The 56,989-nt window shown below is 68.8% G+C and carries 48 protein-coding genes and 3 tRNA genes (2 of these 51 cut by a window edge); 39 read left to right on the forward strand and 12 right to left on the reverse strand.

The features are described from left to right. The 14 genes from AAC691_RS01070 to parC form a co-directional block, all read left to right on the forward strand. On the forward strand, positions 1–476 hold the 3' portion of the coding sequence (locus AAC691_RS01070) for an NADH-quinone oxidoreductase subunit J (protein ID WP_323990861.1). Its footprint begins 271 nt before the window's first position; 476 of the gene's 747 nt are visible here — the last part of the coding sequence; the start codon falls outside the window, past its left edge; the stop codon is at positions 474–476. Beyond that, on the forward strand, positions 473–796 hold the full coding sequence (gene nuoK, locus AAC691_RS01075; protein ID WP_323990862.1) for an NADH-quinone oxidoreductase subunit NuoK: 324 nt from the start codon (positions 473–475) through the stop codon (positions 794–796). The genes AAC691_RS01070 and nuoK overlap by 4 nt, the downstream gene beginning before the upstream one ends. Before the next feature lie 7 nt (positions 797–803). Further along, complete coding sequence (gene nuoL / locus AAC691_RS01080; RefSeq protein ID WP_342628666.1) at positions 804–2,744, forward strand: NADH-quinone oxidoreductase subunit L; 1,941 nt, start codon at positions 804–806, stop codon at positions 2,742–2,744. Between the two features lie 23 nt (positions 2,745–2,767). Next, complete coding sequence (gene nuoN / locus AAC691_RS01085; protein WP_342628667.1) at positions 2,768–4,192, forward strand: NADH-quinone oxidoreductase subunit NuoN; 1,425 nt, start codon at positions 2,768–2,770, stop codon at positions 4,190–4,192. Continuing rightward, complete coding sequence (locus AAC691_RS01090; protein ID WP_408906038.1) at positions 4,192–5,025, forward strand: biotin--[acetyl-CoA-carboxylase] ligase; 834 nt, start codon at positions 4,192–4,194, stop codon at positions 5,023–5,025. The genes nuoN and AAC691_RS01090 overlap by 1 nt, the downstream gene beginning before the upstream one ends. A 290-nt stretch (positions 5,026–5,315) precedes the next feature. Beyond that, positions 5,316–6,962, forward strand: a complete 1,647-nt coding sequence (locus AAC691_RS01095; protein WP_176639541.1) for a ribonuclease J — start codon at positions 5,316–5,318, stop codon at positions 6,960–6,962. A 383-nt stretch (positions 6,963–7,345) separates the two neighbouring features. Further along, positions 7,346–8,662, forward strand: a complete 1,317-nt coding sequence (gene proS / locus AAC691_RS01100) for a proline--tRNA ligase (RefSeq protein ID WP_176639540.1) — start codon at positions 7,346–7,348, stop codon at positions 8,660–8,662. Between the two features lie 2 nt (positions 8,663–8,664). Next, positions 8,665–9,912 (forward strand): lipoprotein-releasing ABC transporter permease subunit, encoded by a 1,248-nt coding sequence (locus tag AAC691_RS01105; RefSeq protein ID WP_176639539.1) that lies wholly within the window; start codon positions 8,665–8,667, stop codon positions 9,910–9,912. Further along, on the forward strand, positions 9,905–10,600 hold the full coding sequence (locus tag AAC691_RS01110; protein ID WP_323990866.1) for an ABC transporter ATP-binding protein: 696 nt from the start codon (positions 9,905–9,907) through the stop codon (positions 10,598–10,600). The genes AAC691_RS01105 and AAC691_RS01110 overlap by 8 nt, the downstream gene beginning before the upstream one ends. A 130-nt stretch (positions 10,601–10,730) precedes the next feature. Then, on the forward strand, positions 10,731–14,156 hold the full coding sequence (gene dnaE / locus AAC691_RS01115) for a DNA polymerase III subunit alpha (RefSeq protein ID WP_342628669.1): 3,426 nt from the start codon (positions 10,731–10,733) through the stop codon (positions 14,154–14,156). 202 nt (positions 14,157–14,358) lie between these two features. Continuing rightward, positions 14,359–15,138: a 30S ribosomal protein S2 gene (rpsB, locus tag AAC691_RS01120; RefSeq protein WP_176640776.1), complete on the forward strand. Its 780-nt coding sequence runs from the start codon at positions 14,359–14,361 to the stop codon at positions 15,136–15,138. 256 nt (positions 15,139–15,394) lie between these two features. Then, the gene (gene tsf / locus AAC691_RS01125) at positions 15,395–16,300 is read left to right on the forward strand and encodes a translation elongation factor Ts (RefSeq protein ID WP_176640775.1); all 906 of its coding nucleotides are present in this window, start codon (positions 15,395–15,397) and stop codon (positions 16,298–16,300) included. 43 nt (positions 16,301–16,343) lie between these two features. Then, on the forward strand, positions 16,344–17,093 hold the full coding sequence (recO, locus tag AAC691_RS01130; protein WP_342628670.1) for a DNA repair protein RecO: 750 nt from the start codon (positions 16,344–16,346) through the stop codon (positions 17,091–17,093). A gap of 90 nt (positions 17,094–17,183) precedes the next feature. Further along, a complete protein-coding gene (gene parC, locus AAC691_RS01135) occupies positions 17,184–19,403 on the forward strand; it encodes a DNA topoisomerase IV subunit A (RefSeq protein WP_342628671.1) in 2,220 nt (739 codons plus the stop codon). 47 nt (positions 19,404–19,450) lie between these two features. On the opposite strand, the gene AAC691_RS01140 is transcribed toward parC, so the two are convergent. From AAC691_RS01140 to AAC691_RS01150, 3 genes are all read right to left on the reverse strand, one after another. Continuing rightward, complete coding sequence (locus AAC691_RS01140; RefSeq protein ID WP_342628672.1) at positions 19,451–20,230, reverse strand: arginyltransferase; 780 nt, start codon at positions 20,228–20,230, stop codon at positions 19,451–19,453. A 260-nt stretch (positions 20,231–20,490) separates the two neighbouring features. Beyond that, the gene (gene hemB / locus AAC691_RS01145; RefSeq protein ID WP_342628673.1) at positions 20,491–21,489 is read right to left on the reverse strand and encodes a porphobilinogen synthase; all 999 of its coding nucleotides are present in this window, start codon (positions 21,487–21,489) and stop codon (positions 20,491–20,493) included. Between the two features lie 209 nt (positions 21,490–21,698). After that, on the reverse strand, positions 21,699–23,159 hold the full coding sequence (locus tag AAC691_RS01150) for an amino acid permease (RefSeq protein WP_342628674.1): 1,461 nt from the start codon (positions 23,157–23,159) through the stop codon (positions 21,699–21,701). A 178-nt stretch (positions 23,160–23,337) separates the two neighbouring features. Here AAC691_RS01150 and glyA point away from each other — a divergent pair, with 178 nt between their 5' ends. After that, the gene (glyA, locus tag AAC691_RS01155) at positions 23,338–24,636 is read left to right on the forward strand and encodes a serine hydroxymethyltransferase (RefSeq protein WP_408906039.1); all 1,299 of its coding nucleotides are present in this window, start codon (positions 23,338–23,340) and stop codon (positions 24,634–24,636) included. Here the strand turns inward: glyA and AAC691_RS01160 are convergent. Both AAC691_RS01160 and AAC691_RS01165 read right to left on the reverse strand, forming a co-directional pair. Then, complete coding sequence (locus AAC691_RS01160; protein WP_176640103.1) at positions 24,627–25,703, reverse strand: succinylglutamate desuccinylase/aspartoacylase family protein; 1,077 nt, start codon at positions 25,701–25,703, stop codon at positions 24,627–24,629. The genes glyA and AAC691_RS01160 overlap by 10 nt on opposite strands. 259 nt (positions 25,704–25,962) lie before the next feature. Further along, positions 25,963–27,114, reverse strand: a complete 1,152-nt coding sequence (locus AAC691_RS01165; RefSeq protein ID WP_342628675.1) for a DEAD/DEAH box helicase — start codon at positions 27,112–27,114, stop codon at positions 25,963–25,965. A 102-nt stretch (positions 27,115–27,216) separates the two neighbouring features. Between AAC691_RS01165 and AAC691_RS01170 the strand changes: the two genes are divergently transcribed. From AAC691_RS01170 to AAC691_RS01185, 4 genes are all read left to right on the forward strand, one after another. Then, the gene (locus AAC691_RS01170) at positions 27,217–28,212 is read left to right on the forward strand and encodes a mitochondrial fission ELM1 family protein (protein ID WP_408906040.1); all 996 of its coding nucleotides are present in this window, start codon (positions 27,217–27,219) and stop codon (positions 28,210–28,212) included. Between the two features lie 82 nt (positions 28,213–28,294). After that, complete coding sequence (locus AAC691_RS01175; RefSeq protein WP_342628676.1) at positions 28,295–30,181, forward strand: hypothetical protein; 1,887 nt, start codon at positions 28,295–28,297, stop codon at positions 30,179–30,181. A 68-nt stretch (positions 30,182–30,249) separates the two neighbouring features. Further along, a tRNA-Val gene (locus AAC691_RS01180) sits at positions 30,250–30,324 on the forward strand. 345 nt (positions 30,325–30,669) lie between these two features. Continuing rightward, the gene (locus tag AAC691_RS01185) at positions 30,670–31,029 is read left to right on the forward strand and encodes a YidB family protein (RefSeq protein ID WP_176640769.1); all 360 of its coding nucleotides are present in this window, start codon (positions 30,670–30,672) and stop codon (positions 31,027–31,029) included. Positions 31,030–31,089: 60 nt separating this feature from the next. Here the strand turns inward: AAC691_RS01185 and AAC691_RS01190 are convergent, their stop codons facing one another. Continuing rightward, on the reverse strand, positions 31,090–31,962 hold the full coding sequence (locus tag AAC691_RS01190) for an N-formylglutamate amidohydrolase (protein ID WP_342628677.1): 873 nt from the start codon (positions 31,960–31,962) through the stop codon (positions 31,090–31,092). A 167-nt stretch (positions 31,963–32,129) separates the two neighbouring features. Here AAC691_RS01190 and AAC691_RS01195 point away from each other — a divergent pair. Next, positions 32,130–32,204: transfer RNA gene (locus AAC691_RS01195), tRNA-Val, on the forward strand. Between the two features lie 46 nt (positions 32,205–32,250). Here the strand turns inward: AAC691_RS01195 and ruvX are convergent. Beyond that, complete coding sequence (gene ruvX, locus AAC691_RS01200; protein ID WP_342628678.1) at positions 32,251–32,739, reverse strand: Holliday junction resolvase RuvX; 489 nt, start codon at positions 32,737–32,739, stop codon at positions 32,251–32,253. Positions 32,740–32,814: 75 nt separating this feature from the next. Between ruvX and gatC the strand changes: the two genes are divergently transcribed. The 4 genes from gatC to AAC691_RS01220 all read left to right on the forward strand — a co-directional run bounded on the left by gatC (position 32,815) and on the right by AAC691_RS01220 (position 36,218). Beyond that, entirely contained in the window at positions 32,815–33,102 is a 288-nt protein-coding gene (gatC, locus tag AAC691_RS01205; RefSeq protein WP_342628679.1) for an Asp-tRNA(Asn)/Glu-tRNA(Gln) amidotransferase subunit GatC, read from the forward strand. Further along, on the forward strand, positions 33,102–34,583 hold the full coding sequence (gatA, locus tag AAC691_RS01210) for an Asp-tRNA(Asn)/Glu-tRNA(Gln) amidotransferase subunit GatA (RefSeq protein WP_342630105.1): 1,482 nt from the start codon (positions 33,102–33,104) through the stop codon (positions 34,581–34,583). Before gatC ends, gatA begins: the two co-directional genes overlap by 1 nt. Continuing rightward, entirely contained in the window at positions 34,583–36,031 is a 1,449-nt protein-coding gene (gatB, locus tag AAC691_RS01215) for an Asp-tRNA(Asn)/Glu-tRNA(Gln) amidotransferase subunit GatB (protein ID WP_176639657.1), read from the forward strand. The genes gatA and gatB overlap by 1 nt, the downstream gene beginning before the upstream one ends. A gap of 94 nt (positions 36,032–36,125) precedes the next feature. Continuing rightward, positions 36,126–36,218: transfer RNA gene (locus AAC691_RS01220), tRNA-Ser, on the forward strand. A gap of 64 nt (positions 36,219–36,282) precedes the next feature. Here the strand turns inward: AAC691_RS01220 and AAC691_RS01225 are convergent. Beyond that, entirely contained in the window at positions 36,283–36,825 is a 543-nt protein-coding gene (locus tag AAC691_RS01225; RefSeq protein ID WP_342628680.1) for a DUF6622 family protein, read from the reverse strand. Between the two features lie 114 nt (positions 36,826–36,939). Between AAC691_RS01225 and AAC691_RS01230 the strand changes: the two genes are divergently transcribed. Beyond that, positions 36,940–37,791 (forward strand): LytTR family DNA-binding domain-containing protein, encoded by an 852-nt coding sequence (locus AAC691_RS01230; protein WP_342628681.1) that lies wholly within the window; start codon positions 36,940–36,942, stop codon positions 37,789–37,791. A gap of 55 nt (positions 37,792–37,846) precedes the next feature. On the opposite strand, the gene AAC691_RS01235 is transcribed toward AAC691_RS01230, so the two are convergent. Next, entirely contained in the window at positions 37,847–38,707 is an 861-nt protein-coding gene (locus AAC691_RS01235) for a DMT family transporter (protein WP_342628682.1), read from the reverse strand. 172 nt (positions 38,708–38,879) lie between these two features. Between AAC691_RS01235 and AAC691_RS01240 the strand changes: the two genes are divergently transcribed. The 3 genes from AAC691_RS01240 to AAC691_RS01250 all read left to right on the forward strand — a co-directional run bounded on the left by AAC691_RS01240 (position 38,880) and on the right by AAC691_RS01250 (position 42,431). Further along, positions 38,880–40,307, forward strand: a complete 1,428-nt coding sequence (locus tag AAC691_RS01240) for a PLP-dependent aminotransferase family protein (RefSeq protein WP_342628683.1) — start codon at positions 38,880–38,882, stop codon at positions 40,305–40,307. 126 nt (positions 40,308–40,433) lie between these two features. Beyond that, positions 40,434–41,030 (forward strand): hypothetical protein, encoded by a 597-nt coding sequence (locus AAC691_RS01245; RefSeq protein ID WP_342628684.1) that lies wholly within the window; start codon positions 40,434–40,436, stop codon positions 41,028–41,030. A 108-nt stretch (positions 41,031–41,138) separates the two neighbouring features. Continuing rightward, positions 41,139–42,431, forward strand: coding sequence for an O-antigen ligase family protein (locus AAC691_RS01250; RefSeq protein WP_342628685.1), 1,293 nt, complete (start codon positions 41,139–41,141; stop codon positions 42,429–42,431). 5 nt (positions 42,432–42,436) lie between these two features. Here the strand turns inward: AAC691_RS01250 and AAC691_RS01255 are convergent, their stop codons facing one another. Further along, positions 42,437–42,853: a cytidine deaminase gene (locus tag AAC691_RS01255; RefSeq protein ID WP_342628686.1), complete on the reverse strand. Its 417-nt coding sequence runs from the start codon at positions 42,851–42,853 to the stop codon at positions 42,437–42,439. Between the two features lie 102 nt (positions 42,854–42,955). Here AAC691_RS01255 and lysA point away from each other — a divergent pair, with 102 nt between their 5' ends. Together lysA and AAC691_RS01265 are read left to right on the forward strand one after the other, a co-directional pair. After that, positions 42,956–44,314: a diaminopimelate decarboxylase gene (gene lysA, locus AAC691_RS01260; protein WP_342628687.1), complete on the forward strand. Its 1,359-nt coding sequence runs from the start codon at positions 42,956–42,958 to the stop codon at positions 44,312–44,314. A gap of 4 nt (positions 44,315–44,318) precedes the next feature. Then, positions 44,319–47,237 carry a DUF4175 family protein gene (locus AAC691_RS01265; protein ID WP_342628688.1) on the forward strand — a complete coding sequence of 973 codons (2,919 nt, stop codon included), beginning with the start codon at positions 44,319–44,321 and terminating at the stop codon, positions 47,235–47,237. A gap of 19 nt (positions 47,238–47,256) precedes the next feature. On the opposite strand, the gene AAC691_RS01270 is transcribed toward AAC691_RS01265, so the two are convergent. Continuing rightward, entirely contained in the window at positions 47,257–47,427 is a 171-nt protein-coding gene (locus tag AAC691_RS01270; protein WP_342628689.1) for a hypothetical protein, read from the reverse strand. Next, positions 47,424–48,857: an argininosuccinate lyase gene (gene argH / locus AAC691_RS01275; RefSeq protein ID WP_342628690.1), complete on the reverse strand. Its 1,434-nt coding sequence runs from the start codon at positions 48,855–48,857 to the stop codon at positions 47,424–47,426. The genes AAC691_RS01270 and argH overlap by 4 nt, the downstream gene beginning before the upstream one ends. Positions 48,858–48,860: 3 nt before the next feature. On the opposite strand from argH, the gene AAC691_RS01280 reads away from it, so the two are divergent. The 9 genes from AAC691_RS01280 to AAC691_RS01320 form a co-directional block, all read left to right on the forward strand. Next, on the forward strand, positions 48,861–49,451 hold the full coding sequence (locus AAC691_RS01280; protein WP_342628691.1) for a TlpA disulfide reductase family protein: 591 nt from the start codon (positions 48,861–48,863) through the stop codon (positions 49,449–49,451). A gap of 144 nt (positions 49,452–49,595) precedes the next feature. Further along, complete coding sequence (locus AAC691_RS01285) at positions 49,596–50,318, forward strand: N-formylglutamate amidohydrolase (protein ID WP_323993654.1); 723 nt, start codon at positions 49,596–49,598, stop codon at positions 50,316–50,318. Beyond that, positions 50,315–51,202, forward strand: a complete 888-nt coding sequence (locus tag AAC691_RS01290) for a shikimate dehydrogenase (RefSeq protein ID WP_342628692.1) — start codon at positions 50,315–50,317, stop codon at positions 51,200–51,202. The genes AAC691_RS01285 and AAC691_RS01290 overlap by 4 nt, the downstream gene beginning before the upstream one ends. Before the next feature lies 1 nt (position 51,203). Further along, entirely contained in the window at positions 51,204–51,806 is a 603-nt protein-coding gene (gene coaE / locus AAC691_RS01295; RefSeq protein ID WP_323990891.1) for a dephospho-CoA kinase, read from the forward strand. Then, complete coding sequence (gene dnaQ / locus AAC691_RS01300; RefSeq protein WP_342628693.1) at positions 51,803–52,483, forward strand: DNA polymerase III subunit epsilon; 681 nt, start codon at positions 51,803–51,805, stop codon at positions 52,481–52,483. Before coaE ends, dnaQ begins: the two co-directional genes overlap by 4 nt. A 119-nt stretch (positions 52,484–52,602) precedes the next feature. Next, positions 52,603–54,942 carry an adenylate/guanylate cyclase domain-containing protein gene (locus AAC691_RS01305; RefSeq protein ID WP_342628694.1) on the forward strand — a complete coding sequence of 780 codons (2,340 nt, stop codon included), beginning with the start codon at positions 52,603–52,605 and terminating at the stop codon, positions 54,940–54,942. Next, the gene (locus AAC691_RS01310) at positions 54,939–55,817 is read left to right on the forward strand and encodes an MlaE family ABC transporter permease (RefSeq protein ID WP_408906041.1); all 879 of its coding nucleotides are present in this window, start codon (positions 54,939–54,941) and stop codon (positions 55,815–55,817) included. The genes AAC691_RS01305 and AAC691_RS01310 overlap by 4 nt, the downstream gene beginning before the upstream one ends. Positions 55,818–55,820: 3 nt before the next feature. Continuing rightward, complete coding sequence (locus tag AAC691_RS01315; RefSeq protein WP_342628695.1) at positions 55,821–56,516, forward strand: ABC transporter ATP-binding protein; 696 nt, start codon at positions 55,821–55,823, stop codon at positions 56,514–56,516. Continuing rightward, positions 56,517–56,989 carry the 5' end (the start) of an MlaD family protein gene (locus tag AAC691_RS01320; RefSeq protein WP_323990896.1) on the forward strand. Its footprint extends 496 nt past the window's final position, so only the first 473 of its 969 coding nucleotides appear in the window; its start codon is at positions 56,517–56,519; the stop codon falls past the right edge of the window. It begins immediately after the preceding gene.

Raw genomic sequence — 56,989 nt, forward strand, 5'->3', positions numbered from 1 at the left:
CACCGTTCGGGGCCGCGGTGGGCGGGGTGCTGCTGGCGGAGTTGGTGCTGGCCTTCGGCCATTGGCGGGTCGCGTCGCAGATCGGCGCGATCGGCCATCTGGTGCCGGCGCCGGGGCGGAGCAACACGGCCGCGCTGGGTGACGTGCTTTACACGCACTATGTCTTCCTGTTCCAGGCCTGCGGGCTGGTGCTGCTGGTCGCGATGATCGGGGCGATCGTGCTGACCCTGCGCGAGCGGCCGATGGGGCGGCGGCAGAATATCGAGCGCCAGCATGCACGCACCGCGACGGAATCGCTGGAGATGATGGCCCTGCCGCTGGGCGGAGGGGTGATCGGCAACGGGGGATTCCTGCGGCCGAAGGAGTCCTATTTCATTGCCTCCGTTCCCGGATCGTACGGCGTGACGGACGAGATCGCGCCGGAGGCGGCGACGCGGGCCGAAGGCGCTGCGGACCAGGAAGGAGCGGCGCGGTGAACGGCGGTTTGGGAAGCATCGGCATCGGGCCGTATCTGGCGGTCAGTGCCGTCCTGCTGGTTCTGGGCGTGTTCGGGATTTTCCTGAACCGCAAGAACGTCATCATCATCCTGATGTCGATCGAGTTGATCCTGCTGTCGGCGAACCTGAATTTCGTCGCGTTTTCCTCGGCGCTCGGCGATCTGTCCGGGCAGGTCTTCACCTTGTTCGTCCTGACCATCGCAGCGGCGGAATCCGCGATCGGCCTGGCGATCGTAACGGTCTATTTCCGCAATCGCGGATCGATCGAGGTCGAAGACATCAGCATGATGAAGGGGTGAGCGGATCATGGAAACGGCATCCAACCTTTTCGAGATCGCGGTTCTTGCCCCGCTGTTCGGTTCGGCCGTCGCGGGCCTGTTCGGCCGGGTGACGGGCGACAGGGTCGCGCAGGCCCTGACCACCGTGCTGATGGTCGTCTCGGCGGGCTGCGGCATCGGCGCGCTGTACGCCGCGCTGCATGCCGGCGGCACGCCCGCCGTGGTGTCCCTGGCCGACTGGATCCGCGCGGGCAATTTCCATGCCGCCTGGACGCTGCGGATGGATACGCTGTCGCTGTCGATGGTGGCGATGGTCGGCTGCGTGTCGGCCTTGGTGCATATCTACAGCACCGGCTACATGGGGCACGAGAAGGTCCCGACCTATCGCTTCTTCTCGTACCTGTCGCTGTTCACCTTCGCCATGCTGATGCTGGTGACGTCCAACGACCTGATCCAGCTGTTCTTCGGCTGGGAAGGGGTGGGGTTGGCCAGCTATCTGCTGATCGGATACTGGTACGACCGGCCCAGCGCGAACGACGCGGCGATCAAGGCATTCGTGGTCAATCGCGTGGCCGACCTGTTCTTCCTGGTAGGGGTGGCCCTGCTGTTCGTGGAATTCGGTTCCGTCACCTATGATAATATCTTCGCCCTGGTGCCGGCGCATGGCGACGACGTCTATCACCTGTTCGGCACCCATCGGGTCTATGAGGTGATCTGCACGCTGCTGTTCATCGGTGCCATGGGCAAGTCGGCGCAATTGTTCCTGCACACTTGGCTGCCGGACGCGATGGAAGGCCCGACGCCGGTTTCCGCGCTGATCCATGCGGCGACCATGGTCACCGCCGGGGTGTTCCTGATGGCGCGCATGTCGCCGCTGGTGGAATTCGCGCCCTATACCAAGGATTTCATCCTGTTCATCGGGGCGACGACCTGCTTCTTCGCCGCCACCGTCGGGCTGGTGCAGCCGGACATCAAGCGGACCATCGCCTATTCGACCTGCTCGCAACTGGGCTATATGTTCATGGCGGCCGGGGTCGGGGCCTATCAGGCGTCGATGTTCCATCTGACGACGCATGCCTTCTTCAAGGCGCTGCTGTTCCTGGGAGCGGGATCGGTCATCCATGCCGTGCATGACGAGCAGGACATGTTCCGCATGGGCGGGCTGTGGAAGAAGATTCCGCTGACCTATGGCGCGATGTGGGCGGGCAGCCTGGCGCTGGCGGGGATTTTCCCCTTCGCCGGCTACTGGTCGAAGGACGCGATCCTGGAAGCGGCCTGGATGGCGCATAGCGGCCTGGGCTTCTATGGCTGGGTGCTGGGCTGCATCACGGCCTTCCTGACGGCGCTGTATAGCTGGCGGCTGTTGTTCCTGGTCTTTCACGGTACGCCGCGCGATGCGCATCTCTACGAGGGCGCGCATGAAAGCCCGCTATCGATGACGCTGCCGCTGGTGCTGCTGGGGCTGGGGGCCGCGCTGGCCGGCCTGCTGCTGGCGCCGCATTATGTCGGGGCCGGGCAGGCGGATTTCTGGGCCGGGGCGATCGTGAACGCGCCGGGCGACACGGTGATCGCGACCCTGGAGCAGACGCCGGAACTGATCGCGCTGGTGCCCAGCATCGCGGGGATCGCGGGGATTGCCGTGGCCTATCTGTGCTATGTGGCCCGTCCGGCGATCCCGGCCGGCCTGGCGCGCGGCATGCGGCCGCTGTACCTGTTCCTGCTGAACAAATGGTATTTCGACGAATTATATGACCGCATCTTCATCCGGCCCTATCAGGCGCTGGCGCGCCTGTTGTGGAAGGGCGCGGATGAAGGGGTGATCGAGGCCATACCCGCCGGGCTGGCGCGCGTGACCGCCGGCACCGCGGCGCAGGCGGTGCGCACGCAGACCGGGTCGATCGCCATCTACGCGTTCACGATGCTGATCGGGCTGGTGGTGCTGGTCTCGACCCTGCTGATTATCCACTGATCTCCGGGAAACGGGTGTAAGCGATGAACTGGACACTTGCTCTGCCGGAAATCGTCCTGGCGTGCTGCGGCCTTGCGATCCTGGTCTTCGGCGTGGTGCAGACGAAGGCGCAGCCTTTCCTGTCCTGCGCGATGCTGACGATCGCGTCCTTCGTGGTGACGGGGTTCCTGGTCCTGACCACGCCGGACGGGGTGGGATACAACCATATCTTCGTCAATGACGACTTCGCCCGCTTCATGAAGATCCTGAGCCTGGCGGGCGGGGCGCTGGCCACCATGCTGACGGTGGGCCATGCGCGCGCGATGAAGGTCGAGCGGTTCGAATTTCCGGTGCTGCTGCTGTTCTCGACCCTGGGCACCATGATGATGGCGTCCTCGGGCAACCTGATGACCCTGTTCATCGGGCTGGAATTGTCGTCGCTGGCGATCTACATCCTGTGCGCCTTCGCGCGGGACGAGGTGGCGGGGGCCGAAGCCGGGCTGAAATATTTCGTGCTGGGGTCGCTGGCGTCGGGCCTGCTGCTCTATGGCTCGGCGCTGGTCTATGGCTTTGCCGGGACCATGGAATACGGCGCCATCCAGCAGGCGCTGGGCGCCGAGGGCGCGGTGCCGCTGGGGCTGATGTTCGGCATCGTGTTCATGCTGGCGGGCCTGACCTTCAAATTGTCGGCGGTGCCGTTCCATATGTGGACGCCCGACGTCTATCAGGGGGCGCCGACCTCGGTGACGGCGTTCATGGCGGGCGCGCCGAAATTCGCGGCGTTCGCGCTGCTGCTGCGGGTGATGGCCGGGCCGTTCGGCCATGTGGCGCCGCAATGGCGGATGCTGGTCGAGGCGATCGCGATCCTGTCGATGCTGTTCGGCGCGGTGGCGGCGATTCCGCAGAAGGACATCAAGCGGCTGATGGCCTATTCGTCGATCGGCCATATGGGATATGCCCTGATGGGGCTGTGCGCCGGCACGCCCGAGGGGATGCGCGGAACGCTGGTCTATCTGGCCACCTACCTGCTGATGAATGTCGGCGCCTTTGCCGTGATCGTCGCCATGCAGCGCAAGGGGCGCGGCCTGACCGCAATTTCCGACCTGTCCGGTCTGGGCCGGACGGACCCGGGCCTGGCGATGGCCATGGCGATCTTCATGCTCAGCATGGCCGGGCTGCCGCCGCTGGCCGGATTTTTCGGCAAGATGATGGTGTTCTATGCCGCGCTGAATGCCCATCTCCATGTCCTGGTGCTGGCCGGTGTGGTCAGCAGCGTGATCGGGGCCTATTATTATGTTCGCGTGGTCAAGGTGATGTTCTTCGAGGATGGCGCGCCGTCCTTCGACCGGCGACCGCTGTCGCTGTCCTTCCTGTCGGTGGGGACGGGGGTGGCGACGGTCTGCTTCCTGCTGGTATGGGGACCGGTTTCGAGTGCGGCGCAGGCGGCGGCCCTGGCCCTGTTCAGGTGATGGCGGCCGGCTTGCCCCGGCCGCCCGCGCCGTCCGGCGGGACGGCGTGGCGGCTGGAGATCCATGATTCATTGGATTCGACGTCGGATCTGTGCCTGGCGCGTGCCGCGCGGGGCGAGGCGGCGGGGCTGGCCGTGCTGGCCAGGCGGCAGACGCGGGGGCGTGGCAGCCGGGGACGCGAATGGCAGGATCCGGGCGGCAATCTGGCCTTTTCGGTCCTGTTGCGGCCGGAGGGCGTTGCGGCGTGGCCGGTCGGGTTGTGGCCCTTCATCGCCGGGCTGGCATTTCATGGGGCCATCGCACCCTGGATCCGCGATCCGGCGCTGCTGCGCCTGAAATGGCCGAACGACCTGCTGCTGGGTGGGCGCAAGATGGCCGGCATCCTGATCGAAAGCGGCGAGGGTCGGTCGGGGCGCTGGATGGTGATCGGTTTCGGCGCCAATCTGCGTGCCGCCCCGGTCGTGCCGGGGCGCGAGCTGGCCTGCGTGGCCGATTTCGGCCCCCCCCCCGCGCCCGAGGACGTGGCGCGCGCGATCTGCCGCGAATTGGATGCGTGGATGGCGGTCTGCGGCGGCGGAGGCTTTGAGCCGGTGCGCGCGGCATGGCTGGCGCGCGCGCATCCGGTGGGCACCGGGCTTGTGGTACGCGGGGAAAGCGGGCAGGTAGAAGGTTCGTTCGACGGCCTGGACGCGCAGGGGATGCTTCTGTTGCGCTGTGCCGGCGGGCAGAGACGGATTTCCACCGGCGAGATCCTGCTGCTGGAGCCCGGCGCCGCGGCGCCGGGGACAAGCGGGACACGGGACGGTGCGCGTCGGGCGGCGGACGGGGATTGAACCGGCGGCCGGCCGGACGGTTGTTGCTATGGGACGCGCTGCGCGTCCGAGGGTTTTGGACGGCCATGGGGCGGGCCGGTCGTCGAGCGGACATGGATTGTCCGGCTCCGACCGGGTCTGGCGCCGGCCGGACGTGGGATCGCCTCCGACGGAGGCATGCCCCTGAGGGCGCCTTTCTGGAGGCGTTTCCCCGGGGGCGACATGGTCAGGCGGACATGGGCGATGTCCGCGACGGGTTCGGGCCATAGGGCCCAGATGTTGAGAGCGACTGGAAGACTGAAGGATCGAGTATGCAGGACGTGACGGATGGTCTGGCCTTTCTGCCCCTGGGCGGAACGGGCGAGATCGGTATGAATTTCAACCTCTATCGCCTGGGGACCACATGGCTGGCGGTAGATTGCGGGATCGGTTTCAGCGGCAACGATACGCCCGAGGCCGAGATCCTGATGCCGGACCCGGCCTTTATCGTCGAGCGCAAGACGGATCTGGCCGGGCTGGTGATCACCCATGCGCATGAGGACCATCTGGGGGCGGTGGCTCATCTGTGGCCGCGCCTGAACTGCCCGGTTTATGCCACCCCGTTCGCCGCCGCCGTGCTGCGCCGCAAGCTGGGCGAGGCGCATCTGCAGCATCACGTGAAGATCGTCACCATCGCCCCCGGCGGCGCCTTCACGGTCGGGCCGTTCGACCTGCGCTTCATCCCGGTGACCCATTCGGTGCCCGAGGCGCAGGCGCTGGTGCTGCGGACCCCGCACGGCAATGTGGTGCATACCGGCGACTGGAAGTTCGACCCCAACCCGATGGTCGGGCCGCCGACCGACGTGGCGGCGCTGGAGGCGGTGGGCAACGAGGGCGTGCTGGCCCTGGTCTGCGACAGCACCAACGTGATGACCGAGGGCCCGTCGGCGTCGGAATCCGATGTGCGGCGCGGCATGACCGATCTGATCGGGTCGTTGCGCGGGCGGGTCGCGGTGACCTGCTTCGCCAGCAACGTGGCGCGGGTGGAAACCATCGCCAAGGCGGCGCAGGCCGCCGGCCGTTCGGTGGTGATCGTGGGACGGTCGCTGCGCAACCTGGACGTGGCGGCGCGGGAATGCGGCTATCTGGCCGATGTGCCGCCCTTCCTGTCCGAGCAGGAGGCGCACACGCTGCCGGACGACGAGGTGGTGATGATCATCACCGGCAGCCAGGGCGAGCCGCGTTCGGCCCTGTCGCGCATCGCGGGCGACACGCATCCCAATATCTCGCTGGGCGAGGGGGATACCGTGATCTACAGCAGCCGCATGATCCCGGGGAACGAGCAGGCGGTCATGCAGGTGCAGGATAACCTGACCCGCCGGGGCGTGCGGGTGCTGACCGACCGCGACCATCTGGTGCATGTGTCGGGCCATGCGACGGGCGGTGACGTGCGTCGCCTGTTCGACCTGGTGCGGCCGCGTTTTGCCGTGCCGGTGCATGGCGAATGGCGCCACCTGACGGCCAACGCCGCGATCGCGCGGGAGAAGGGCGTGTCGCCGATCCTGCTGGAAGACGGCGACATCCTGAACCTGTCCCCGGGTGTGGTCGAAGTGGTCGATACCGCGCAGACCGGCCGGCTGGTGCTGGATGGCGGACGGCTGCTGCCGATGAATGGCGGGGTGCTGGCGGCGCGTCGGCGCATGCTGTTCAACGGCATGGTCATCGGCAGTTTCGCGGTGGATGACGAAGGCTATCTGATCGGCGATCCGAAGGTGAGCGCGCCGGGCCTGCTGGACCCCGAGGATCCCGAGACCGTGCGCATGACCGAGGAGTTCGGCGACGCGCTGGACGAGATTCCCGACGAGCTGCGCCAGGACGATACGACCTTCCGCGAGGCGGCGAAGACCGCGCTGCGCCGCGCGCTGGGGCGCAAGCTGCAGAAGCGACCCCTGGTGGACGTGCATCTGCTGCGCGTCTGAGCGGTCGTGGTGCAAGCCGGCGCATCTGACAGGCCGGCGTGTCTGTCGAGGAGCTGAACGCGGGGGGCTGAAAGGATTACGGCAGGAGGTGCATGGCGCCTCCTGCCGTTCCCGGACGTTTTTTCCTTCCCTAAACCCGGTGCCTGTGACGACCGGATCAGACAGCGGGGACTGTAGGAGCCCCGTTCGGGCCTGTCACCTGCCTCACGCCTTTGTTGAACGGGTTGGCGCGGAGACGGGCTTCACACTTCGTTGTTCGTTTTATGCGCCTGTTTGCGCGCCCGTGTGCGCGGCCCGTGGCGGAATGGCGGGTTCTGGCGTATTCGTCTTACCTTTCCACGATCCGCCCGGCCGGTGGCCGGTTTTTCGAGGTTGATATCGGTATGCGTCTGTCCCGCGGCTTCCTGCCGACTCTCAAGGAGAATCCTGCCGAGGCGCAGGTCATCTCGCACCGCCTGATGCTGCGGGCCGGGCTGATTCGCCAGACGGCGGCCGGGATCTATGCGTGGCTGCCGGCCGGCTTGCGCGTGCTGCGCAATATCGGCCAGATCGTGCGCGAGGAGCAGGATGCGATCGGCGCGCAGGAATTGCTGATGCCCACCATCCAGCCGGCGGAATTGTGGCGGCGGTCGGACCGCTACGATGCCTATGGTCCCGAGATGCTGCGCATCCAGGATAGGCACGAGCGCGAATTGCTGTACGGGCCGACCAATGAGGAAATGATCACCGACCTGTTCGGCCAGGTGGTGAAGTCGTACCGTGAGCTGCCGCAGGTGCTGTACCATATCCAGTGGAAGTTCCGCGACGAGGTGCGGCCGCGATTCGGGGTGATGCGCGGGCGTGAGTTCCTGATGAAGGATGCCTACAGCTTCGACGCCGATTACGATTCGGCGGTCGATACCTATCGGCGGATGATGCTGGCCTATCTGCGCACCTTCCAGCGCCTGGGGGTAAAGGCGATCCCGATGGTGGCCGATACCGGCCCGATCGGCGGCGAGCTGAGCCATGAATTCCTGATCCTGGCGCCGACCGGCGAAAGCGGCGTGTTCTTCGACGGGGCGTTCGAGGAGCAGGACTGGCTGTCCGAGCCGGTGGACATCGCCGACCGCGATTCGCTGGCGGCGTTCTTCAGCCGCATGACCTCGTTCTACGCCGCCACCGACGAGAAGCATGACGAGGCCGCCTGGGCCGGCGTGCCCGCCGAGCGCCGGCGCGAGGGGCGTGGCATCGAGGTGGGGCATATCTTTCATTTCGGCCGCAAATATACCGGGTCGATGGATATCGCGGTCAGCGGGCCGGACGGCGCGCCGCTGCACCCGGAAATGGGGTCGTACGGCATCGGCGTGTCGCGCCTGGTCGCCGCGATCATCGAGGCCAGCCATGACGATAACGGCATCATCTGGCCGGAGAGCGTGGCGCCGTTCCGTGCTGCGATCCTGAACCTGAAACCGGGGGACGCGGGGTGCGACGCGCTGTGCGAGCAATTGTACCGCGCGGCGCCGGACCGGTTCCTGTATGACGACCGTGCCGAGCGCGCGGGGGTGAAATTCGCCGATGCCGACCTGATGGGCCATCCCTGGCAGATCATCGTGGGCCCGCGCGGCGCCAAGGACGGCAAGGTGGAACTGAAGCGCCGCGCCGACGGCGAACGGTTCGAATTGCCGGTGGACGAGGCGCTGGCGCGGGTGATCGGGGCCTGATCATGTTCGGTCCATTCGAGCGCGCGGTGGCCGGGCGCTATCTGCGCGCCCGCAAGGGCGAGCGGTTCGTGTCGGTCATCGCCATCTTCTCGCTGGTCGGGATTGCCCTGGGGGTGGCGACCCTGATCATCGTCATGGCGGTGATGAACGGGTTCAAGGCCGATCTGATGGGCCGTATCCTGGGGTTGAACGGGGATATGAGCCTGTTCAGCGTCAGCCGCTCGATCGGGAATTACGACGACCTGGCCGCCACCGTGCGGCACGTGCCGGGCGTGACGGCCGCCACGCCGCTGATCGAGGGGCAGGTGCTGCTGAGCGCCGGCAGCTACAATACGGGGGGGATGGTGCGCGGCATGACCCGCGCGGGCCTGCGCGACCTGCACGAGGTCAGCGATTCGCTGGTCGCGGGGTCGCTGGACGGGTTCGACGGCAATGACGCGATCATCATCGGCGTGACCCTGGCCGAACGGGCCGGCCTGTCGGTCGGGTCGCGGCTGACGCTGATTTCGCCCAACGGAGCGGCCACGCCGTTCGGCACCATGCCGCGGATCAGGGCGTATCACGTGGTGGCGATCTTCGACGCCGGGATGAATGATTATAACAGTTCATATGTCTTTCTGCCGCTGCCGGCCGCGCAGGTTTATTTCCAGATGCCCGACCAGGTGACGCAGATCCAGGTGATGACCCGCGATGCCACCAACGTCCAGCCGGTGCGCGCGGCGATCGAGCGCGCGGTGGGCGACAGCCGGATCCGCGTGCTGGACTGGACGCAGACCAATAATGCGTTCTTCGGCGCGGTGACGGTGGAGCAGAACGTGATGTTCCTGATCCTGACCCTGATCGTGCTGGTGGCGGCATTCAACGTGATTTCGTCGCTGATCATGATGGTGAAAGACAAGACGGCCGATATCGCCGTGCTGCGCACCATCGGGGCCAGCCGGGGGGCGATCATGCGCATCTTCCTGATGTGCGGCGCCTCGGTGGGGGTGACGGGGACGGTAATCGGCACCGTGCTGGGCATCGTGTTCTGCCTGAACATCGAGCGGATCCGGCAGTTCCTGCAGTCGCTGACCGGGACGAACCTGTTCAATCCCACGGTCTATTACCTGGAGCACCTGCCGGAGAAGCTGATCTGGTCGCAGGTGGTCGAGGTGATCGTCATGGCGCTGAGCCTGTCGCTGCTGGCGACGCTGTACCCGTCCTGGCGCGCGGCGCGGACCGATCCGGTGGAGGCGCTGCGCCATGAGTGAGGCTGTGACGCCGCTGGTGCTGTCGGGCGTCTGGCGGACCTTTCGCAGTGGGGACGAGGTGCTGGACGTGCTGCAGGGCGTGGACCTGGCCCTGCGCGCCGGCGAGATCGTGGCCCTGGTGGCGCCGTCGGGGACCGGCAAGTCGACATTGCTGCACCTGGCCGGGCTGCTGGAGTCGCCCGACCGGGGGCAGGTCGTGGTCGGCGGCCAGGATGCGGGGCGGCTGGGCGACCTGGAGCGCACGGCGATCCGCCGCCGGCGCATCGGATTCGTCTATCAGTTCCATCATCTGCTGGCGGAGTTCACCGCCCGGGAAAACGTGATCCTGCCGCAACTGATCGCCGGCGTGCCGCGCGCCGACGCGCGGGCGCGGGCCGATTCGCTGCTGGGCGCCTTCGGGCTGGGGCATCGGCTGGAGCATCTGCCGGGGCGGCTGTCGGGCGGCGAGAAGCAGCGCGTGGCCATCGCCCGGGCGCTGGCGAACCGGCCGGGCATCCTGCTGGCGGACGAGCCGACGGGAAATCTGGACGTCCATACCGCGGACACCGTGTTCGACGAATTGCTGCGCATGGTGCGGGGCGAGGGCGTCGCGGCGCTGATCGCCACCCACAACGACGCGCTGGCCGCGCGGATGGACCGGGTGGTGACGCTGCGCGAGGGCAGGCTGGTGGAACTGGCCCGTCACTGAAGCAGCCGGCCAGGGGAAGCGGGTCAAGGGAAGGGTCAGGGGAAGCGGGCCAGGGCAGGCGTTCCGGGGGATACGCTTTCCCGGCGGGGGGGTGATACCGCCGGGGCAGAGGATAGGGTAGGCTTGCGGCATGTCGCACGCCGATTTCGTCCATCTTCGCGTCCATTCCGCCTACTCGCTCAGCCAGGGGGCGATTCGCGTCGCCGAGCTGGCCGGACTGGCGCAGGAGATGCGCATGCCGGCGGTGGCCATCACCGATACCGGCAATCTGTTCGGCGCGCTGGAATTCTCGCAATATTGCTCGGGCAAGGGGGTGCAGCCGATCATCGGCTGCCAGGTCGGCCTGCCGCCGCGGGCGGACAAGCCCGGCCTGCCGGCCGAGCCGGTGGTCCTGCTGGCGCAGGACGAGACCGGGCTTGCGAACCTGCAATATCTGTCCTCGCAAGGGTTCCTGCAGGGGGATGCCGCCGAGCCCATGGTGTCGCCCGAGCTGCTGTGCGCGCGCTCCGAAGGGCTGATGCTGCTGACCGGCGGGACGCGCGGGCCGCTGTTTCGCATGCTGGCCGACGGGCAGGAGGACGAGGCGCGGCGTTTCCTTGAACGATTGCAGGGCGCCTTCGGCGACCGGCTGGCGGTCGAACTGCATCGCCACGGGCTGCCGGTCGAGCGGGCGGTGGAACCCGGGGTGATCCATCTGGCCGACCAGTTGGGCCTGCCGCTGGTGGCGACCAACGAATGTTTCTTTCCCCGCCCCGACCTGTACGAGGCGCATGACGCGCTGCTGTGCATCGCCCAGGGCCGCACGATGGCCGAGCGTGATCGCTGGCGGGTGACGCCGGAACACTGGTTCAAGACCCCGGCGATGATGCGCGAGCTGTTCGCCGACCTGCCGGAAGCCTGCGACAACACGCTGGCGATCGCCCGGCGCTGTGCCGTGCGGGTGGAGACGCGCAAGCCGCTGCTGCCGGTCTGTCCCAAGGTGCAGCCGGGATCGACCGAGGAAGAGACGCTGCGCGCCATGGCGGCCGACGGGCTGGCGCGGCGCCTGGAGCGCATGACGCTGGATGAGGAAACGCGCCGCGCCTATCGCGAGCGGCTGACCTTCGAGCTGGATATCATCGCGAAGATGGGATTCCCCGGCTATTTCATGATCGTCGCGGACTTCATCCAGTGGGCGAAGGCGCACGACATCCCGGTGGGGCCCGGGCGCGGCTCGGGCGCCGGATCGCTGGCGGCCTGGGCGCTGACGATCACCGATATCGATCCGATTCCCTTCAACCTGCTGTTCGAGCGCTTCCTGAACCCCGAGCGCGTGTCGATGCCGGATTTCGACATCGATTTCTGCCAGGACCGGCGTGACGAGGTGATCCGCTATGTGCGGAGCGAATATGGCCCCGACCGGGTGGCACAGATCATCACCTTCGGAAAATTGCAGGCTCGGGCCGCCGTGCGCGACGTGGGGCGCGTGCTGGGCCTGCCGTTCGGCATGGTCAACAAGGTCGCCGAGCTGATCCCGAACAACCCGGCCAAGCCGGTGACCCTGAAGCAGGCGATCGAGGGCGAGCCGCGCCTGCAGGAGATGCGCGACGCGGACGAGGCGATCCGCCGGCTGCTGGAGATCGGCCTGCAACTGGAAGGCCTGTATCGCCATGCCAGCACCCATGCCGCCGGCGTGGTGATCGGGGACCGGCAACTGGTCGAACTGGTGCCGCTCTATCGCGATCCGAAGAGCGACATGCTGGTCACCCAGTACAACATGAAGTTCGTCGAGCAGGCGGGGCTGGTGAAGTTCGACTTCCTGGGCCTGACGACGCTGACGATCCTGCAGCGGGCGGTGCAGTTCCTGAAGGGCCTGGGCGAGACGGTGGACCTGTCGGCGCTGCCGCTGGACGATCCGCTGACGTACGAGATGCTGGCGCGGGGCGACACCGGCGGGGTGTTTCAGTTCGAAGGGGCGGGGATGCGCGACGTCCTGAAGCAGATGCGCCCCACCCGGCTGGAGGACCTGATCGCCGCGGTGGCGCTGTATCGCCCGGGGCCGATGGCGAACATTCCCGATTATTGCCGCCGCAAGCACGGCGAGGCGTGGGAGCCGCCGCACGAGGAGATCCGTTCGATCCTGGAAGAGACCTATGGCATCATGGTCTACCAGGAGCAGGTGATGCAGATCGCCCAGAAGATGGCAGGCTACAGCCTGGGCGGGGCCGACCTGTTGCGCCGTGCGATGGGCAAGAAGATCCGCGCCGAGATGGACAAGCAGCGCGAGATCTTCACCGAGGGCGCGGTGGGGCGCGGCATCGATCGCGACAAGGCGGTCGAGGTCTTCGACCTGATGGCGAAATTCGCCGATTACGGGTTCAACAAATCCCACGCGGCGGCCTATGCCCTGGTGTCGTACCAGACGGCCTGGATGAAGGCGAACCATCCGGTGCCGTTTCTTGCGGCCTGCATGTCGCTGGCGCGGGAAAAGACCGACAAGCTTGCGGCCCTGCGGCAGGAGGCCGAGCGGCTGGGCATTCCGGTGTTGCCGCCCGACATCAATATGTCGGGCGCCGATTTCACCGTCGAGCGGTTGGAGGATGGACGGCTGGGCATCCGCTATGCCCTGGCGGCGGTGAAGAAGGTCGGCTTCGCGGCGATGGAGGCGCTGGTGGCCGCGCGGGGGCGGCGGCCGTTCGCCGACCTGGCGGACCTGGCGGCGCGGGTCGACCCCAGGCAGTTGAACAAGATGCAGATCGAGAACCTGGCCAAGGCAGGGGCTTTCGACCGGGTCGTGCCCAACCGCGCCCTGGTGGCGGCTGCGGCCGAAACCGTGCTGCGCCGCGCCAATGCCCAGGCCCAGGAGGCGGCCAGTGGGCAGATCGGGCTGTTCGGCGGCGGCGGGAACGCGTCGCCCGAGCCGCTGCGCCTGCCGGAGGTGGCGGACTGGCCGGAATTCGAGCGGCTGAGCATGGAGGCCGAGGCGATCGGCTTTCACATGACGGCGCATCCGCTGGATTCGTACGGGCTGTTGATGCGCCGGCTGGGAGTGGTGCGGGCCAGCGGGCTGGAAGCCGCGGCCCAGGCCGGGCTGACGCGGGTGAAGGTCGCCGGCTGCGTGATCGACCGCAAGGAGCGCCCGACCCGCACCGGCAGCAAGATGGCCTGGGTGCGCCTGTCGGACGCCAGCGGCGGGTGCGAAGTCACGCTGTTTTCCGAAGTGCTGTCGCGCACCCGCGACGTCCTGACCGCCGGGACCGCCGTGCTGGTCAGCGCCGAGCTGCGCCTGGATGGCGACGCGCTGCGCATCACCGCCAGCGACGTCGTGTCGCTGGAGCAGGCGGCGGCGGACGCGGCGGCGGAACTGCGCATCTGGTTCGACCGCGAGGAGGCGATCGGCCCGATCCATTCCATCCTGTCCGACGAGAAGGGGGGACGCGGCAAGGTGATCCTGCTGCCCTCGGTGGCCGAGACGCGGGATGTCGAAGTGCGCCTGGGGGGCGCGTACCGGGTGACGCCGCGCATGGCGCAGATGATCCGCGCCGTGCCCGGCGTGGAGAAGGTCGAGCAGGGCTAGCCGGCCGGCCCAGGGACCTCCGGGCACCTTGTGTTGGCGGTTTTCGGCCGGTGGGCGCTTGCATTGCGTGGGAAAAATCGTCATATCGACGCCCGTCGGCCGGTTCGGCCGGCAATTCGCACGCGAAGCAATGCCTCTGGTGTCCCGCGCGGGACCGGCGCTTCGCGGAGGACCAACCAGAAGAGCAAGGATTTGGCCGATCATGGCTATGCCCGATTTCACGATGCGCCAGCTATTGGAAGCCGGCGTGCATTTCGGACACCACACCCGCCGCTGGAACCCGCGCATGGCGCCGTTCCTGTTCGGCGTGCGCAATCAGGTGCACATCATCGACCTGCAGCAGACGGTGCCGATGCTGGACCGTGCGCTGAAGGCGATTCGCGACACCGTGGCCGGCGGCGGCCGCGTGCTGTTCGTCGGCACCAAGCGCGCCGCGGCGGACCAGATCGCCGATGCCGCGAAGCGTTGCGGCCAGTACTACGTCAACCATCGCTGGCTGGGCGGCATGCTGACGAACTGGAAGACCATCACCGGTTCGATCAAGCGCCTGCGCCAGATCGACGACATGCTGGCCGGCGATACCCAGGGCCTGACGAAGAAGGAAATCCTGGACATCACCCGCAACCGCGAGAAGCTGGAACGCTCGCTGGGCGGCATCAAGGAAATGGGCGGCCTGCCGGACATCCTGTTCGTCATCGACACGAACAAGGAGAAGCTGGCGGTCGAGGAAGCCAACAAGCTGGGCATTCCGGTCGTGGCGGTGCTGGACAGCAATTCCGACCCGCGCGGCGTGACCTTCCCGATCCCGGGCAATGACGACGCCATCCGCGCCATCGCGCTGTATTGCGAGCTGGTGTCGGGCGCTGTCCTGGACGGCATTTCGGCCGAGCTGGGCGCGTCGGGCCAGGATTTCGGCGCGGCCGAGGAACTGCCGATCGACACCGTGGCCGAGGCCGACGCTGCCGAGGCCCAGGCGGTCTGACCCCGGGGGCCGCCCGGCGGGACGATTCATCGAAGAATCTCCCGGACCGGCGGGCCGTTCGGATAATGCTTGCCGTGTCCGTTCGCTGACGGGACATGCAGGCGCTTCCCGCGCGTGCGGCACCGGGCGGGCTGGAGTGTGAGGGGTTTTCGCCCGTACGGCATCGGCGGCCAGCGGGGGGAACCGGCATGATGACAGACGCAAGCGCGCGCCCTGCCGGTTCGGCAGGGCGCGCCTGCCTTGAGGAGAGACGGATATGGCGGAGATTACCGCAGCCCTGGTGAAGGAACTTCGCGAGAAGACCGGCGCCGGCATGATGGACTGCAAGAAGGCCCTGAACGAGGCCGGCGGCGAGATCGAGGGCGCGATCGACTGGCTGCGCAAGAAGGGCCTGGCCGCCGCGGCGAAGAAGTCCGGCCGCGTGACGGCCGAGGGCCTGGTCGGCGTCGCGTCGTCCGACTGCGTCGCCGCGATGGTCGAGGTGAATGCCGAGACCGATTTCGTCGCCCGTAACGAGAGCTTCCAGAACTTCGTCGAGGCCGTGGCCAAGGCCGCGCTGACCGCCGGCGAGGACCTGGAGAAGATCAAGGCCGTGGTGCTGGAGAGCGGCCGCACGGTCGCCGACGAACTGACCCACCTGATCGCCACGATCGGTGAGAACATGTCGATCCGCCGCGCGCGCGTGCTGAGCGTGCCGTCGGGCGTCGTGGCCAGCTACATCCATTCGGCCGTGCGTCCGGGCCTGGGCAAGATCGGCGTTCTGGCCGCGATCGAGGCCCCGTCGGGCAACGAGGCGCTGGAGATTCTGGGCCGCCAGGTCGGCATGCATGTCGCCGCGACCCGTCCGGCCGCGCTGGATATCGACAGCGTCGATCCGGCGTCGCTGGAGCGCGAGCGCGCCGTCCTGATCGAGCAGGCCCGTGCGTCAGGCAAGCCCGAGGCGATCATCGAGAAGATGGTCGAGGGCCGCATCCGCAAGTTCTACGAGGAAGTGGTCCTGCTGGAGCAGGTGTGGGTGCATGACGGCGAAAGCCGGGTGCGCAAGATCGTCGAGAAGGCCGGCGCCAAACTGGTGGCGTTCGATCGCTTCCAACTGGGCGAAGGCATCGAGAAGGAAGAGAACGACTTCGCGGCCGAGGTCGCCAAGGCGGCCGGCGTCTGATCGACGCGGCATCATCGAGCCTGGACGGGGCGGGGCCTTCCTGATGGAATGGGAGGTACCCGCCCTTGTGCTGTCCGCGGCGCCCTATGGCGAAAGCAGCGCCATCATCCACCTGCTGACCGAGGAATACGGGCTGGTCCACGGTCTGGCGCGCGGGGGCACGGCGCGGGCCAACCGGGCGCTGTGGCAGCCCGGCAACCTGATCCGCGCGGCATGGCGCGCGCGCCTGCCGGACCAACTGGGCAATCTGTCGGGCGAACTGGTGCATGGCCCGGCCGCACGGCTGATGACGGCGCCGCTGGCGATGGCCATGCTGGCTTCGACCTGCGCGGTGGCGGATGGCAGCCTGCCGGAGCGCGAGCCCCATCCGCGCATCTTCCATCTTCTGACCCGTTTCTTCAGCCTGATCGGCCTGGATCCGGACCTGGCGGGGTGGAGCGGCATGGCCGCGCTGCTGCGGTGGGAAGCCTGTCTGCTGAGCGACCTGGGCTATGGCATGGATCTGTCGGCCTGTGCGCTGGGAGGCGGGCGGGAGGACCTGGCCTGGGTCTCGCCGCGCACCGGGCGGGCGGTCGGCGACGCGGCGGCCGGGGCGTGGCGGCCGCGCCTGCTGCGGCTGCCGCCGCTTTTCCTGGATGAAGCGGACCCCGGCACGCACCGGGACTGGTGCGACGGGCTGCGTCTGACCGGGCATTTCCTGGCGCGCGACGCGTTCGGCCAGCGCCATCGTCCGCTGCCCCCCGCCCGGCTGCGGCTGGCGGACATGGTCGCGGAACTGCCCGATATGGCGTGATCGCGGCTTGCCGGCGTCAAGTATGGCAGCAGGTGCGGCAGTGGACAAATCCGGTGTTTTCTCTATCTGTTCCCCCGACAGGAGGAACGCATGACAGTGGATACCAGCGGCCATATCGAGGAAACCCGGCTCGCCGACGCGCTGAGCGAACGGTACCTGGCCTATGCGATGTCCACCATCATGTCGCGCTCGCTGCCCGATGTGCGCGACGGGCTGAAGCCGGTGCATCGGCGGATGATCTACGCGATGCGGCAATTGCGCCTGGACCCCTCGGCGGGGTTCAAGAAATGCGCCCGCGTGGTCGGCGACGTCATCGGTAAATACCATCCGCACGGCGATGCGTCGGTCTATGAGGCCCTGGTGCGGCTGGCGCAGGATTTCGCGGTGCGGTACCCGCTGGTCGAAGGCCAGGGCAATTTCGGGTCGATCGACGGCGATAACGCCGCGGCGATGCGGTACACCGAAGCGCGGATGACCGAGGTGGCCCGCGCGCTGCTGGAGGGAATCGACGATGACGCGGTCGATTTCCGCCCGACCTATGACGGCGAAGAGCAGGAGCCGGTGGTCCTGCCGGCGGCGTTTCCCAACCTGCTGGCCAATGGCGCGGCGGGAATCGCGGTGGGGATGGCGACCAGCATTCCGCCCCATAATGTCGGCGAGGTCTGCGCCGCGGCGATGACGCTGATCCGCCGGCCCGACGCGACGGTGGCCGAACTGATGGAAGACATGCCGGGTCCGGATTTCCCGACCGGCGGCCTGATCGTCGAGGACCGGGCGAGCCTGTTGCAGGCCTATGAGACCGGACGGGGCAGCATCCGCATCCGGGCCCGCTGGTCGGTCGAGCAGGGGCGGTTCGGCACCTGGCAGATCGTGGTGACGGAAATCCCGTACCAGGTGCAGAAATCCCGCCTGATCGAGCAGATCGCGGATCTGATGGAGCAGAAGAAGCTGCCGCTGCTGGGCGATATCCGCGATGAGAGCACGACGGATATCCGGCTGGTGCTGGAGCCGAAATCGCGCGGCGTCGAACCCGAAGTACTGATGGAGACGCTGTTCCGCGCCACCGCGCTGGAAAGCCGGTTCGGGCTGAACATGAATGTGCTGGGCGCGGACAGGGTGCCCGGCGTGCGTAGCCTGCGCGAGGTGCTGCGGGCCTGGCTGGACCATCGGCACGATGTGCTGCAGCGGCGCAGCCGCCACCGGCTGCAGGCGGTGGATCGCCGGCTGGAGATCCTGGACGGATTCCTGGCGGTCTATCTGAACCTGGACGAGGTCATTCGCATCGTCCGCGAGGAGGACGACGCCAAGGCCGGGCTGATCGCCGCGTTCACGCTGACCGAGTTGCAGGCCGAATCCATCCTGAACATGCGCCTGCGCAGCCTGCGCCGGCTGGAGGAGATGGAGATCCGCAAGGAGCATGCGGCGCTGACGGCCGAGCGCGGGGAGCTGCTGGCGCTGCTGGACAGCGAGGCGCTGCGCTGGAAGCGGATCACCGAGGAGTTGAAGGCGATCCGCAAATCCTTCGGCGGCGGCGCGCTGGGCGCGCGGCGCAGCGAACTGGCCGAGCCGCCGCGTGCGATCGACGTGTCGGTGGCCGAGGCGGTCGAGCGCGAGCCGCTGACCCTGATCCTGTCGGCCAAGGGCTGGGTCAAGGCACTGAAGGGGCACGGCATCGACGTGGCGGCGCAGAAATTCAAGGAAGGCGACGGGTTCCGCATGGCGGTGGAGTGCCACTCCACCGATCGCCTGTGCTTCTTCGCGACCGATGGCAGGGCCTTTACCCTGCGTGCCGCCGACCTGCCGCGCGGGCGGGGCGACGGCCAGCCGATCCGCCTGCTGGTGGATCTGTCGAATGACGAGGACGTGGTCGACATCTTCGTGGTGCGCGAGGGGGGGCGGCATCTGCTGGCGTCCAGCGCCGGGCGCGGGCTGGTGGTGCGCGACGAGGACATGGTCGCCGAAAAGCGCACCGGCAAGCAGGTGCTGAACCTGAAGGATGCCGAAAGCGCACGGATCTGCCTGGCGGTATCGGGCGATCATGTCGTGGTGCTGGGCCAGAACCGGCGCATGCTGGTCTTTCCGGTGGGGCAACTGCCGGAAATGGCGCGCGGACTGGGGGTCGCGCTGCAGAAATACAAGGAAGGCGGCCTGATGGACGCCTGCATCCTGTCGTCCGAGGCCGGGGTGGCGTGGCCCGATCCGGCGCGGGTCCGCCCCTTTGCCGATTTCCGCGATTATCTGGGCAAGCGCGCGGATGTGGGCCGTCCCGCCCCGGCCTGGGCCACCCGCAAGCCGCGCCCCAAAGCATGAGAGGCAGAGGCTGTGACACAGCCTCTGAGGCGCGCGGAGCGCGCGCCCTATTCGGGGAATGCGACCGGGAAGCGGGCCATGCCGGCGCCTTCCTCGGGCAGGTTCTGGTGGTTCAGGGGGGTCCATGCGCCGCGGAACAGGATTTCCGCCGGGCGGAATCGGGCCTTGTAGGCCATTTTCGCGCTGTCGCGGATCCAGTAGCCCAGATAGAGATAGGGCAGACCCAGCCGCCGCGTATGCGCGATCAGGTGCATGATGGCATAGGCGCCGAGCGAGCGGGATTCCATTGTCGGGTCGAAGAAGCTGTAGACGGCCGACAGCCCGTCATCCAGCCGGTCGATCAGGCTGACACAGACCAACTGGTCTTCCTGGGTGCGGAATTCGACCATCAGCGTGTCGATGGGCGTATCCTCGATCATCGCGCGATAATCGTAGAAATTCATCGCCGCCATGTCGCCGTCGGCATGGCGGGCGAACTGGTAGCGCTGGAAGAGGGTGAATTGCTCGGTCGTGGCGTGGGCCGGGACCTCGAACCCTTCGATGGCCGCGTTGCGGCGCAAGATGCGGCGCTGCGTGCGGTCGGGGGCGAAGGTCGCGACCGGGACGCGGATCGGCACGCAGGCGCTGCAGGCCGGGCAGACCGGGGCGTAGGCGATGGTGTGGCTGCGCCGGAAACCGGCGCGGGACAGGCGGTTATGCAGCCGCTCGGCGTCCGGGCCGCCGATGTCGGTGACGACCTTGCGCTCCATCCGGCCGGAGACATAGGGACAGGGCATTGGCGCCGTCGTGTAGAACAGTTGCGGACGACGCGGCGATGTATAGGTCATACGCCTCCTCGACAGGATACAGCGCCCGGCGGGCCGATTGGCGACGCGGGCCGCCGGGCGAACGCCCCGGTGTCCCGCCGCCGAAATTCGGCACGAATTCCGGCGGTCGGCAGGCCACCAGGAGAATGCTGCGTCGCGCGGCCCCCGCTTTCCGGCCGATGGTAACGGTTTGATCGCGCGTTTGCATCACAATCTGCCGTGCGGGCCGAGATTTGTGACGTCGGCGTGACGCTTCGGGCACGGGGCCGGCCGGCGGGGAATCAGCCGGCGCGGAGTAGCCGGGCGGCCTCGACCGCGAAATAGGTCAGCACCCCGCTGGCCCCGGCGCGGCGAAAGCCCATCAGGCTTTCCAGGATCGCGCGGTCGCGGTCCAGCCAGCCGCGCTCCATCGCCCCGGCCAGCATGGCGTATTCGCCCGACACCTGGTAGGCGAAGGTCGGCACCGCGAACCGCTCGCGCACGCGGCGGATGACGTCCAGATAGGGCATGCCGGGCTTGACCATGACCATGTCCGCGCCCTCGGCCAGGTCCTGTGCCACTTCGCGTAGGGCCTCGTCGCTGTTGGCCGGATCCATCTGGTAGGTCTTCTTGTCGCCCTTCAGCAGGCCGCCCGAGCCCAGCGCGTCGCGAAACGGGCCGTAGAAGGCGCTGGCGTATTTGACGGCGTAGGACATGATCCGCGTATCGGTCAGGCCCTGGGCGTCCAGGTCGCGGCGGATGGCGCCGACGCGGCCGTCCATCATGTCGGACGGCGCGATGATGTCGATGCCCGCCGCGGCCTGGTTGACGGCCTGGCGCGACAGGATGGCGACCGACTCGTCATTGGCGACATAGCCGTCGCGGATCACGCCGTCATGCCCGTGGTCGGTATAGGGGTCCAGCGCCACGTCCCCGACCAGCCCCATATGCGGGAATTCGCGCTTCAGCAGCCGGGCGGCGCGGCAGATCAGGTTGTCGGGGTTCAGGGCCTCGGTCCCCTGGGCGTCGCGCAGCGCCGGGGGGGTGACGGGGAACAGCGCCAGGGCCGGGATGCCCAGCGCCGCCGCCGGTTCGACGTGGGCAGCCAGCCGGTCCAGCGTGACGCGCAGCACGCCGGGCATCGAGGCCACTTCGGCCCGGGTGTCGGCGCCTTCGATCACGAAGATCGGCCAGATCAGGTTGTCGACCGCGAGCGTCGTCTCGGCGACCAGGCGGCGGGTGAAATCGTCCCGGCGGTTGCGGCGCAGGCGGGTGGTGGGAAATTGGCCGGTCGTCGTCATATGCGCTCTCCGCGCCCGGCGCCGGCGGTTCGGCGGGAACGGCGCGGCTGCGGGCTGATGGTGTAACGGGCACCCGCGCGCCGGGCGCGAGTCCGTCGCCCGCCGCGCATAGCCTTGGGGCAGTATGGTCCGCCTGGGCCGAACCCGCCAGATATGGCCGGGCGGGGCGGCCATGCGCCCCTGCCCGGACGGAGGTCAGGGTAGGGGCCTCAGGATTCGGAAGCCAGGGCGCTGTTACGGCGGCTGTAGCCGAAATAGATCGCCATACCGATGATCAGCCATACCGCCAGGCGGATCCAGGTCAGCCCGTCCAGCGACAGCATGACCGCCAGGCAGCACAGGATGCCCAGCACCGGAATGACCGGACCGCCCGGGACGCGGAAGCGGCGTTCGAGCCTCGGTGCGGTGCGGCGCAGGAACATCACGCCGACGCAGACGATGACGAAGGCCAGCAGGGTGCCGATCGAGGTCATGTGCGCCAACTGGTCGATCGGCAGGAAGGCCGCCAGGCCGCCGGTGATGACCATGAACAGCAGGTTGGAATACCATGGCGTGCGCCATTGCGGATGGATGGAAGAGAACATCGCCGGCAGCAGCCTGTCGCGCGACATGGCGTAGAAGACGCGGCTCTGCCCCAGCAGCAGCACCAGCAGCACCGAGGTGAAGCCGCAGATGATGCCGATCTTGACCGCCAGCTTCAGCCACGGGAAGGGCGTGCGGTCGATGGCGGTGGCGACGGGGGCCGCGTCGCCCAGCATGTCATGGTAATTCACCAGCCCGGTCAGCACCAGCGAGAACGTCACATAGGCCAGGGTGCAGATCAGCAGGCTGCCCAGGATGCCGATCGGCATGTCGCGGGCGGGGTTGCGGGTTTCCTGCGCCGCGGTGGAGACGGCGTCGAAGCCCACATAGGCGAAGAAGATGGTGCCGGCCGCGCGCATGATGCCCGACAGGCCGAAATGACCGAACGTGCCGGTATTGGCCGGGATGAAGGGAACGTAGTTCGCCGTCTTGATATAGGGCAGGCCGAAGGCGATGACCGCGGCGATGATCGCGAGCTTCACCACCACGATGACGCTGTTGACGCGCGCCGATTCCGACACGCCGCGGATCAGCAGCGCCGAGACGACGCAGATGATGAAGGCGGCCGGCAGGTTCATGAAGCCGGTGACATGGCTGCCGTCGGGCAGGGTGACGGCTTCGAAGGGCGAGGCCAGCAGGCGGGGCGGCAGCGAGATGCCCCAGGTGCCGAGCAGGGAGGCGACATAGCGCGACCAACTGACCGAGACGGCGGCGGCGCCGACGGCGTATTCCAGCACGAGGTCCCAGCCGATGATCCAGGCCACGATTTCGCCCAGCGCCATGTAGGCATAGGTGTAGGCGCTGCCGGCGATGGGGATCATGCTGGCCAGCTCGCTGTAGCACAGCCCGGCGAAGCCGCAGGCGATGGCGGCGACGATATAGGACAGGACCACGGCCGGCCCGGCATTTTCAGACGCGGCGATGCCCGTCAACGAGAACAGGCCGGCGCCGATGGTGCAGCCGATGCCCAGCGCGATCAGGCTGGCGGGGCCCAGGACGCGGCGCAGGCCGTGGCTGTCGTTCGGGATTTCGATTCGCTTGCGGCGGAACAAGCCCGTGGCAGTCTGGTTGGCAGGCGGCTGCGCCATGCAGTGCGTCTCCTGAGAATAGGACGGGGAGGATAAGGCTGGGTCCCGCGGCAACGCCGTGTGGCCTCGCGACGCCAGAGACGCTAGAATGCGCGAAATGACAATGACGCGTGGGCAAAGGCCATTGGGATTCTTCCGATGACTGGCAGCGGCGTTGAAGGAACTGGAGATTATAACGATGCCGGACCAGATGAGCCAGAGCGGGTTGCATGCCTATTTCCGCGCGTCGCTGCGCGAGCGTGATCCCGCCGTCGCCGGGATGATCGCCGGCGAGCTGGAGCGCCAGCGCGAGGGGATCGAGCTGATCGCCAGTGAGAACATGGTGTCCGAGGCCGTGCTCGAGGCCCAGGGCAGCGTGCTGACCAACAAATATGCCGAGGGCTATCCCGGCCGGCGCTATTACGGCGGCTGCGGCGAGGTGGACAAGGTCGAGAGCCTGGCGATCGAGCGGGTCAAGGCGCTGTTCGGGGCGGATTTCGCCAATGTGCAGCCCCATTCGGGGGCGAATGCCAACCAGGCGGCCTTCATGGCGCTGGTCAGCCCGGGCGACACGATCCTGGGCATGAGCCTGGCGGCCGGCGGGCACCTGACCCATGGGGCGGCGCCGAACTATTCCGGCAAATGGTTCCGCGCGGTGCAGTATGGCGTGCGGCGCGAGGACGGACTGCTGGATTACGAGGAGATGGAGCGCCTGGCCCGTGCCGAGAAGCCGAAGCTGATCGTGGCGGGGGGATCGGCCTATCCGCGGACCATCGATTTCGCGCGCTTCCGGGCCATCGCCGATGAGGTCGGGGCCTATCTGATGGTCGACATGGCCCATTTCGCCGGCTTGGTGGCCGCGGGCCTGTATCCGTCGCCGCTGCAATTCGCCCATGTGGTGACCAGCACCACCCACAAGACCCTGCGCGGGCCGCGCGGCGGGCTGATCCTGACCAACGATGCCGACCTGGCGAAGAAGATCAATTCGGCGGTGTTCCCCGGCCTTCAGGGCGGGCCGCTGATGCATGTGATCGCGGCCAAGGCCGTGGCGTTCGGCGAGGCGTTGCAGCCGGAATTCCGGGCCTATCAGGAAGCGGTGGCGGCCAATGCCCGCGTTCTGGCCGACACGCTGCTGTCGCGCGGCTTCGACATCGTGACCGGCGGCACGGACAGCCATCTGATCCTGGTCGATCTGCGCCCCAAGAAGGTGACCGGCCGCGCGGCCGAGCGGGCGCTGGAACGCGCCGGCATCACCGCGAACAAGAACGCCGTGCCGTTCGATCCGGAGAAGCCGGCCGTGACCTCGGGCATCCGGCTGGGCAGCCCGGCGGCGACGGCGCGGGGCTTCGGCGTCGAGGAATTCCGCGCGGTTGGCGAGATGATCGACGAGGTGCTGACCGCGCTGGCCGAGAAAGGGGAGGAAGGCTGCCCCGAGACCGAGGCCGCGGTGCACCGGAAGGTGCGGACCCTGTGCGCGCGTTTCCCGATCTATCGCTGATCGGGCTGTCGTCGGACGGCTGAACTCTCGGGGGCCGGAATGCGCATGGCCAGGCGCACGGCCGTCTGGCCTCGTCCGGGGCGCAAATTGGGCATGACCAGCATGCAGTCCGGGTAGGGCGTGCGGATTTCGTCCGGTCCGTCCTGCGCCAGCAGGGTGCCGCGCCGGCGAATCGTCTCGCCCCCGCGGAACGGCCGGACGAAGCGGAAGCCGGGGGTCTGGGCCGTGACGATGTCGGTGACCATCATATGCCGGGGCATCGGCTGCGGCGGCGGCGCAGGTGCTTCGTCCCGCGGCGGCAGCAGGCCGGTATGGCGCAGCAGGGCGCGGATCGCATGGTCGGTCGCTTCGACCGTCGCGGGGGCCCAATGGGCGCCGGCCTCCAGCAGGCAGGCGGCGCCCGGGCTGTGGGGATCGGAAAACCGGACGAAATCGATCAGCCGCGGTCCGGCCCGGTGGCCGTGATCGGAGACGATCAGCGGCGGGTCGCCCACCAGGGCGGATAGCCTGCGCCCGCTTTCCGCGCCGCCCGCGAGCATCAGCGGCGTGCCCGGCCAGAGCATGGAATGCAGATCCATCAGGATATCGGCGCTGTCGATCACCGGCAGGATCGCGCGGGCCCGGTCGAGTTCGTGCGAGCGGCGCGCGCTGGAGAGGATCTGCGGGCACCAGAGCCGGTTCATGTCCTCATCGACGAAGCGCGACGCGACGGGGGAGGCGCGGTCGAAATGCGCGAAGGCGGCGAGATTGGCGAAGACCAGCGACAGGCGGCCGCGCCGGGGGCGGACGGATTCGCGCAGCAGCCGGTCCAGGGCGATCGCCCCGGCATATTCGTTCCCGTGGATCAGGGCGGTCAGCACCACGTGCGGGCCGGGCCGCGCCGCCTGGTAGTGCATCACGCCGGGAATGCCGCAATTACCGGCCAGCCAGGGGGAAAGGTCCGGCGGCGGGATATCCACGTCGAAGCGCGGCAGCGGCGCGGGGGGCGGGGGCAGGGTGTCGCTGAATGTCGGCCGGCCGCGTACGCGGGGCGAGGGGCCGGGGCGCGTCGTGGAACCGCAGCTCATGGCGCCGCGCCGTCTTCCTGACCGGATGGCGGGCCAGGGACATGTTCGTCTTTTCCGAAGTCGCCAGCGGCGGTGAAAGGGAGCGGACCGGCCATGGCGCGAGTTTATCGACTCGCCCGGGCGCTGCAATGCCACCCGGCCCATGGAGGTGGGCACATCGCTGTGTGCTATGCATGGCGCACAGTCGATAGCCGATCGGGGGCAGCCGATCGCCTGCGCCGATGAAGCCCGCGCCTGAATTCCGTGTCCGAATCCCGCGTCAGGGGGCGTCGATCGCGACGATGCGGGCGCCGCTCCGTTTCTCGATCTCGCGCAGCAATTGCCGCTCCGCCGGGTCGCAGAGTGACAGGGCCGTGCCCCGGCGGCCGGCCCGCGCGGTACGGCCGATCCGGTGGATATAGGTTTCGGGCTGCTCGGGGATGTCGAAATTCACCACCAGGGCCACGTCGTCGATATCGATGCCGCGGGCCATGACGTCGGTGGCTACCAGGGCGCGCACCGTGCCCCGGCGGAAGGCCGCCAGCGTGTGGTCGCGCCTTGCCTGTCCGTGATCGCCATGCAGGGCGGCGGCGGCGATCCCGGCGCCGGTCAGGCTGCGGGCCAGAGAATCCGCGGCCTGCCTGGTGCGGGTGAAGACCATGGTGCGGCCGGAATCCTGCTGGCGCAGCAGGGCGGCCAGGGTGGCCGGCTTGCGGTCGGCCGGGGTGAAGATCACCTGCTGGCGGATGCGCGGCGGCGGGGCCGACTGCTCGGGCGGGGCGACGCGCAGCGGCTTGTGCAGCAACTGGCGCGCCAGGGCCGAGATGGCGGGCGACATGGTAGCCGAGAACAGCAAGGTCTGGTGCCGGGTCGGCAGGCGGGCGGCGATCGCGCGTACGTCGTCGACAAAGCCGAGATCCAGCATCCGGTCGGCTTCGTCCAGTACCAGGCAGCCCGTTTCCTCAAGCGTGATCGTGCCGTCGGCCAGGTGGTCCAGCAACCGGCCGGGGGTGGCCACCAGCAGGTCGATGCCGTTCTGCAGGGCGCGTGTCTGGCGGTCCTTGGGCACGCCGCCGATCGCCAGGGCGACGGTCAGTCCGCAGCCGCGGATGCAGGTCCGGATGGTGCCGGCGGTCTGGCTGGCCAGTTCGCGGGTCGGCGACAGGATCAGGGCGCGTATCCGGCCAGGGGGCTGGGGCGCGGCGGCGGGAGGGACGGCCTGGGCCAGCAGGCGGTGGACGGTCGGCAGGACGAAGGCCGCGGTCTTGCCGGTGCCGGTGCGGGCCAGGGCCTCGACGTCGCGGCCGTCGCGGATCGGCGGAATGGCCAGGGCCTGGATCGGCGAGGGCGCGGCATAGCCCGCCCGCGCGACATTGGCGAGAATGCGCGGATCCAGGCCCAGATCGTCGAAGCGGGTGGCTAGCTCGGTCATGATGGGAGGGGAATACCTGTCGGGCCCGGATGGGGAAAGCGATTCCAGCGCCGTGGACGGTGCGCCGTTGACGGGACGGGTACGCTGTCGGCAGATGGCCGCATGACGAGTCCGACTGCCCCCCGCTCCATGCCGCCTGCCGATCCTGCGATGGCGCCCCCCCCGGTCGCCGTGGTGGCCGAGGACCTGGCCGGCATGCGGTCGCAGGCTTTCGGACTGGCGGCGCGGGCCGGGATGGCGCCGTTTTTCTGCCCGGTACGGGCCCGGGGCCTGTGGCGGCGCCTGCCGGCCGCCTGGTGGCCGGCGCCGCTGCGGGCGATCGACCCGCCGATCGATCCCGGGTCGGCCGGCCTGGTCTTCAGCGTCGGCGGGACGGGGGGCGCCGTGGGGGCGGCGCTGCGCGGCGGCGGGCGGCGCGTGGTGCAGATCCAGAATCCGCGCATGCGGCTGGACCGGTTCGACCTGGTGATCGCCAACCGCCATGACGAGATCGCGGGGCCCAACGTTCTGCTGTCGCGGACGGCGCTGCATGGCGTGTCGGCCGAACGGCTGGTTGCGGCGCGGAGCGCATGGCAACCGCGCCTGGCGCACCTGCCGCGTCCGCTGGTGGCGGTGCTGCTGGGCGGGTCGAACGGGCGGTTCCGGCTGGACGAGGCCGTGGCCCGGGGGCTGGCCGGGCAGTTGGCGGGCATGATGCGGCAGGACCGGGTGGGGGTGGCGGTAACGCCGTCGCGCCGGACCGGCGTGCATGCGCGCGCGATCATCGGCGCGGCGCTGGAACCGCTGGGCGGCTGGGTGTGGGACATGCAGGGCGACAATCCCTATCTGGGCCTGCTGGCTTGCGCCGATGCCATCGTGGTGACTCAGGACAGCGTGTCGATGGTCTCCGAGGCCGTGGCGGGCAGCGCGCCGGTCATGGTGGCTGAGTTGCCGGGCCGGTCGCGGCGGATCGGGCTGTTCCTGCGCGACCTGGCGCAGGCGGGGCGGATCCGTCCCTTTGCCGGCCGGATGCAGGACTGGCCGGTGACGCCGCTGGACGACACGATCGCGGTGGCCGAGGACATGCGCCGGAAACTGGGGCTGGACGGCGCGGCGTGACGGGCGGGCCCGTGCCGATCCCGCGGGGGTTAATCCTTCGGGAGTGATTTCTGCCCGCCGGATTCTGCGGTATGAACCCCGCATGCTGGACATTCGTACCTATGACGCCCAGGCGGGCGGCAATGTTCTCTACAAGGCGCTGGCCCATCCTTTGGCGGCCGAGGCGCTGGCCGGGCTGGCGGCCGGGATCCGCGCGGCCGGGCCGGTGGCGGTATATGACCCGGAGGGCATGTTCGCCATGCTGCGGGCGCTGGGGCCGGATCTGGGCGTGCTGGAGGGCGTGTATGTCCACGACACGCTGCGCGTGGGACAGGAGAGTGCGGCGGGGCCGGCGCGGGCGCTGACCGACCTGCCGGAATCCGGCGCGGCGGTCGTGCTGGCCGCGACTTTCGACGGGGCGCGGACCGGCGAGCGGATTGCTCATCTGATGCCGCCGGGGGCGCGTTTCGTGGCGCTGGACGCGCTGCGCCTGCCGGACGGATTGCTGACGGTGCGCGAGCGCTATCTGGACAAGCTGAATTTCGCGACCAATCACGCCTTCTTCCGCGATGCGGACGGGCTGTCGACGCGGCTGGTCACGGCGAATTACTGGTCGCGCTATGGCGCGGCGGCGGTGCGGCTGTGGCTGCGCCTGTTCGATGCCGATGGGGCGGTGCTGGCGACGTGGGAGGAGACGGTGCCCGGCGACGAGGCCGCGATCGTCATCGACAGCCGGGCCGTGCGGGCGCGGTTCGGGCTGAAGCCCTTCGTGGGGCAGCTATTCGTCCACGCCGTGGGGGTGGCGGGCCATGACGTGGTGAAATACGCGCTGGATACCTATGGTACAGACGGCAATCGCAGCCTGTCGGTGACGCATGACGCCAATGCCTGGCCGTCCGACCGTTATGCCAACCTGCCGGCGCCGGATCGGGGCGAGGACGTGGTGCTGTGGGTGCAGAACAGCCACGCGGTGCCGATCCCGGCGGGGGCGATGAGCCTGAATCGGATGGGACGCGAGACACATGTGCCGATCGCGCGTGCGGTCGGCCCCTATGAGACGGTGGCGATTCGCGTCGCCGACTGCCTGCCGGATCTGGCCTGGCCGGCGCAGATCGAATTCCGGTCCGGCCGCCATGTGGTGCGCCCGCGCTATGAGGTGACGGGCGGAGGACGGACGCGCATCGCGCACCTGAATGTCGAGCGTGCCGATCTGCGCCCCGATCCGGGAATCCGTGACCTGGCCTCCAGCCTGGGGCGCGGCTATCTGCTGCCGTTCCCCATTCTGGACCCCGCGCGGTTCCGCACCATCGTCCAGCCGGTGCCGATGGCCGAATCGCAGGCCGATCTGCCGCTGCGGCTGGATTGCTTCGATGCGGCGGGTCGGCCGACCGGGCAGAAATTCCTGGGCTGCCTGCCGCGTGACCACGACCTGGCGCAGGACCTGGCCGAACTGGGCGTGCCCGGCGGCCATGGGGAACTGGTCTATGATTTCCGCGACGGCGGCGAGGCCGATGGCTGGCTGCACGCGCTGGTGCGCTTTGTCGCGCGCGATGGCGGCCATGTGGCGGAAACCAGTTTCGGTGCGCATATCTTCAACACGGTCATGACCTATCGGGGCGAGCCGCAATCCTATTCCGGGCCGCCGCCGGGGCTGACCACGCGATTGTTCCTGAAGGGTGGGAACGGGCTGGGCGATGCGTTCTGCTGCCTGATCTATCCGGCGTCGAATCCATGGCGGGCGGAATCGCGGACCGTGCTGAGCCTGCATGACGCGGCCGGGCGGACGCTGGCCGAGACCGGGTTGCGGATCGCGTGCTCGGGGTCGGCCATGGTGTGGCCGCACATGCTGTTCGCGGCCGACATGCTGGAGCGCGCGGGGCAGGGCGGATATGTCATGATCCGCGACACGACCTGCCGCCTGTTCGGCTATCACGGCGTGATGCGGGCATCGGACGGCGCCTTCTCGCTGGATCACATGTTCGGCTTTTGACGAATCTATGACGAGGCGTCTTGCGATGGGGGAGCGGATCCATTAAGAGGGCCCCACCGAGCACGGATGGGTGCGTAGCTCAGCGGTAGAGCATCGCCTTCACACGGCGGGGGTCACAGGTTCAATCCCTGTCGCACCCACCATCCGATCTTCCCGGCCGGGCCGGCACGGCGTTGAATGATACCCGTGGATCGGCGGCATGCGGCGGGTTGCTGCTACTATTTTCTTGACACCAATTTGTGATTCGCGCCATGTGTGACGTGTTGCAGCGTTGCGTTTGCGGCTGCTTCTTGGACGTTTCCTCCCTAAACTTTCGCGGTGCGGTAGCGCCGCTTTTTTTTTGCCATGCGCCATGGCGATGATTCCGTGATAAAATATGTATGTCTGGAGCGGATCGTGACGCGATGGGGTGCATCGCGGCAATCTGCTCGGCGAGATATGGCCTGGGCGTTGTTTGGCCCGGGCCGCCAGCGAGAGGCAGGTGGGATATGGCCGGATTGTTTGACGGGCTGCTGAACACGGTGGAGCAACTGGCCGGCCAGGCCGGGCTGGGCGAGATGCTGAACCAGCATCTGTCCGAGCTGACCTCGGCGCAGGGGATTTCGAACCTGGCGGCGCAGGCCGAGCAGGCCGGCCTGGGGGACAAGGTCCGGTCATGGATCGGCACGGGCCAGAACCTGCCGATCTCGGTGGATGAATTGCGATCGATCCTGACGAACCAGCAGGTCGAGGCGCTGGTCGATCGGACCGGCTTGCCGGCCTCGACCATCCTGCCGGCGCTGGCGCAGTTCCTGCCTGCGGCGGTGGATCAGCATACGCCGTCGGGGCAGGCGCCGAACGCGGGCTGAACCGGGCCGCGCAAGGCGGTCGAGGGGCGATTCCAGGGAATCGTATCTGGGAAATCGCGTCTATGATGTCGTGTCGGCGGAGCGGGCCAAATCCTGGGCCACGCCCGCGAGCGTGCGCAGCAGGTCGGTCATGGCGGCGCGGATCGCCGTGAATCCCTCATGCGGGACCAGGCGGTTTTCGTCCATATAGAGCGGGCGGCTGATTTCGACCTGCAGGGCGTGGCGGTGGCGTGCCGGCTGGCCGTAATGCCGGGTGACGTAGCCGCCCGCATAGGGTTTGTTGCGGCTGGTCGCGAAACCCTGGGCGCGGAGCGCGGCCTCGGCCGCGGCGCTGACGACGGGGGCGCAGGACGTGCCCCACCCGTCACCCAGCACGAAATCGGGCGCATCCGGTCCGGCGATGCCGGGCATGGAATGGCAATCGACCAGCAGGCAGGCGCCGTGGGCCGCCACCTGGGCCTGGATCAACGCCGCCAGCGCGGCGTGATAGGGCATCCAGAAATGGCGGATGCGCTCGGCGGCGTCGGCGAAAGGCAGGCGCGTGCGGTAGAGCGGCGCACCGGCGGCCGAGATGCGCGGAATGACGCCGAGCCCGGCGCGCACGCGGGGCGACGTGCTGTCGCAGCCGGGCGGCAGGGGCTCGGTGAACATGCCGGGATCCAGTTCGGTGGCGGCGCGATTGGCGTCACAATAGATTCGCGGGAAAGTGGCGCAGAGCAGGCTGGCCCCCAGGTCCGGCGCGTCGGCCAGCAATTCGTCCAGATGGAAATCCTCGCTGCGGCGCAGGGCCGGCAGGTCCAGCCGGGTCCGCGCCAGGAAATCGGGCGGATAGCTCCGGCCGGAATGGGGGGACGCCACGACCATAGGGATCGCTGTCCGGCGGGGCGGAACCAGGATGAAGGGGGCGTCCCGGGACGTTGAGATCTCGTTCACCTTGGTGGCTCGTCCACGGATCCGGCGCGGGGCTTCGCGGGGGATCAAGACAATTTAACCCGTATTCTCAATTGCTTAATGAAAACAGACACGGGATGTTATTTTTTCCGCACGGACGGGTTGCGCAACGGGACCAGCCCGGCTAGAAGCCTGTTCACCGAACGGATGGGCGCATAGCTCAGCGGTAGAGCACTACCTTGACATGGTAGGGGTCACAGGTTCAATCCCTGTTGCGCCCACCATCCTTCGGTTCTCCTTCTTTATACTTGCCGTGAAAACATATCGGCATTATGCCCCATCTTCGCCGTCGGCGGGTCTGGCCGACGCATCCAGCGCGCCCTGCAGCATGTAGGCGGCGGCCAGCTTGTCCACCAGTTCGGCGCGGCGCCGGCGGCTGATGTCGGCGTCCTGGATCAGCATGCGGTTGACCGCGCTGGAGGACAGGCGTTCGTCCCACATGGCGGCCGGCAGGCCGACCTGTTCCGACAGGGTGGCCATCCAGTCGCGCGCCGCCTGCGCCGCGGGGCCGAAACCGCCATCCAGGGACAAGGGCAGGCCGGAGACCAGGGCGCCCACATCCTCGCGCCGGGCGATCGCGCCGATTTCGGCGGCGACGGCCGACAGCTTGCCGCGGCGCAGCGTGCCGTAGGGCGATGCCAGCATCAGCGACACGTCCGACAGGGCCAGGCCGATCGTCTTCTGTCCCGGATCGAGCCCCAGCAGGCGCTGGTTGCGGCCCAGCCGGGCGCGGATCTGGTGCATGTTGAACAGGGGCATTATCTGGGTCTATGGTCCGCGCGATATTCTGTACGCAGGATATTCCCCCCAGATCATGATGGAAAGTTATGCTTCATGTCGCTTGATCCCGCGACCGTCCGACGTATCGCCAGGCTGGCGCGGATAGGTATCGATGAGTCCGATTTGCAGGCCCTGCAGGGGGAATTGAACGGTATCCTCGGCTGGATCGAGCAGTTGAACGAAGTCGATGTCGGCGGTGTCGAGCCGATGGTGGGCACCGGCCACGCGGCGCTGCGCATGCGCGAGGATTGGGTGACCGACGGGGAGGCGCGCGATGCCGTCCTGTCGAACGCGCCTGACAAGGCGGGGCCGTTCTATACCGTGCCGAAGGTGGTTGAATGATGCTGACCGAACTGACGATCGCTTCCGCCCAGGGGGGGCTGAAGCGGCGCGACTTTTCCGCCGTCGAACTGACGCAGGCCCATCTGGCCGCGATCGAGGCGCTGAACGGCCGGCTGAACGCCTTCATCACCATTACCGCCGAACGGGCGCTGGACGCCGCGCGGCGGGCCGATGCGGTCCTGGCGGGCCAGGACGCGCCCGCGTTGACGGGTATTCCGCTGGGCATCAAGGACCTGTTCTGCACCGACGGCGTGCGCACCACCGCCGCCAGCCGGATGCTGGAAGATTTCGTGCCGCCGTACGAAAGCACGGTGACGGCGAATCTGCTGCGCGACGGCGCGGTGTTCGTGGGCAAGACGAACCTGGACGAATTCGCCATGGGGTCGGCCAACATCACCTCGGCCTTCGGGGCGGTGGAAAATCCCTGGAAGCGCACGGGTGAGCCGGACACGGTGCTGGTGCCCGGGGGGTCGTCCGGCGGTTCGGCGGCGGCGGTCGCGGCCGGGCTGGCGATGGGGGCGACCGGTACCGATACCGGCGGGTCGATCCGCCAGCCGGCCGCCTATTGCGGGATTGCCGGAATCAAGCCGACCTATGGGCGGTGCAGCCGCTGGGGCACGATCGCCTTCGCCAGTTCGCTGGATCAGGCGGGGCCGATGGCCCGCACCGTCGAGGATTGCGCCATCCTGCTGCAATCCATGGCCGGATTCGACGTGCGCGACAGCACCAGCGTGGACGTGCCGGTGCCGGAGTACCGCGCCGCCTGCGGCCGCTCGCTGAAGGGCATGAAGGTCGGCATCCCCGCCGAATATCGGGTGGCCGGCATGCCGGCCGAGATCGAGGCGGCGTGGGAGCAGGGCATCGCCTGGCTGCGCGACGCGGGATGCGAGATCGTGAACGTGTCGCTGCCGCACACCAAATATGGGCTTGCGACCTATTATATCGTGGCGCCGGCGGAATGTTCGTCGAACCTGGCGCGCTATGACGGCGTGCGCTTTGGCCGGCGCGTGCCCGGCGAATCGCTGGACGCGCTGTACGAGGCGACGCGCCGCGAGGGCTTCGGGCCCGAGGTCCGGCGCCGGATCCTGATGGGGACCTATGTCCTGTCGGCCGGATATTACGACGCCTATTACCTGCGCGCGCAGAAGGTGCGCCACCTGATCCGCCGGGATTTCGAGGAGGCGTTCCGCATGGTGGACGTGCTGCTGACGCCGACCGCGCCCTCGCCGGCCTTCGCGCAGGGCGAGAAGATGGATGACCCTGTACAGATGTATCTGAACGACGTGTTCACCGTGCCGGCCAGCATGGCCGGCGTGCCGGCGATGTCGGTCCCGGCGGGGCTGAGCGGCAGCGGGCTGCCGCTGGGGCTGCAGGTGATCGGCCGGTCCTTCGACGAGGAAACGGTCATCGCCGCGGGCAGCGCGATCGAGCGGGCGGCGTCCTTCGCACATCGCCCCGCCCTGCGGGCGGAGGTGGCGTGATGGCCTATGTGATCGAGGGCCGCACCGGCCCGTGGGAACTGGTCGTCGGCCTGGAAGTGCATGCCCAGGTCATCAGCCGGTCCAAGCTGTTCTCGGGTGCGTCGGCGTCGTACGGCGGCGAGCCGAACACGCATGTCAGCCTGGTGGATGCCGGGTTTCCCGGCATGCTGCCGGTCATCAACCGCGAATGCGTGGCGCAGGCCGTGCGAACCGGGCTGGGGCTGAAGGCGCGGATCAACCTGCAGAGCCGCTTCGACCGCAAGAATTATTTCTATGCCGACCTGCCGACCGGCTATCAGATCAGCCAGTTCGCCCATCCGATCGTGGGCGAGGGCGCGGTGGAGATCGAACTGGCGGACGGGTCGACCCGCACCATCGGGATCACGCGTCTGCACCTGGAACAGGATGCCGGCAAGTCGATGCATGACCAGGACCCGGCACGGTCCTTCATCGATCTGAACCGCGCGGGCGTCGCGCTGATGGAAATCGTCAGCGAGCCCGATATCCGTTCGCCCGAGGAGGCCGGGGCCTATCTGCGCAAGCTGCGCATGATCCTGCGCTATCTGGGTACGTGCGACGGGAACATGGAAGAAGGCTCGATGCGGGCCGACGTCAACGTGTCGGTGCGCAAGGCGGGCGAGCCGTTCCGCACGCGCTGCGAGATCAAGAACGTCAATTCGATCCGCTATGTGATGCAGGCGATCGAGGTCGAGGCGCTGCGCCAGGTCGAGATATGGGAAGATGGGGGCGAGGTCGACCAGGAGACGCGCCTGTTCGATCCGGCGCGGGGTGAGACGCGGTCTCTGCGCAGCAAGGAAGATGCGCACGACTACCGCTATTTCCCCGATCCGGACCTGCTGCCGCTGGTGATCGCCGAATCGTGGGTGGACGAACTGGAATCGGCCCTGCCGGAGTTGCCCGACGCCAAGCGCGAGCGGTTCCAGACCGAATACGGTATTCCACGTTATGACGCCGGCGTGCTGGTGGCCGAGCAGGCGACGGCCGATTTCTACGAATCGGTGGCGCGCGGACGCGATCCGCGGCTGGCGGCCAACTGGGTGACCGGCGATCTGTTCGCCGCGCTGAACCGTACCGGCCGCACGATCCAGGACAGCCCGATCAGTGCCGAGGCGCTGGGCGGCATGCTGGACCTGGTCACGGACGGGACGATCAACGGCAAGATCGCCAAGGAAGTCTTCGAGGACATGCTGGAGACCGGTGATTCGGCGGCCGTGATCGTCGAGCGCAAGGGATTGCGGCAGGTGACGGATACCGGCGCGATCGACGCGGCGGTGCAGGCCGTGCTGGCCGCGAATCCGGACAAGGTGGCCGAATATCGTGGGGGCAAGGACAAATTGTTCGGTTTCTTCGTCGGCCAGGTGATGAAGGCGATGGCCGGCAAGGGGAATCCGGCCCTGGTGAACGAGGCGTTGAAGAAAGTTCTCTAGCGTTCTGACAGCCATCGGTTTGGGGTTTGACGGCGCTGTGGCGACAGTCTACAAGCAGCGCTGCAAACGCCGTGTGATGAGCACGCTCTTCGGCGGAGGGGTGGCCGAGTGGCTGAAGGCGGCGGTTTGCTAAACCGTTGTACGGTGTCAAGCCGTACCGTGGGTTCGAATCCCATCCCCTCCGCCAGTTTGAAAAAATTTCCTGAAAAATCAGTTTGTTGCGCGGGCCTCTGAGAGGCCCGTCCCTGTGCTTATGCTGGCATGCCGTCCTCTGCTTCGTAACGGCGGCGGAACGCCAGCGCCCAGCCCAGGAAATACCCTGCCAGTGCGCCTGAGAGTGCACCGCGCAGCAGGTCCAGTGCGACTCGCCGGTCCGGCATCGCCGCGACTGCGATCGCGATGGCGAATTGCGCGGCGAACAGCGTGACGTTGCGGATCAGCGGCCAGGGGCTGCCCTTGCGATGCACGATGCCGCGCGTCCGGTCGATCACCATGCGATTCGGACCGATCCTGTACCCGACCGGCGCCAGGCACATGGCCGCGATCAGCCAGGCCAGATAGGGCGTTGCCGTGCTCCCCGAATGCGCGACCAGGCCCGACAGCCCCCAGATGACGAACACCAGCGGCAGCAGCGCCACCCGTCGCACCGTTACGGCCGTATCCGACAGAGCGGCGCATCCCTGCCAGACCAGATAGGACAGCAACAGCCAGACCCAGAGCGGGACGTGTGAAAGGATCATCGGCAAAGACATGGCGGGGCATTCCGTTCGGGTTTCGATCGGGTCACCCTGCAAGATCCCAGTAATGCGAGGCAGTGCCCGTTTCGCGAAATGCTCGCCGCTTTCGTGAAACGATGCTTACATGCCGTTCGCGAAGCGTGGGCCGTTCGCGAAGCGTGGATGGAGGGCATGGAGGACGCGTTGACCGAGGCGATACGCGACGTGATGCGACGTGGCGGTTTTGTCCTGGCCACCGCCGCCGCCATGACGTTTCTCGCCCCATGGGGCACCCAGGCCATTCCTCTGCCCCGCCGTGCCTTCGACTGGCTGGCCTGCGGCGTCATATGGGAAACGGCGATCTGGCTGGCGCGCGACGGCGTGTCGCGGCGACGGCGCGGTGCGGGCGCCAAAGCGGGCCGTCCGCCGTTTGGGGCCTATCTTCTGACATTGGGCATCGCCTCGATTCCGGCCGTGCCGATCAGCATGCTCATCGTAAACGGGTCGGTCGGCACTGCCGGTGACTTTGCCGCCTTCTATGCCTACGCGCTGGGGCTCGGATTAATTCTGGCCGCCATCCGGTATGGCCTGCGGTCCGATGGTGCGGCGCGCGGGCACTTGGCTGCCGGGACCGTCGGAAGCGGCCCGCCGACCGCGTTGCCTGTCCCCGCCGCGAGCATGCCGGCACGCGATTTCCCGGCACGCGATTTCCCGGTGGGCGATTTCCCGGTGCGCGATTTCCTGGCGCGTCATGCGCCGGATCTGGCCGGGGCGACCCTGCTGGCGCTTGCGGCCGAGGACCATTACCTGCGCATTCATACCGACCGGGGGCAGGCGCTGATCCTGCTGCGTCTGCGTGATGCGATCGACAGCCTGGGAGAGGATGCGGGCCTGCAGGTGCATCGCTCGTTCTGGGTGGCGATGGATGCGGCTCCCCGGGTCGCGCGCCGGGGCCAGTCCTGGCAGTTGGAACTGCCCACCGGCCTGAATGTCCCCGTCAGCAGGGCCAATGTCCCGGCCTGCCGGGCCGTCGGCTGGCTGTAGCCGTCCAGGGACGGAACGATGCGCGGTCGGTGCCTTTCTTCATGCAAAGCGGCTCTTATGCAAAGCGCCGGGCACCGGCGACGCAAAGCATGACCAGGCCGGTCACGGCGAGCATCGTCCAGGCAACCGGCTCGTCGAGCAGGAAACCGGAAAGTGCGAGTCCGAAGAAGGGCTGGACCAGTTGCAACTGTCCAACCCCCGCGATGCCGCCGCGTGCCAGGCCGTGATACCAGAAGACGAAGCCGATCAGCATGCTGAAGACGGAGACATAGGCGAGTCCGATCCAGGCCGAGGGCGCAATCCCGCGCCAGGTGGCGGGAAGGGTCGCCAGGGCGACGGGCGCCATGACCGGCAACGCCAGCAACAGCGCCCAGGAAATGACCTGCCAGCCGCCGAGCCGTCGTGACAGCGTGGCGCCTTCGGCATAACCGAGCCCGCACAGGAGGATGGCGGCGACCATCAGAAGATCGCCGCTCAGCGTTGCAGGCCCGCTTTCGGTCAGGGCGAAGCCGGCGACCAGAAAGCTGCCTGCGATCGAAAACAGCCAGAAGGCCGGCCTCGGCCGCTCCCCGCCGCGCAGCACGCCGAAGATCGCGGTGCAGAGGGGGAGAAGACCGATGAAGACGATCGAATGCGCCGAGGTGACGTGCCGCAGCGCCAGCGCCGTCAGCAGCGGAAAGCCGGCCACCACGCCCAGCGCGACGAGGGCGAGCGCGCCCATGTCGCGCCGCCCTGGCCGTGTCTGCCGGAACGTCCGGAGCAGGACCAGCCCGAGCAGCGCCGCGATCACCGCGCGGGCCGAGGTCAGGAACAAGGGCGAGAAACCGCCGATCGCCACCCGCGTCGCCGGCAGGGAACCGCTGAAGATGATGACGCCCAGGAGGCCGCTGCCCCATCCGTCGGTCGTTGCTTTCATGTTGCCTCCGCTTTCGGGCGGATCGTTATCCGGCGGCGGCTGGCAGGGACAGGGACAATCCAATACGATATGGCCGAACTGTATGGGTAAGGACTACCGTACGGTCCGAGAAGATCGCATTGGTATAGGAATGATGACGCAAGGGCGATCGGGAACGCGTACGGCCGACGTGATGGCTGCGATCCGCGCGAAGGTGGCCAGCCGTGTACTGATCACCGGCGACCGGCTGCCGTCCATCCGCCGTTTCGCCGGCGTCATGGGCGTCTCGCCTTCGACGGTGGTCGAAGCCTATGACCGCCTGGTGGCCGAAGGGGTGATCCAGGCGCGGCCGGGTTCCGGCTTCTATGTCGCGCGCGCCGCGCCGCCGCTGGTGCTGGCCGATATCGGTCCGAAGCGCGATCGGGCGATTGATCCCTTATGGGTCTCGCGCCAGTCGCTGGACGCCGATGGCGCCGTGGCGAAGCCCGGGTGCGGCTGGCTGCCGGCCGACTGGATGCCCAATGCTGCGATCCGCCGCGCGCTGCGCGCCCTTGCCAGAGCCGATGACGCGGTGCTGTCCGATTATGGCGCGACGCGCGGTCTGCCCGCGCTGCGTCGTCTCCTTGCCCGTCAGTTCGCCGGCGAAGGGCTCGACGTGGGGCCGGAGCAGATTCTCCTGACCGGATCGGGCACGCAGGCGATCGATCTGATCTGCCGCTTCATCGTCAGGCCCGGTGACACGGTGCTGGTGGACGATCCATGCTATTTCAATTTCCAGGCGTTGCTCCGCGCCCATCAGGCAACGATCCTTGGTGTGCCCTATACGCAGGGCGGGCCGGATATGGAGCGTTTTGCCGAAATGGCGGCGACGCATCGCCCAAGGCTCTATATTACCAACTCTGCCCTGCATAACCCCTCGGGCGCGACGCTGACGCCGCAGGTCGCCCATCGCCTGCTGAACGTCGCTGCTTCATCCGGCATGACGATCGTCGAGGATGACATCTTCGGCGATTTCGAGCCCGAATCGTCGCCGCGTCTTGCCGTGCTCGATGGGCTCGCGCGTGTGATCCGCATCGGCAGCTTTTCGAAAACGCTCTCGGCTTCGATCCGTTGTGGCTATATCGCGGCGCGCCCGGACTGGATCGACGCGCTGATCGATCTGCAGGTCGCGACAAGTTTCGGCGGCGTCAGTCCGGCCACGGCCGAGCTGGTTTTCGCGGTGTTGAACGACGGTGGTTACCGCAAGCATATGGAGGCGGTGCGGCGACGGCTTGTCCGCGCCCGACGCGATACGGCCGTGCGGCTTGAGGCACTGGGCATCACGCCCTGGCTTATGCCGCGCGGCGGGTTCTACCTTTGGTGCGCCCTGCCCGCCGGCCAGGACGCCACGACGCTCGCCCGGGCGGCGCTGTGCGAGGATGTCGTGCTGGCGCCCGGCAATGTTTTCAGCGTCTCGCAGAGCGCCTCGGGCTTCATGCGATTCAACGTCGCACAGATGGGCGAGGCACGCATCTTCGACGTACTGGAACGCGCTCTGGCATCCGGCCGCTGTCGCGAAAAAGGTGGAGGTCGTCTGGAAACGTTATCTGCGGAAGATGGATCGATCCGCGCAACGATGTGACCCTGCCGGCGTTCAATAGGATTGCGCCAGGTTTCCGGGGCACGCAACAGGATGGGCGCGCCCTGCCGCGCCGGCCTGATTCTGTCCGAGATTTCTCTCATCCTGTGTCCAAAAAAGGGGAATTGGTTGGCTGACGGGTTTTTGGCGCTCCCTTACGCCAAGGAGGTGGCGGAAGCCGGTCTGGTGGAAGCCGATCTGGCGCGGGCTGGTGCGCTGGTTTCGATCATCGGAGTGAGGGAGAAGCCCGCGCGGATTGACGAGAGGCGCTTCGCGTATGGCGTGCTGCGGGTAAGCTTTGATGATATTCCGGTTCCGGAATGGGTGGCTGCGAACGGATCGCGCTGGTTTGGCCCGTATGAGGAGCAGGTGCGCGACGTGCTGGCGTTCGGGCGCCATGTGCGTGCGGCCGGCTGCGACCATGTCGCGGTGCATTGCCTGCATGGCCGCAGCCGGAGCCCGGCCGTCGCCGTTGCCATGATGGCCGACGCGCTGGGCCCCGGGCGGGAGGCCGAGGCAGTGTCGCGCCTGATGACCCGGTCCGCGCGTCCCGGGGCGGCCCCCGATCCTGACTCGGTCCGGCGCATATTGTGCAATCCGGGGGTGATTCGCCTTGCCGACGGCATCATGGGCCGTGGCGGCGCGCTGGAACGTGCGGTTGCCGCGGGGGTGCCGCTCTATGCCGCCTGGGCGGGGTTCTGGCAGGCGCAATGCCTGGTTCCCTGACCGGCCGGTGAGGTGGGGCCGGTAACGTGGCCGTTCCGCGCGGGGTCGCCACTCGAGGGTCGTGCCTGTATGGATGAGCGCCGACAGAGCAGGGACGACAAAGGCGCAATGACGGCGGATATGGCGACGCGGCGCAGCCGGGTCTTGGCGGCGGGCCTGTGGTGGATCGCGCTGGCCTTGACGATGGCGCTGCCGCTCTTTCAGTTGCGCGGCCGGGCGATCGGCGACGGGATCATGTCCGCCGTGGGGATTCTGTTCCTGGTCCAGTGCCGGATCGAGCGTGCCGGGACGTGGTGGCGGCGCGGGTGGTTTCCGTTCGCGCTGGCTTTCTGCGGCCTGGCGGTCCTGTCATCGCTGCTGCATGGATCGCGCCATGCGGTGGGGGAGGCCGCGGTTCTGGTCCGGTTCTTTCTGTTCGCCGCGGCGCTGGAGCATTGGGTGCTGCGGGGCGCGGCGGCGCGGCGGCGGCTGGGGACGGTGCTTGGGCTGGTGGCGGCGTGGCTGGTGGTGGAATGCTGGCAGCAATATCTGCTGGGCCATAACCTGCTGGGCTATCCGCGCTGGCCGGACGGCGCGCTGACCGGCCCGTTCTACGAACCCCGGGCCGCGACGCCGCTGCTGATGACGGCATTTGCCGGCGCCATGCCGGTGGCGCTGCGCTGGATGACGGCGCGGGGCTGGCCATGGCGCGCCGCGGGGGCGGCAATCGTCATGCTGCTGGTGCTGACGATGGTGCTGATCGGCCAGCGCATGCCCGCGCTGCTGTTCGGGCTGGGCCTGGCGCTGACCGCCCTGTTCGTGCGCTGGGCGCGCCTGCCGGTGCTGCTGGCGGCCGTCGCGGGCGGGGTGGGGCTGGCCCTGCTGCCGGTGCTGTCGCCGCCGGCCTATGCCAAGCTGGTGGTGCATTTCCTGCAGCAGATCCGCCATTTCTCGGACAGCGCGTACGGGCAGATCTATATCCGCGCGGCGGCGATCGTGCGGGACCATCCCTGGCTGGGGCTGGGCGCGGACGGATTCCGCGATTTCTGCGCCGATCCGGCCTATGTCCACGGGGTGCGCCTGTTCGGCTTGGACCTGCCGGCGCGCGGCGCCGCGGAAGGATGCAATATCCACCCGCACAATATCTACCTGGAGGTCGCGACGACGGCGGGCCTGCCCGGGCTGGCCTGTTTCATGGCGATGGCGGCGCTGTGGCTGGGCCGGATGATCCGGGCCCTGGACCCCGGCGCGGCGCCGCAGCAGGCCATGCTGTGCGTGATCTGCTGCGTGGTGCTGTGGCCGGTGGCGTCCAGCAGCGCGCTGTTCTCGGCGCGGACGGCGGGTTGGATCTTCCTGCTGGTCGGCTGGGGGCTGGCGGCCGCGCGCGACGTGGCGGGCGAGGCGCGGCTGCGGCGCGTCTGATCCGTTCAGGCTTTCGTCAGGTCCTCGGGCAGATCCTCGGGGCCGAACGCGTCCGGCAGCAATTCGCCCAGCGTCCGCACCAGCAGCACGGCGCCCGTCGGGCCGACCATGCGGATGCGCAGGTCCGGCGCGCCGAATTCGCGGATCTTCTGTCGGCAGCCGCCGCAGGGGGCGCAGGGCCGGTCGCCGCCGCCGCAGATCACGATGTCGGTGATGCGGCGCTGGCCGGCCGCCACCATGGCCGAAATCGCCCCGCCCTCGGCGCAGATGCCCTGCGGATAGGCTGCGTTTTCCGTGTTGCAGCCTGCGAAGATCCGGCCGTCCGCGCCGCGCAGCGCCGCCCCGACATGAAAGCGCGAATAGGGGGCGTAGGCATTGGCGCGGACCGCGACGGCGGCGTCGATCAGCGGATCACCGGACATGTCTGTTCTCTCCTTGCTCGGTTCCCGTCGCTCTATCGGATCGGCGGGGGGAAGGATAGCGCGGCGCTTGGAAGCAGGGGCGGGAACCGGTATCCTGATGAGATGACCGAACCATCTTCTTCGCCCATGGGGCAGGACCCGACCGTCGCGGACATGCTGGCCGGCCGGCCGCATCTGTCGATGCACGCGCTCGACGGGCTGGTCCTCGAGGACGTGCCGCTGACCGCCATCGCCGATGCGGTGGGCACGCCCACCTGGGTCATGGGCGCGGGCACGCTGCGCGCCCGCTATCGCCGCCTGACCGGTGCCATGGCCGGGGCCGGGCTGTCGCCCTCGGTGCATTTCGCGGTGAAGGCGAACGACCATCTGGCGGTCCTGCGCGTGCTGGCGCAGGAAGGCGCGGGGGCGGATGTCGTCAGCGGCGGCGAGTTGCTGCGGGCCCGGGCGGCCGGCATTCCGGCGTCGCGCATCGTCTTTTCCGGCGTCGGTAAATCCCATGACGAGCTGGGCCTGGCCCTGGCCGAGGCGATCGCTCATATCGCGGTGGAAAGCGCCGAGGAACTGGAGATCCTGTCCGCGGTGGCCGCGGCGGCCGGGCGCGTGGCGCGGATCACCCTGCGGGTGAATCCCGATGTCGATGCCGGCACGCACGAGAAGATCACGACCGGCCTGTCCACCAACAAGTTCGGCATCGCCTATGCCCGGGCGGTGGAGCTGTATGCCCGCGCCGCCGCGTTGCCCGGTCTGCATCCGCTGGGCTTTTCGCTGCATATCGGCAGCCAGATCACCTCCATGGCCCCCTATCGCGCCGCCTTTGCCCGCGTGGCCGACCTGGTGCGCGCCGTGCGGGCGCGCGGCCTGGCGGTGTCGCTGGTGGATTGCGGCGGCGGACTGGGCATCTGCTACCGCGACGAGGGCGAGGGCGCGCCGGCGGCGCTGGCCGGCGCGATCCGGGCCGAGCTGGGCGCGCTGGACGTGCGCCTGGCGATCGAGCCGGGGCGCTGGCTGGCCGGTCCGGCCGGGGTGCTGCTGTCGCGCGTGATCCTGCGCAAGGCGGGCGAGGACGGGTTGCCGCCTTTCCTGATCCTGGACGCGGCGATGAACGACCTGATGCGGCCCAGCCTGTACGATGCGTGGCATGGCATCCTGCCGCTGTCGGCGCGCGATGCGGTGCAGCCGCCGGAGGCGGTGAACGTGGTCGGGCCCGTATGCGAAAGCGCGGATTCCTTCGCCCGCAACCGCATGCTGCCGCGCCTGGGCGATGGGGCGGCCGTGGCCCTGCTGGATACGGGGGCCTATGGGATGGTCATGAGTTCGACCTATAACGGGCGGCCGCTGGCCGCGCAGGTCCTGGTCGATGGCGGGCGCTGGAGCGTGATTCGCCCACGCCAGCCGGTTGCCGAATTGTGGGCGGCCGACCGCGTTCCGGACTGGATCGCTCCCGCGCCGGTCGGCGCCTGAGCCCATGACGGGCGGGACCGCTTCCCCCCAGGAGATGGCCGGGCACATGGCCGGGCAGGGCGCGGTGCCGGCGTCGTTTCCGGCCCGGCTGGCCGCGGCGCGGCATCGGGCGCGCGCCGTGCTGTGGATCGAGGCCGTGTGGCCGGTGCTGCTGCCGGTGCTGGGCGGGGTGCTGGCCTATATGATCGCGGGCCTGCTGGGCCTGCCGCAGGGCTTGCCGGACGGGTGGCATGTCCTGCTGCTGCTGGTGCTGGCGGGGGCTGCCGTGGCGTGGCTGGCCTGGCGCGGGCGCCGTATCGTGCCGCCCGCCGCGCGCGGGATCGACCGGCGGATCGAACTGGCGTCGGGCCTGGCGCATCGGCCGTTGCAGGCCCTGTCCGACCATCCGGCGGAAGCGGGGGCCGGGCAGGCCGCGCTGTGGGCGCAGCATCTGCGCCGGACGGGGCAGGCGATCGGCCGCCTGCGCGCCGGCTGGCCGCGCCTGTCGGTGGCGGCGCATGACCGGTGGCGGCTGGGGATGATTCTGGTGCCGGGGCTGCTGGCCGCGCTGCTGTGGGCCGGCGGCGACGCGCCGGGGCGGCTGGCGGCGGCGTTCTGGCCGGGGCTGGACGATCCGGGGGCGCCGCGTCCGCATATCCAGGCCTGGATCACCATGCCGTCCTATGCGCCCGGGGCGCCGGTTTTCCTGGACGACCGTGCGGGAACGGCGGTCGTGCCCGAGGGCGCGGTGCTGAGCATCAGCGTGACCGATCTGCGCGGCCGGCCGTCGCTGCGCGTGGCGGCCGACGGAGAGGGCGCGGCGGCGAGAGGCGGCGCAGTGGCGGGGGCAGTGACCGGGCCAGTGACCGGGCCGGGCCGGTTCCGCCCGCTGGGCCCCGGTAGCTGGTCGGCCGACATAAAGTTGCTGGGCAGCGCGAGCCTGACCCTGCGCGGCCGTGGGCGGTCCTTCAGCCGGTGGAATGTGACGATCCTGCCCGACGCCGCGCCGGCCGTGTCCTGGAGGGCGGGGGCGGGCAGCATGCCGGGGGAATGGCGGACACGCCTGCCCTATAGCGCGCGGCAGGCCTATGGCATCGCCACGTTGCGGGCCGAGCTGCATCTGATTCGGCCGGGCAGGGAGCAGGCGCAGGGCCAGGGGGAGCGGGTATTATCCGTGCCGATCCCGGTGGATGGCCGGCCCAAGGAGGTGACGGGCACCGCCCTGCCGGACCTTTCCGCCGATCCCTGGGCGGGCGAGGAAGTAGCCGGGCGCCTGGTGGCGACCAGTGCCAGCGGGCGCGAAGGGCGCAGCGACGAGATCCGCTTTCGTCTGGGGGCGCGGCTGTTTCGCAATCCGATGGCCAGGGCGGTGCTGGATGTGCGCCGCCGGGTCGCCGTGGGACGGGAGAGCCGCTTTACGGCGGCGAGCGACCTGCTGGCGCTGGGCGAGACGCCCGATCCGTTCGCGCATGATGCCGGAATGCTGCTGAACCTGACCAGTGCCGCAGCCCTGCTGGAAAGCCGGGACGTCGAGGCCGGCGCGGCGACCGCCCGGGCCGTCGACCAGGCGCTGGCGCGGCTGTGGTACCTGGCGCTGGATATCGAGGACAGTGCGCAGGGCGGGCGCGCCGGAGCGCAGGCTGCGCTGGATGTCCGGGCGGCGCAGGAGGCCGTGGCCGCCCAGTTGAACCATATGCGGGCATTGGGCGCGCAAGGGCAGTCCCCGGCCGAACAGGCCGAATTGCAGCGCCGGGTCGAGGCGCTGCGCCAGGCGATCATGCGCCGCATGCAGGCCCTGACGCAGCAGGCCGTGCGGTCGCACACCGCCATTCCCGCCCTGCCGGGCCTGGCGCAGGATGGCGACAAGGCGTTGTCGCACATGATGCAGCAGATGCAGGATGCCGCCCGGAACGGCCGGTCGGCCGAGGCCATGCAGGCCCTGCAGCAGATGGAAGACATGCTGGAGCGCATGCGCTCGGCCACGCCGCAGGACCTGGCGGCCATGGCGCGGCAGATGCAGGCCCGCCAGCAGGCGCTGGAACAGCAGCAGGCGCTGCAGGACCTGATCCGCCGCCAGTCCGGCCTGCTGGACCACAGCCAGTCGCGGCTGGACCGGGCGCGCCGCGCCCAGGAGCGGGTCGAGGAGGCGCGGCGTGCGGCCCAGGGGGATCGTGCGCCCGACACGGATCGCGACCTGGCATCGATGCCGACCGCCGAATTGCTGCGCCAACTGGGGCTGAAGCCGCCGCCGGACATGCCGCCGGACGAAACGGACGGGCAAGAGGATCACCGGACGCCCCAAGGCGCCGACAGCCGGGAGGCGGACGGAAAGAGCGGTGGGACGGGGGATCAGCCCGCCCCGCACGATGCGGCCGATGGCGAGGCCCGGCATCAGGATCGCGCCGTGCAGCATGCGCTGGACCGTGCGCTGGACCAGTTGGGCAGCGAGTTCAAGGACCTGACCGGAAAGGGCGCGCCCGGCGGGTTTTCCGATGCGCGGGGAGCGATGAAGGCGGCCCGGTCCGCCCTGTCCGCCGGCAGCGATGCCGATGCGGCCGACGCGCAGCGCAAGGCCCTGGCCGACCTGCAGAAGGGCGCGCAGCAGATGCGTCAGGCCATGAAGGGTTCGGGCGGCGGAGCCGGCAGCTTGCTGCCGGCCATCGGCGGCGGATCGGGCGCGGGCGGCCCGGGTGACGGCAGCCAGGGCGATGGCGGGCAATCCGGTGACGATGCGCAGGCGGACGACCGCGGCGGGGACCGCGATCCGCTGGGCCGCCGCACCGGCGAGGGCAAGGACGGGCTGGATGCCGACACCCATGTGCCCGACACGATGTCGCGCGAGCGTGCCCGGGACATCGAGCAGGAATTGCGCCGCCGCGATTCCGACCGGACCCGCCCGCGTGAAGAGCTGGATTACCTGGACCGGCTGCTGAAATCCTTCTGAACGCGCCCGATTCCGGCCGTCAGTCGGGGGCCGGATAGGTCCGCGGATAGGTGATGTGCGAGGCCGGGCCGGGGGCGGAGGGCCCCCCCTTCTTGCCGCAGGCCGCAAGGCCGCCCGCCAGGGCGCCCAGCAGCAGCAGCGTGCCCAGCAGGCGGGTCGCGCCCTTCGTCATGCCGCCCATGCTTCTCATGCCGCGGGCTCTCCGAGGGCGGCCAGCCAGCGCGCGGCCTGGGCGCGGACATTGGCCGGCGCGGTGCCGCCTTCGCTGGTGCGCGAGGCGATCGAGGATTCGACGGTCAGCACCGAGAAGATTTCGGCGGTGATGCCGGCTTCCTCGGCCTGCATTTCTTCCAGCGTCAGGTCCGCCAGGTCGACGCCCCGCTTTTCGGCCAGGCCGACCAGGCGGCCCGTGACGTGGTGGGCGGTGCGGAAGGGCAGTTTCAGGACGCGTACCAGCCAGTCGGCCAGGTCGGTGGCGGTGGAGAAGCCCGACCCGGCATAGGTGCGCATCCGTTCGGTATGGGGCACCAGGTCGCGCACCATGCCGTCGCAGGCCGCCAGCGACAGGGCGGCGGCGTCGGTCGCGGCGAAGACCGGTTCCTTGTCCTCTTGCGTGTCCTTGGCATAGGCCAGCGGCAGGCCCTTCATGACCGTCAGCAGCCCGACCAGCGCGCCGCTGATGCGGCCGATCTTGGCGCGCACCAGTTCGGCGGCGTCGGGGTTGCGCTTCTGCGGCATGATGGACGAGCCTGTGGTGAAGGCGTCGGACAGGCGCACGAACGAGAACGGCGCCGAGCACCAGATCACGATTTCCTCGGACAGGCGCGACAGGTGCATGGCCAGGATCGAGAGCGCCGAGAGATATTCCAGCGCGAAATCCCGGTCGGACACCGCGTCCAGCGAATTGGCGGTGGGGCGGTCGAAGCCCAGGGCTGCCGCCGTCATCCGCCGGTCGATGGGAAAGGACGTGCCGGCCAACGCGGCCGAGCCGAGCGGGCATTCGTTCAGGCGCCGGCGCGTGTCGGCCAGCCGCCCGCGATCGCGCGCCAGCATTTCGACATAGGCCATCAGATGGTGGCCGAAGGTCACGGGCTGGGCGGTCTGCAGGTGGGTGAAGCCGGGCATCGGCGCATCGGCATGCTCCAGCGCGCGGCGGCTGAGCGCGCGCATCAGCGACGCCGCCTGCGCGTCCAGCCCGTCGATGGCATCGCGCACCCACAGACGGAAATCGGTGGCGACCTGGTCGTTGCGCGAGCGCGCGGTATGAAGCCGCTTGCCGGCCTCGCCGATCCGTTCGGACAGGCGGGCCTCGATATTCATGTGGATGTCTTCGAGCGCGGTGCTGAACGTGAACCGGCCGGCGGCGATCTCCGCGCCGATCTCGGTCAGGCCCCTGCGGATTTCGGCCTCGTCCGCTTCGGAAATGATGCCGGTCCGAGCCAGCATGGCGGCATGGGCCAGCGAGCCCGCGATGTCCTGCCGCCACAGCGCCTGGTCGAAGCCGATCGAGGCATTGATGTCCTGCATGATGGCCGACGGGCCACCGGCGAACCGCCCGCCCCATTGAGCGTTGGCCAGCGCACCGTCCTTGCCCGTTTGCTGTTCTTCGTTCACAGACATTCCATGCCCCAGATCTTGTCGAAACCCGTCGATCGCCGCGCCCTGCTCGCGAATGGCGGCACCCTACTGGCCGCATGGCTCGGGTGCAAATCCATCCTTGCGCCGTGCCGGGCGGCGGCGGAAGACGGGCCGGTCGCCGTGCCCTTGTCCAGCCTGCGACCGCATGCCCCGCGCGCCGTGCCGGACATGCGCTTCGCGGACGGGACCGGCGCGGTGCGGACGCCGGCCGACTGGCGGGGACGGATCGTGGTGCTGAATCTGTGGGCCACCTGGTGCCAGCCCTGCGTGGCCGAAATGCCGGCGCTGGCGGCGCTGGCCCGGCATGCGGCGCCCGGCGGCGACATCGCGGTCCTGCCGGTATCGGTGGATCACGGCGGGGCGGCGACCGTGCGCCGCTTCTATGCCGCTCACGGCGTGGCCGGCCTGCCGATCCTGTGCGATCCGCAGATGGCGATTCCGGCGGCGCTGCACGAGGACGGCGTGCCCGTGACCCTGGTGCTGGATCGCAGGGGGCGGGAAATCCTGCGGATCGGCGGTCCGGTCCTGTGGGATGCGCCGGATGTGCCGGCGCTGCTGCGCCGCATGGCGGGGTGAGAGGATTGGAACGAGGCGGGCGGGATGAGGCCGGCGGAATTCGGGGGCACGGTGCGGGACGATAATCTTTCGGGCCACGGTCTTTCCAGTCCGGGTCCTTCAGGACGAACGGGGTTGCTGGGGCCGCATGACCCGGCGCCCGTCATGATCCATGGGCGGGCGGGCGCGTCGCCCTTCGTCCTGGTCAGCGACCATGCGGGGCGCGCGGTGCCGGCCGGCCTGGGCGACCTGGGCGTGCCGGCGGCGGAGTGGGAGCGCCATATCGCCTGGGATATCGGCATGGCCGGCATGGGGCGGCACCTGGCGGGGCTGCTGGATACGATCCTGATCGAACAGGCCTATTCCCGGCTGGTGATCGACTGCAACCGCGCGCCGGGTCATCCGACCTCGGTCGTGCGGGTCAGCGACGGGACGGCGGTGCCCGGCAACCTGGACCTGGATGACGACGACGTGGCGGCGCGGGTCGCGGCGATCTTCCGTCCCTATCACGACCGGATCGCCGCCGAACTGGCCGGGCGGCCGGCGGACTCCACGATCGTGGTGGCGCTGCATAGCTTCACTCCGGAAATGGGCGGAGTGGCGCGGCCCTGGCATGCCGGCATCCTGCACAACCATGCGCCGCGTTTCGGCCTGATGCTGAAGGCGCTGCTGGAGGAGGAGACCGGGCTGCTGGTGGGGGACAACGAGCCCTATGCCTTGACCGATACCAGCGACTACACGATTCCCACACATGCCGAGGCGCGGGGGCTGCCGCATGTCGAGCTGGAGATCCGCCAGGACCTGGTGGCGGATGCGGTTGGCCAGCGGGAATGGGCGGAACGGCTGGCGCGGCTGCTGCCGCTTGCATGGGAGCGTTATCGGGCATGACCGGAACGAGCATGCCGCCGCCGGGGTGGCGGCCCATCGGCGGCGCCACCCTGCTGGCGGGGGTGATCGGCTGGCCGGTCGCGCATTCGCGCTCGCCCCTGCTGCATAATTTCTGGCTGGCCCGGCATGGGATCGACGGGGCCTATGTGCCGCTGCCGGTGCGGCCGGGAGATTTCGCGGCGGCGGCGCGCGGCCTGGGCGCGGCCGGATTCCGCGGGGCGAACGTGACCATTCCGCATAAGGAAGCGGCCTTTGCGATCGCGGACGACCTGCATCGTTCGGCGCGGCGCTCGGGGTCGGTCAATACGCTGGTCTTTGGCGTGGACGGACGGATCGCGGCGCGTTCGACCGATGGCGACGGATTCGTCGCCAGCCTGCAAGGCAAGGGCGTGGACGTGGACCGGGGGCCGGTGCTGCTGCTGGGGGCAGGAGGGGGCGCGCGGGCGATCGCGGCCAGCCTGCTGGACCGGGGGATCGCGGTGTCGATCGCCAATCGCACCCGGGCGCGCGCCGAATCCCTGGCGGAGGCGCTGGGCAGCGAGGGAGGGCGGATCGCCGTGATCGACTGGGAACGCTGGGCGGACAGCCTGGCGGACCATGCGCTGCTGGTGAACACGACGTCGCTGGGCATGCATGGCGGGCCCGACGGCCCGTTCATGCCCGACCTGTCGGCGGCGGCGCCCGATCTGGTGGTCAGCGACATTGTCTATGTCCCGCGCAGGACGCCGCTGCTGTGCGCGGCGGCGGCGCGGGGCCTGACGGCGGTCGAGGGGGCGGGCATGCTGCTGCATCAGGCGCGGCTGAGCTTTCACGCCTGGTTCGGGGTCGACCCGGTGGTGGATGCCGAGATCGAGGCGCTGCTCGACGCCGATCTGGCGCGATAGGATGCGCGTCCTGGGCCTGACGGGCGGGATCGGCATGGGCAAGTCGACCGTGGCCCGGCTGCTGGGCACGGCGGGCTTTGCGGTGTTCGACGCCGATGCGGCGGTCCATGCGCTGCAGGCGCCGGGGGGGCGGGCCCTGCCCGCCATCGCGGATCTTGTGCCCGGGTCGGTGCGCGACGGGGTCCTGGACCGCGCTGTGCTGCGCCGCGCGGCCCTGGCCGATCCCCAGATCATGCGGGGTCTGGAGCGGATCATCCATCCGATGGTGCGGCAGGAGCGCATGCGGTTTCTGGCGCGGGCCAGGCGGCGCGGCCGGTCCTGGGCGGTGCTGGATATTCCGCTGCTGTTCGAGACCGGGGGCGATCGGGCCTGCGACCGGGTGGCGGTGGTGTCGGCGCCCCGGGATGTGCAGATCAGCCGGATCGCCAGGCGGCGCCACGTTTCGGCCGACCAGGCGGCGGCGCTGATCGCCCGGCAGATGCCGGATCGCGAAAAGCGGCGGCGGGCGGATGATGTCATCCTGACCGGCCTGTCGCGCGGGGATACGGTGCGGCGCGTGCGGCGGCTGGTCGCCCGCCTGCGCGCGGAGGAGAGGAAGAGATGAAGCGTTCGATCCTGTTCGATACGGAAACGACCGGCCTGGACCCTGCGAACGGGGACCGGGTGATCGAAATCGCCGCGCTGGAACTGATCGACGATCTGCCGACCGGGCAGCATTACCATGTGCTGATCCATCCCGATCGGGACATCCCCGAGGAAGCGTCGCGGGTGCACGGCTTTACACTGGCCGACCTGGAGGGCAAGCCGCGCTTTCACGAGGTCGCGGCTTCATTCCTGGACTTCATCGGCCAGGACGACATGATCGCCCATAACGCGCGCTTCGATTTCGGCTTTCTGAACGCCGAGCTGCAGCGCGCGGGCCTGCCCGTCCTGGCGCTGGAGCGGATGGTCGATACGCTGGATATCGCGCGCGAGCGGTTTCCGGGCCTGCCGAACAGCCTGGATGCGCTGTGCCGCCGCTTTTCCATCGACCTGTCGGCGCGCACCACCCACAACGCGCTGCTGGACTGCCGGCTGCTGGCCGACGTCTATCTGGAACTGAGGGGCGGCCGGCAGCGCGGGCTGGGGCTGACGGTCGAGGATGGCGGCGCGGTCCAGGCGACGTACAGCTATGCCGGGGCCGCGGCGCGCATGCCCCGCCCGATCGTACCGAGCGAGACGGAACTGGCGGCGCACGCGCGTTTCCTGGAGAAGATCAAGGACCCGATCTGGTTGGCGTGAACGGGCCAGGGGACGGCCACGGGGCCGGTGGGACACGGCGGTCTTGGCGCTTGCGTTTCCAATGGCCTATGGTCGTACCATGACGGGGCGCGGCGCCATGGTAGACCAGGAAGAGAGCATTGTCCGCTGACGAGATCGTGGATCCGGCCGATGCACGGTCGGACCAAATGCGGCGTGTCCTGCTGCAGGTCGGCGTGCCCATCCTGGGCGTGGCGCTGGTCATCGCGGTCATTGCCGCGATCGGGGTGCATTCCTATCGCGTCATCCGTGACGGCGCGCTGTCGCTGACCCACGACCTGCTGGTCAGCCAGCAGGATTACATCGCGCAGGAAGTCGGGGATTATCTTTCGCCCGCGTCCGCCGGGACGGTGATCGCCCGCGACCTGCTGGAGCATGGCGCCCAGGACGTGACCGGCAGGATCTTCAATTCCTATGGCGGCAGCATGCTGCGCCACGTGCCGCAGATCCATTCCTTCTACCTGGCCGACGCGGATGGGCATTTCGCGCTGGTCGAGCGCGATCCCAAGGGGCAGGGGCTGGAAACCACGGAACTGACGGGACTGGGGGCCGGTGCGCAGTTCGTGCATCAGTTCCGTGACGCGCAGGACCGGCCGCTGCGCACCGAGAGCAACCCGACCGGCGGCTTCGACCCGCGGACGCGCCCGTGGTATCGGGGCGCGGTGCGGTCGGGGCAGCTTTACTGGTCCGACCCCTATCTGATTGCGCAGACCGGCCAACTGATCATCACGGCTTCGATCGCATTCCAGACCCTGGACGGGCGGCATTATGTCTTCGCGGTCAATCTGTCGCTGAACGAACTGACCAATTTCCTGGATTCGCTGAAGATCGGACAGAGCGGGCACGCGCTGATCCTGGACCAGGACGGGCACCTGCTGGCGGGCCGCCATATGGTGGACGTGGCCAAGAAGGCCGGCTGGGACCCGGCGAAGATGGTGCTCGACCCCGGGACCTATCCGATCCTGGCGCAGGCTTTCGACGTATATCGCGTGGAAGGATACGGGCCGCATACGGTCCGAAGCGGCAAGCGCAACTTCATTTCCATCGCCGCTCCCCTGCCGGTGACTGCGCGGAAATGGGTGCTGCTGCTGGTCGCGCCCGAGAGCGATTTCGCGAATTTCGCCCTCGCCGACGGGCGGCAGAACCTGGTGTTCTCGCTGGTGATCGTGGCGCTGGCCGGCGTGCTGGGGGTATTGCTGTTCCGCCAGGGGCGGCGCGGCGACCGGCTGGCGGAACAGCTTGAGCAGGCGCGTGCCGCGTCGGGACGCGAGAGCCAGGCGCTGCAGGCGGTGGCCGGCTATCCCAACCTGTTCGACCCGACGGACGACGCGCTGATCCTGACCCATGGCATGGCCGAACTGTCGCACGCGCGACGGGTGGCGATCTGGCGGCTGATGCATGACGGAGGGACGCTGCTGTGCGTCGATTCCTACGATTCGCGGCAGGATGCGCATTCCGGCGGGTTCGAACTGTCGCGGAGCCAGCTTGAACCCTTCTTCGACGCCGTGGCGCATGGCGATGCGATCCATGTCGCCGATGCGGCGGCGGATGCGCGCACCGCCAGTTTCCACCTGCTGTTCATGCGGGCCTTCGGCAGCCGCGGCCTGTCGCTGGTGCCGGTGCAGGGGGCGTCGGGACCGGTCGGGGTGATCACGCTGGAGGACGCGCCGCGTGCCGTCGCCGCATCGCATTTCATCGCCACGATTGCCGGGATCGTGGCCGCGCGTTTTTCGGCGCAGCGTTATGGCGCCGTGGCGGCGGCCGCTGCCGAACTGGCATCCGGCGAACGGACCGGCGGATCGTCCGCCGAGGAAGCGGATCATGCATTCGGCAGCGGCTTCCTGGTCCCGCCGGGCGGCGCTGTTCCGGTGGAGGGGGAGGCCATGCCGGCCGGGCTGTTCCCGGCGGTGGCGGTCATGGTCATCACGTTTTCTGACTTGATCGTGTCGGCGCGCGCCGATCCGGCGAAAATGATGGCGCTGGTCGAGACGCTGGCGGTGCGCCTGCAGGACGTCGCGCATCGCTGCGGCCTGTACGCGATCAAGATGCTGGGCCACCGGCTGGTCTGCGTCGCCGGCTGCAGCCGGACGCCCGATCCGGGGGCCGCGGAGCGGATGGCCAACGCCGCCCTGGCGATGCGCGAGGCCGCGTTGTCGGTCCTGGCCGAGGCGGACCTGGAGCCCGTGTTCCGCATGGGGATCGATGTCGGACCGGTCTTCGGCGGATTGCTGGGGCAGGAGCCGCGGGCCTTCAACATCTGGGGCGATGCCATCGGCATGGCCGAAATGATGGCCTACGGTGCGCCGGAAATCGGCACGATCCAGGTGACCGAGACGGTCTATCACCTGCTGCGGCAGCGTTTCCTGTTTCGTGAGCGCGGCAGTTTCTTCATGCCGCAGGCGGGGGTTACGCGCACCTATGTCCTGGCGGGGCGCCGATGAGCGAAAGAGTGGGGAGCGAAAGAGCCGGGAACGACGGGGCGGAGGCGCTGCCCGGGCCCTGGAGGGCGCGACTGGCCGCGCTCTTGGGGCGCGTCCGGCCGCCCCTGGCCGCGATCGGGCGGCTGACGCGGCATCAGGTCCGTTTCGCGCTGGTGCTGGTCGGGGCGGGCTGGGGCGTGCTGCGCGAAACCCTGCGGCCTTATACCTGGCGCCGGACGGTCCGGCAGGAATTCCGGCTGTGCCTGCGCCAGGTCGTGGGCGGCGGTTTTCTGAGCGTGCTGGTGACCGCGACCCTGGCCGGCCTGACCGTGGTGTCGCAGGCGGCGTACTGGCTGGGCTTCGCCGGCATGGCGCAGATGACGGGATCGATCCTGGTGTCGGTCCTGGTGCGCGAGATCGCACCGGTGCTGGTGGGCGTCATCCTGCTGGGGCGCAGCGGCATGCTGAGCCTGACGGAAATCGGCATGCTGACCCTCGGCGGGCAGATCCGCGCCATGGAGGCCCAGGGCCTGGACCCGTTCCTGCTGCTGGTCCTGCCGCGCACCTTCGCCTTTACGGTAGGCGGGTTCACGCTGGGCATCATCTTCGCGACCGTGTCATTGCTGATGGGGTTCATCGTCACCCACACGGCGGGCGTGATCAGCACGTCGGTCTGGACCTTCTTCTCGAACGTGCTGAGGGCGATGTCGGCGTGGGATTTCCTGATCATTCCGCTGAAATTCGTCCTGGTCGGCTATTGCATCGGGCTGGGGTCCTGTCTGACCGGGCTGCTGGTCGACCGGGACGATACGATCGCCACCCTGATGCCGCGCGGCTTCGCCCGGGGGATATTGCTGGTGCTGGGGGTCAATATCGTGTTCAGCCTGGGGTTCTGAGCGATGGCGAGCCGTGGCCCGATGCTGGAACTTCGTGCGGCGCGACCCTCGTTCGAGGAAAGCGGCATGGCGCCGGTGCCGATCGACCTGCGGCTGATGCCGGGCGATTGCGCCGTCATCGAATGCCGCGATCCCGGGCGCGCCACCCTCTTTGCCGATCTGTGCTCGGGTATGGTGAATCTGACGGCGGGTTCGGTCCGCTTCATGGGGCTGGACTGGCGCGAACTGGGCGACCGGCAGGCCAATGCGCTGCGCGGGCGGATCGGGCGGATCACGCAGCGCGCATCCTGGCTGGATCTGTTCGGCACGCACTTGAACATCATGCTGCCGCAACTGCATCATACGCGCCGTCCGGCGAGGGAACTGGTCGAGGCGTCGATCGCGCTGGGTCATGCGTTCGGCCTGCCGGGTATGCCGCTTTCCGGCCCGGGGCGGCTGTCGGCGGCCGACCTGGCGCGCGCGGCCTGCGTGCGCGCCTTTCTGGGCCGGCCGGACCTGCTGCTGCTGGAGGACGTGTCCGACACGCTGCCGCCGGACGCTGCGCCGGCGTTTTTCGCGGCCGTGACGGCGGCGCGGGATCGCGGGGCCTCGGTGTTGTGGTTTGCGCGCGACGCTGCGGCGTGGCGGGATTATCGCCGGGCGGTCAGCGCCCAAATGCGCCTTCTGGACGAAGGCCTGTTTCCGATACGGAGGGGATAGATGGCCCAAGGCCGGACAATGGGTCAGACGGCCGATCCGTCGCGCCAACTGGTGCGCGTGCGCTATGCTGACGAATGGGTGGGGCTGCTGGTGCTGGTCTCGCTGGCGATCTGCTTCGCCGCGATCGTCGAGGCCGGGGTGCTGCGCGATTGGCTGACCCCGGCCGGGCAGTTGCAGATCGTGCTGCCGGATGTGGGGGTCAGCGGCCTGGCGATCGGGGACGATATCGAGGTCGTGGGCATCCATGCCGGGACGATCCGGCGCATCCGCATCAACCCGTCGGGCGGGATGTATGCGATCGCCGACATCGATCCGCAGCTCGAGACCTATATCCGCCGCGACAGCACGGCCACCATCCGCCGGCGCTTCGTGGTGGCGGGGGCCGATTACGTGGACATCACGCGCGGGACCGGTGAGCCGATGGATTGGCATTACGCCGTGATCACCGCGCAGAACGCCCCGAATCCGGCGGA

The sequence above is a fragment of the Nguyenibacter vanlangensis genome (assembly GCF_038719015.1).
In the GTDB taxonomy this organism is placed as follows: domain Bacteria; phylum Pseudomonadota; class Alphaproteobacteria; order Acetobacterales; family Acetobacteraceae; genus Gluconacetobacter; species Gluconacetobacter vanlangensis.

What these genes read in the sequence shown, in the direction of transcription:
- nuoN (WP_342628667.1), top strand. Translation starts at nt 2,768, where the DNA reads ATGAACTGGACACTTGCTCTGCCGGAAATCGTCCTGGCGTGCTGCGGC.
- AAC691_RS01160 (WP_176640103.1), bottom strand. Translation starts at nt 25,703, where the DNA reads ATGAGCTGCGGTTCCACGACGCGCCCCGGCCCCTCGCCCCGCGTACGC.
- AAC691_RS01290 (WP_342628692.1), top strand. Translation starts at nt 50,315, where the DNA reads ATGACCGGAACGAGCATGCCGCCGCCGGGGTGGCGGCCCATCGGCGGC.
- AAC691_RS01265 (WP_342628688.1), top strand. Translation starts at nt 44,319, where the DNA reads ATGACGGGCGGGACCGCTTCCCCCCAGGAGATGGCCGGGCACATGGCC.
- gatC (WP_342628679.1), top strand. Translation starts at nt 32,815, where the DNA reads ATGTCGCTTGATCCCGCGACCGTCCGACGTATCGCCAGGCTGGCGCGG.
- gatA (WP_342630105.1), top strand. Translation starts at nt 33,102, where the DNA reads ATGCTGACCGAACTGACGATCGCTTCCGCCCAGGGGGGGCTGAAGCGG.
- argH (WP_342628690.1), bottom strand. Translation starts at nt 48,857, where the DNA reads ATGTCTGTGAACGAAGAACAGCAAACGGGCAAGGACGGTGCGCTGGCC.
- glyA (WP_408906039.1), top strand. Translation starts at nt 23,338, where the DNA reads ATGCCGGACCAGATGAGCCAGAGCGGGTTGCATGCCTATTTCCGCGCG.
- recO (WP_342628670.1), top strand. Translation starts at nt 16,344, where the DNA reads ATGGAATGGGAGGTACCCGCCCTTGTGCTGTCCGCGGCGCCCTATGGC.
- ruvX (WP_342628678.1), bottom strand. Translation starts at nt 32,739, where the DNA reads ATGCCCCTGTTCAACATGCACCAGATCCGCGCCCGGCTGGGCCGCAAC.
- AAC691_RS01240 (WP_342628683.1), top strand. Translation starts at nt 38,880, where the DNA reads ATGGCTGCGATCCGCGCGAAGGTGGCCAGCCGTGTACTGATCACCGGC.
- rpsB (WP_176640776.1), top strand. Translation starts at nt 14,359, where the DNA reads ATGGCTATGCCCGATTTCACGATGCGCCAGCTATTGGAAGCCGGCGTG.
- AAC691_RS01270 (WP_342628689.1), bottom strand. Translation starts at nt 47,427, where the DNA reads ATGAGAAGCATGGGCGGCATGACGAAGGGCGCGACCCGCCTGCTGGGC.
- AAC691_RS01095 (WP_176639541.1), top strand. Translation starts at nt 5,316, where the DNA reads ATGCAGGACGTGACGGATGGTCTGGCCTTTCTGCCCCTGGGCGGAACG.
- gatB (WP_176639657.1), top strand. Translation starts at nt 34,583, where the DNA reads ATGGCCTATGTGATCGAGGGCCGCACCGGCCCGTGGGAACTGGTCGTC.
- dnaE (WP_342628669.1), top strand. Translation starts at nt 10,731, where the DNA reads ATGTCGCACGCCGATTTCGTCCATCTTCGCGTCCATTCCGCCTACTCG.
- AAC691_RS01090 (WP_408906038.1), top strand. Translation starts at nt 4,192, where the DNA reads ATGGCGGCCGGCTTGCCCCGGCCGCCCGCGCCGTCCGGCGGGACGGCG.
- coaE (WP_323990891.1), top strand. Translation starts at nt 51,204, where the DNA reads ATGCGCGTCCTGGGCCTGACGGGCGGGATCGGCATGGGCAAGTCGACC.
- AAC691_RS01165 (WP_342628675.1), bottom strand. Translation starts at nt 27,114, where the DNA reads ATGACCGAGCTAGCCACCCGCTTCGACGATCTGGGCCTGGATCCGCGC.
- hemB (WP_342628673.1), bottom strand. Translation starts at nt 21,489, where the DNA reads ATGACGACGACCGGCCAATTTCCCACCACCCGCCTGCGCCGCAACCGC.
- AAC691_RS01310 (WP_408906041.1), top strand. Translation starts at nt 54,939, where the DNA reads ATGAGCGAAAGAGTGGGGAGCGAAAGAGCCGGGAACGACGGGGCGGAG.
- dnaQ (WP_342628693.1), top strand. Translation starts at nt 51,803, where the DNA reads ATGAAGCGTTCGATCCTGTTCGATACGGAAACGACCGGCCTGGACCCT.
- parC (WP_342628671.1), top strand. Translation starts at nt 17,184, where the DNA reads ATGACAGTGGATACCAGCGGCCATATCGAGGAAACCCGGCTCGCCGAC.
- AAC691_RS01315 (WP_342628695.1), top strand. Translation starts at nt 55,821, where the DNA reads ATGGCGAGCCGTGGCCCGATGCTGGAACTTCGTGCGGCGCGACCCTCG.
- AAC691_RS01140 (WP_342628672.1), bottom strand. Translation starts at nt 20,230, where the DNA reads ATGACCTATACATCGCCGCGTCGTCCGCAACTGTTCTACACGACGGCG.
- lysA (WP_342628687.1), top strand. Translation starts at nt 42,956, where the DNA reads ATGACCGAACCATCTTCTTCGCCCATGGGGCAGGACCCGACCGTCGCG.
- AAC691_RS01170 (WP_408906040.1), top strand. Translation starts at nt 27,217, where the DNA reads ATGACGAGTCCGACTGCCCCCCGCTCCATGCCGCCTGCCGATCCTGCG.
- nuoL (WP_342628666.1), top strand. Translation starts at nt 804, where the DNA reads ATGGAAACGGCATCCAACCTTTTCGAGATCGCGGTTCTTGCCCCGCTG.
- AAC691_RS01250 (WP_342628685.1), top strand. Translation starts at nt 41,139, where the DNA reads ATGACGGCGGATATGGCGACGCGGCGCAGCCGGGTCTTGGCGGCGGGC.
- AAC691_RS01230 (WP_342628681.1), top strand. Translation starts at nt 36,940, where the DNA reads ATGGAGGACGCGTTGACCGAGGCGATACGCGACGTGATGCGACGTGGC.
- AAC691_RS01185 (WP_176640769.1), top strand. Translation starts at nt 30,670, where the DNA reads ATGGCCGGATTGTTTGACGGGCTGCTGAACACGGTGGAGCAACTGGCC.
- AAC691_RS01235 (WP_342628682.1), bottom strand. Translation starts at nt 38,707, where the DNA reads ATGAAAGCAACGACCGACGGATGGGGCAGCGGCCTCCTGGGCGTCATC.
- AAC691_RS01255 (WP_342628686.1), bottom strand. Translation starts at nt 42,853, where the DNA reads ATGTCCGGTGATCCGCTGATCGACGCCGCCGTCGCGGTCCGCGCCAAT.
- AAC691_RS01110 (WP_323990866.1), top strand. Translation starts at nt 9,905, where the DNA reads ATGAGTGAGGCTGTGACGCCGCTGGTGCTGTCGGGCGTCTGGCGGACC.
- tsf (WP_176640775.1), top strand. Translation starts at nt 15,395, where the DNA reads ATGGCGGAGATTACCGCAGCCCTGGTGAAGGAACTTCGCGAGAAGACC.
- proS (WP_176639540.1), top strand. Translation starts at nt 7,346, where the DNA reads ATGCGTCTGTCCCGCGGCTTCCTGCCGACTCTCAAGGAGAATCCTGCC.
- AAC691_RS01175 (WP_342628676.1), top strand. Translation starts at nt 28,295, where the DNA reads ATGCTGGACATTCGTACCTATGACGCCCAGGCGGGCGGCAATGTTCTC.
- AAC691_RS01285 (WP_323993654.1), top strand. Translation starts at nt 49,596, where the DNA reads ATGATCCATGGGCGGGCGGGCGCGTCGCCCTTCGTCCTGGTCAGCGAC.
- AAC691_RS01105 (WP_176639539.1), top strand. Translation starts at nt 8,665, where the DNA reads ATGTTCGGTCCATTCGAGCGCGCGGTGGCCGGGCGCTATCTGCGCGCC.
- AAC691_RS01280 (WP_342628691.1), top strand. Translation starts at nt 48,861, where the DNA reads ATGCCCCAGATCTTGTCGAAACCCGTCGATCGCCGCGCCCTGCTCGCG.
- AAC691_RS01150 (WP_342628674.1), bottom strand. Translation starts at nt 23,159, where the DNA reads ATGGCGCAGCCGCCTGCCAACCAGACTGCCACGGGCTTGTTCCGCCGC.